Origin of the sequence: Sulfitobacter maritimus (assembly GCF_013346665.1) — a bacterium.
In the GTDB taxonomy this organism is placed as follows: domain Bacteria; phylum Pseudomonadota; class Alphaproteobacteria; order Rhodobacterales; family Rhodobacteraceae; genus Sulfitobacter; species Sulfitobacter maritimus.
In genome coordinates this window covers 1-56,397 of record NZ_JABVBB010000026.1, presented here as the reverse complement: position 1 = coordinate 56,397, position 56,397 = coordinate 1, and the positions used below count along the sequence as shown (strand labels likewise).

Genomic DNA, 56,397 nt, shown 5'->3' with positions numbered 1-56,397 from the left:
GGGCACCTCTAAAAATTGCCCCAACCCCGGTGCTGCGTTATCTTTGATGGGACGAACCGGCACAGGGGAGACGGCAATGACGCAGATGGGTTTCTTTGATCTTTCCGACCGCTATGCGAGCCTTGACGCGAAGAAGGACCCATTGGTTGAGATCGATGCGGTCGTGCCGTGGGAGGAGTTTCGTTCTATTTTGGATGAGGTTTGGCGCAAGCCTGATGCGGAGCGCAAGTCGCGCGCAGGCCGCAAGCCGATGGACACTGTGCTGATGTTCAAGACGCTGGTGCTGAGCGCACTCTACAACCTGTCGGACGATCAGATCGAATATCAGGTCCGTGACCGGCTGTCCTTTATGAGGTTTCTGGGACTTAGCCTTGCGGACCGGGTGCCGGATGCAAAGACGGTGTGGCTGTATCGCGATGCGCTGGCGCAGGCGGGCAAGGTGGAAGAGCTGTTTCGTCAATTTGACGGGTATTTGGCGCGGCAGGGGTATATCGCTCGGGGTGGGCAAATTCTTGATGCCTCTATTGTGGCGGTGCCGCGCAATCACAACACGCGCGACGAGAACGCGTCAATCAAGAAGGGCGAGAACCCCGAGCATTGGGAAAACAAGCCCGCCAAGCGCAGCCAGAAGGACGTGGACGCGCGCTGGACGAAAAAGCACGGCAAGAGCCATTACGGCTACAAGAACCATGTGAACGTCGACCGAAAGCACAAGCTGGTCCGGCGCTATCACGTCAGCGATGCCGCGCTGCATGACAGTCAAGCGGTGGATCACCTGCTGATGCGAGGCAATACCGGCTCCGGTGTGTGGGCGGATGCGGCCTATCGGTCCGAGGAGACGGAGGCGAAATTGCGCGCGCGGAAGCTGAAAAGTCACATCCACCGTAAGGGGAAACGCGGCAAACCTCTCACAGATCAGGCCAAGGGCAGCAATCGGACCAAATCCACCGTTCGGGTCCGGGTGGAACATGTATTCGGCGCACAGACCAACGACATGGGTGGCACCCTTGTGCGTAGCATTGGTCTGGTGCGAGCCAAGGCCAGGATCGGGATGAAGAACCTCGCATATAACATGCGACGCCTCGTTCAACTGCGCCGCATCAACCCGTGTCCGGCGTGAATACCGGGCGATCCAAGAACCGATCACGCGTCAAAGCATGACAAACAAGGCTTGAAGGCCGCAATACAGCGGCTGCGAGGCTCTGCCAATTGCCAGACGAAAGCCACGATCCTGCTTCAGGCCGCCCGCACCGCCAAACTACCAAAAATTGTTCAAAAATCGAGGTGCCCTTAGCTTTGTTCGCATAGCTGCCGTTCGTGCGTTTTGCGGCGAACGGCGGCTTTCCGCCCGCCGTACAGAAAAGCCATGCCCCGCCACCCTATCGAGCAACCAGCTTTTCGCCATCCCCCTCCTGCAGCATCGCTTCCATTTCAGCCAATCCATCGACTGCAGAGCGCATCTGCGCCTCATCAGCTACGCTCGCAGCTTCAGAATCCACAACGCTGCTGCCAAAATCCATCTCCATCTGGCGCTGTTCCTCGGCGATAACGGCTTGAACGACCGGCGAAGTTTTCTTTGGAGCGACATCAGTTTTCCCTGACGATTGGCCATCAGCAGCCTGGCGTTCGGCCTCAACGTCGGCCTCGGATCCGCCAGACCCGTCCAGTGGCGGTGTCATCGGCATGGCGCGCATGCTCAGCGGCAGCGTGCCTTGCGGCCCCCCTCCCCCCGGCTCTGGAAATGGCAACTCGCCTGTCTGCGCCGCATGGATGGCCTTAAACAGCCGGTCGTCAAAATACTGGATCCGCTTCGCCCGGACAGGCATTTGTGCATCGATCACTATGACGATCTCGTCGAGTGGCAGGCGGCGAGCCTCGTCTTCGGGGAGCAAAGAGCTTTCCTCGGTCCGTGTTGATTGGCTACGCCCCTCGAAGGGGTTCTTGCCGATGGATTGCGACCGCGTGACGACGGTTTTCGTGGTCTTACCGACCGCCTTGCTCAGCTCCTCGACGGTCTTCTCGTCAGAAGGCGTCAGATAGAGCTTAACGCCCGCGTTGCCCTGCAGGGCCCGGCGGGTGTTCTCGCCGTAGATTTCATCGAGGGCGGGGATGGTTTGGGTGACGACGGCCAGGTGACCTCGATAGGTGCGTAGGGTCTCGATGCTCTCGACCACTATGGGCATCTTGCCGAGGCGGTTGAACTCATCGAGCATGATCATCACCGGCCACGGCTCATCTGGCCCGGGGTCCTTTTCCTGCATGGCCGAGAGAAGATCGGAGAAGAAAAGGCGGATCAGCGGCGCTAGAGGTTTGACCATCAGCGGCTGGACCACGAGATAAACCGAAAAGGGTTTCTTCCGGATCGTCCGGAAATCAAAATCCGACACCGCCGTCGCCTCATCGATCGCCGGGTTCTGCCATTGATCGAGCCCCGAGGTCATCAGGAGCGAGACATAGGAAGTCAGGGTGTCGTTGTTGGTCGAAGCGAGCCGCGTGAAGATCAGCTTGGCACCCCGGTTTTCCACCTCGTGGCCGCGCGCAAAATACTCCTTCTGCTTGTTCCCGCCCGAGGCAGCGATGCGGTAAATCTCGCCCAAGGTCGGGCGCTTGCGCTGGAAGGCCAAAAGCCCTGCCGCCACGAAGAGATCGATCCCGCCCTTGAGGAGGCCCTGCACCCGGTCGTTGTCACTCTGCAGGAACAGCGTCGCCAAGAGCTGCAGTTCCATCTGCTGGCGCGCAGGATCTTTCAGCTCGAAGATACGCAGGAGCGGGTTATAGCGATGGGTGCGCTTGCTCTCCCAATCCGTGGGAGCAAAGCGATAGACCTTGTCGCCCTGGGCTGCGCGGTGCCGCGCCGTGGCCTCGAAACACTCGCCCTTCACATCGAGCGTCACGGCAGAGCCTTGCCAGGTGAGCAGGTTCGGAATGACAAAACCCGTGGTCTTGCCGCGACCCGTGGGGGCCACGATCAGCGCATGGGGAAAGACCGTCGAGCAGATGTATTTCGCGCGGGAGCCCGGCGCCCCAAGTTTACCGAGGATGAATCCCGTCCCGGGCGCGCCGAAGAACCCATTGGCCTTCATCTCGCGGGAGGTCTGCCAATGGGTCTGGCCAAAGCGTGTGAGCGCGGACCCCGACAGGGCGAGGCTCAGCATCATACCGGCGGCGGCGAAGCTACCGATGATCAGGTGGATGAGTTGGGCGTCCTCCGGGCGGCGATCGAGGATCGCCAGATAGTTCTGCGCGATATAGGCAAAGTCGATCTCGGCCCCGAAGCCGAGATCCTGATACGTCAGCACGGCCGAGGCGATGGTGTAGCCCATGGCCCCGGTCACAAGCGTCACCAGCAAAACGCCGGTCGCGATCCGCGACTTTCCCATGGCGGCGCTCAATGGACCTGGCCCCGCTCGGTCTCGCCATCCACGTCTGTCGCGCGGTGTTTTTCATACTCGGCGTCGGCAAGTTCATCGACCACCTGGCGCAAGGCCTCGGTGTTGGCCGTCGCCGCATCGGATTGCAGGTAGACTTTGGCGACATAGAGCCGGTCGAGACGGTCCTCGAGAACCTTGTCCAGCGCATCGGCATCGCCGGATGTGAGGCGGCCCAATTGGCGGTCATCCAGCACCCGCGCGATCTCCTCGCGGAAGGCGTCCCGCTCCGCCTCGGTCTCGAAAGGTGCGGACAGCTCTCCGGCCCGTTCATGATCAAGGACACGTGCAACCTCCTCTGGGACACGGCCGGCACGGTCAGACTGCGGCGCCGTTTCATCGCGGGTGGCTAGACGTTCGTCACGCGTGCCAACCCCAAGCCCCTCGCGCAACTCGTTGTCGCGGCGGACCTGATTAATGGCCTCCGTGTCCCGTATCTCGATGACGGCGGCATAGGTCGCACCGAGCCCGCGGGCGAGGTGGGACGGCATGTCCGGATAGCGCGCGCGCAAGTCATCCGTGACGGCATCTGCAACGGGCGTACGGAGGTCGCGTCCCTCCATGATGCGGTCGACTTCGCGGGTGATCGCACTGGCGCGGGCGGCATCGGTAATGGTCTCCTTGTAAGGCTCAGACCGGTCAATCACATCGCCAGGGCGTGCGAGCAGCTCCGGATGTGCCTCGAGATATGCACGCTGCTCCGTCTCGATCCGGCGCTCCGCCCACGAGACGACCTGCCAATCCCGATCCTCGATCTGCTGCGCAGTCAGGCCGTCTGCGCGCATCTCCTGACGGATTGTCCCTTCCATCGCCCGGACCGCGTCCTCGTGATAGTGGAACCGCTCGCTGACCGCTTTCTCCTCCACGACCCCATCCCGGCGCAGCACGTTCTCCCGTTCCAGAAGCGTGCCAAGCTCGACATGCACGTCATTCAGGATGTCACGCGCCTTTTCCAGGTCTGCGCGGCGTTCGAGGTTCAGGTCCCGCGCCTCGGCCACTTTGGAGAGATCATTGGCGATCCATTGATGCTCGAGCGCTGCATTTGAGGCGCCCGTCTCGATCCGGGCCACCACTTCCAATGTGCTGATCCCCGTGCCCCGCAGGGCCGCGTCGATCCGCGACCGCAGTCGCGGCTCTGTGAGGCGCTCCAACTGGCTCTCTTGGATGTTTACCTCGGAATAGACCCCGCCCTCCGATGGTGCCTCTGACAACGTGCTCGAACGCAATCCGAGAGGCTGCATGTGCTGGACCTGCGTCTGGATCTCGATGAGGCGTTTTTCCAGCTCGGGACGTTCCGCGTCGGACTTTTCGGCGATCATGCCCTGCACCCGCGCGAGCTTCTCCGCATAGAGGCTTCTCAGATCCTCGAAACTCTGATCCTCTGCCATATACACATCTCCTGTTCGGTCCACCTGCCCGCCGCGCGCCAGCACCTCGCCCGCACGGAAGAGTGCTGCGGCAATATCCTCGCGGGCTTCACGCGAAGCCTCCGCAGCAAGCGAGTGGTAGATGGTTCTGGTGTTGGCGATCTCCGCCAGCGTCCGCGCCAGGTCCTGCCCCACACGTTCGCGCTCGCGGGGCGCGCGACCCTCGTCCTTGGCCGCGTAGACCTCGCCGGTCCGGGCTGGGTAATGCAAAACCCCGCGATCCACCCGGCGCGTGGCCTCCAGGCGCACGCCATACTTTTCGGCCTCCTCGACCATCGCGAGGCGGAAGTCGTCATAGTTGAAGCGATGGTTGCGCCCGAGGAAGAAGAACTCGCCTTCCTGCGAGCGGCGGTTCAGCACCAGATGCGCATGGGGATGATCGCGGTCCTCATGCACCGCGATGATGTAGTCGAAATGCCCCTCATCGGTCTGGAAGAAGCGCTCGGCCACATCCGTCGCGATGTCGCGCACATCCTCTCCCCGCGTGCCGATGGGGAAGGACATGAGCATGTGGGTGGTCTGTCCGAGCTTGGGTTTGAAGCCCGCATCCCACCGCTTGGCAAAGCGCTCGGTGAGGTCCTTGATGTCCTTTGCCTCGAGCTTCGCCTTGCCATCCAGGAACCCGCTACTGTCCACGATATGAGTGGACTTGGTGGTGAGGTAATCGAGCTGGTTTGCGAGCTGCGATTTGGTATGCGTCCCCCCGCCCCGGATTGCCTTGAAGACCGCAGGCCGGTGTCCCGCTGCCGCGCGCACAAGCTGGCTCTGCTTGGCGACATGCAGCCCCTGCATCGAGCCTCGGACACGGCTCCAGCCATCCCGGAAGACCTCGCCCGTGACAGCATGGACGGCATCATTCAGCCGCATGGGCAAACTCTCTCAGCGCGGCCGTGGCCTGGAGCTGCATCGCGTCTCGACGGCGGCGCAGAAGCAGATCGATCTCGTCAGCGGAATCCAGAATGAACCGCGCCAACCCGCGCATCTGCGCAAGGCGCAATTCGGTGAACTCGGCACTCGTGCCCCCCACGGCCGCCTGCCCCCGCCGGTTGGCCTGCGTCATCTGTTTGGCGATCTGCGCGACCCCATTACCGACCTCGTGCAGAGAGGCGCGGTAGCGCGCCATCTCTGCTGCCATATGCGCGTCCGGAACGAACACCCCGCCTGCCGCCTGAATGAGTCGCCGCAGCCCCTCGGCACGGCTCTCGATCCCGGCCTCGGCCAGCACCGCATCGAGCGCCGCGAGCTCCGCAGCCGTGACCTTTACACTGACCGCTGAGACCGGAATTGCGGCATCCGTCTGGCGCTCGGCATCGGCATTGAGCGTGTACTGAATCGCCCGCACCGACACGCCAAACCGTTCCGCCAGCACTGAAGTGGAAACGCCTTCCGCAGCTTCGCGAACGATCTCCATGCGCTCCGCATCGATGAGGCGTTTTGAGCGAGACATGCGAAGAAAGACCCCCTATTTCCTGCCACCTTCCACCAAGGCTGCCCCTACCTTACGATAATACACCAAGCTGTCAATTATATACTTACGTCGCATTCAGTCTCAGGCAGCCTTGGTGTCCGCTTCACGCCGCGGCCCGCAGGGACGCGGCTCTGCCGCCCTCACCACCAGCACAGCCTCCAGCTTCAAAGGCCCCTTCTCCAGCACCGCCCGAGGGTCTGGACGAACACGCATGTGTTCGGACGGAACCGCGGGCGGGCGCAAACCCCACCGACAGGGCGGACAGTCAGGGTCAAGGCGGGCCAGATTTGGCTTGCCAAATCTCTGCCGCAAAAACCGGGAGGCCCTGGCCGATAGGTTTTTGTGGATGGCCCCCTTGAGGCTGACTGGCCGGTCTGTCGCGGCCCGATCATTTCGGGGGGAGTGCGTCCGTTGAACGCGCAGCGGCCGACGGCTTCGTGAAGTCGCCTCGGGCGATCTGACCGCCGGACGCGGCATCCCTGGAACAGGGATCGGGCCGCCCCAAGATCGTCCTGGGGCAGCCCATCCTCGTCAGAGGATTCAGTCCTGGGGATCTTTCGCGCTCGGCGGGAACATCACCAGCTCCGAGACCGCGACCGGGAAGTCGAGCTTGAGGCTGAAGAACTCCGAGCCGTCCCCGTTGCGGGTGTTGCGGGACATCGCGCCCACGCGCTGAAAACGGGTGCGCTCCTGGCCATCGGTATCGGTGAACTTGACGGGGACGGTGGCGACGTAGTGGTTGGTCATTTGGGTTACTCCTTGTTGCGATGGGGATCACCCGGCACGGGGGCAAGAGGCCCGGTCGCAAGCGCAAATGCGGAGGGTCCGCGGCCGCGCCGTGGAAGCCGTATTTGTGCTTGCCGAAGCGTGAGCTGAGGGCACGAACGGGCCGACCCCGTGCGATCCACATCTATGAGCAAAAAGGAGAGACCCGGATGAGCCTTGCCATCACGCAGCCGCCATCATCCGCGTCCGCGTCCCACCGAGCCTGGCCGGGGTGCTGACGGAGCCCGCCCGCGTGGATGCGATGTTCCGAAACACGCCCCGAGGGACGCGCAAGTCTTCGGCCTCAAGTGCGACGTTTCGAGCCTTCGTGTCTTGCGATGCTGACGATGTGCGTGAGGTGCGCACCATCCCCAACCCGTACCGATGCGGATGGGCCGCACTCTGACGGACTGGGTAGAGGGATAACGGTGCTGGACGCCGGAGACTGCCGATCGCGCATGACCGATCGCACGCGCCATGAGACATGACGAAAGGGCCGCGCCAAGCGCGACCCCCTCTCTTCAATCCTGCGACGCCTTCTTCGCCGGGTCCGCAACCCGCATGACCGTCAGGCCTTTCGCTTCCGCTTTCTGCCCGAGGTTCAGCGCGACCCCGTTGCCGCCGAAGAGCACAACCCCCGTCGCCGCGAACTTGTCGTCCAGCATCTCGTCGTTGCACTTGAACGGTGCCGCCCGCCCATGCGCGGACCAGCGCGGATCGAAACGCGCTTGTGCGACACCCCGTGCGCGAGCCCACCGAGCCGCGATCATCTCCGCCCCGTGCTTGCCACCCTTGTGGCAGAGGAAGATTTCCTGATTGCGGTTCTGCTTGATCCGCTCGCGAACCTTGTCGAGCGTGTTGAAAATCACATCAACATCAGTCCAGTCGGTGGCGCCCGAGACGATCAGGGGAACCCCCTCGACTTTCGACTTCTCGGCGGTTTCGCGGTCGTGCTGCTCCAGGAGCTGCCGCGCCTCGAAGACCGCCCCGGTCTCTTGCGCCCGGACGCTTGCGCGCGACCCGGCTGCCGGAATGAAGGCGTGGCCCGTCTCGACCTCATAGCATTCCGCAGCCGCCTCGCTCATCACCTCGATGGCGCCGACGATCTCGCGCAGTTGCAAAAAGCGCGCCTGCGCCTCTTCGAGCGCGGTCTCGGCGATCTCTGATCCGTCGTGAGATTTTGCCAGCGCGCCGATCTTGTCGGCGGTGCGGTCGACCTCCTTGCCAAGCGCCACCTTGCGCCGCTGCAGGATCGTCGCGAGCCCATGGGCCAGCGGTTCGATTTCGGCTTCAAGCCCGGTCCCGCGCAACTGCCCGAGCAAAGCCTCGAAGCTCTCGCGGATGATGCGGTCGGTCAGGATGTGATCCTCGGGGATCGGCAGCTGCGCGTCCTTCTCGGTCAGCCCGAAAAGTTCGATCGTCTCGTAGGTGTTTGCGGTGTCGTAAGCCATGTCTGGTCTCCAGTGTTCGGTTCCTAGGCCACCACGTGAGTGTGGGGGCATGGCCGAATGCCTGGTTTCCGAATCTGCCCGGGTCAGGGACGGCGCAGCCGCCGGCTTGCCGGGCGCAAAAGTTTTCCGTGCGCAGCACCCGACACATGCGCGCGCTCACGCACGGGACCGCCCTACGCCATAGCCCCTGCCCTCGCCGAAAAGTTTTGCGATCCTTGACGCGGGCTGATTTGGGGGCCATCCGGAGGATATGCTTCCGCACTCATGTGTGTGTGTTTTGACGGTAGGTTTGCCCGACACGAGCAGGCAAACGGCCCGACCGGACGCGGGAGACGGATGAAGCGGCGGGATCGTTTTGCTCCGCAAAACAGACCAGAGCGCAATCCGGCGGAGCGGCCGGGGAGGGACGTGCTCGCGAGGCGGGCAAACCGGGGGCCTGGGTGCGACGCCGCGGTGAGGCCGCATGGCCGAATGCGCGACGGACCGAAGGGCCGTTCTCCCCTGCGACACGCGAAGCCGAGCTGGGGAGGCCGCAAGGCTTTGCCCAAGGTTGATGTGCAGGCGACTACGCTGCCGACTATAAGGATTACTTTTCCAAGCATTCGACGTGATGGGCGAATTGTGGTCATTCGCTGCGATCTGCGCGAAGGTCTGTTTTACGCAAGTACCTGGCAACCTCCTCTCACGCGGCGCCCGCTCGGGGATTTGGATCCGCTGAGTCAGACCTAGCCGCCGAGGCATTGGCGTGAGATATAGGGGCAATAGAGGGTAGGTGGTAAGCCACGCATTTTTAGTTGGTCGGCTACCACTCGCACTATGTCAGTTCTTTCTACGCGCGTTCGGTCAGTAGGATGAATAGGTCTCAAAAATCGACTCAAAATGCCGCATGTAAATAGAAAGTAAGGTAGTATCATGGAAGTTCTGTTCTTAAAAAATCTCAAGCCAATGGCCGACTTCGAAGTGGGAGAAATCGGTCTCTGTAACTTTGGCAGAGGGGCAGAACTCGCCATGCTTGTTGTAAAACTCGATGAAGACCTTGGCTTCGCGACACTGAATGGCCAAGACGACGACCTATTCAGTATTCACTATGTAGATCACAGACCTGACCTCTGCCTCTCGTATGGCCAAGACTGGAAACTGGTGCTCGACCCCGCTGGAGATATCCAAGTGGGAAGCTACGCCTCACCTGAAATTGGCGACATCGTCATGTGGAACGGTGCCTTTGGCTTATGCGCATTTCAGTCCCGAGGGCCTATGAGGAACAAGATCAACTGTCCACTGACAGGTACTAAACCCGACAGATCACCCATCGAAGCAGTATTTAGGTCCTGGAAAATTGTCCTCAACGAAAATGATCCCGAGACTGGTCTCGCGCCCGTGATCTTCCGCCATTCTGCCAAGAAGGTTTCGCAACCTTGATGGAAGCATCGTCAAACAAAACCAAACACTCCTAAAGGTGCTGATGCGGTTACTGAAGTGGCTTCACAAACATCTGCCAATATGTTTCTGCCGCACCCTCGAACGTCAGCTTCTGATCTCGGTTTTGACCGAAGTGTGCCATTCCCATGCTCCGCAGATAAAGGGTTTGCTCATCGGCCTCGACGGTCAGGTTCTCATTGAACCCGTTGGTTTCAGCATTTTCGGCCGCAGTGTAAGCAATGCCCCCCATATGCCGCCCCCCCATGAACACGGTGCAGCGGCTAGCAGACTGACCGTTATGGTAGGCAACAGCGCTGAAGCGATTTGCGTCAAGCCTGCGGAACGACCCGTCAATCTCGGGATTGCGAGCAGACAATTCAGAAAGCGAGTTCTCGAAATATTTTGCCATGAACTCAAACGCCTCGGTCTGGAAAGCATCACGATCACGGTCTGTGAACGTTTTGGCCACCCGCAGATTACTTGACCGGATCACTTGGGCCGGTGTCGATCTGTTGACTGACTGCGTGTTTTGCATGATGGCAGGTGCCGCTGACTGCTTGGTGACCGATTGTGGACTACCGATGCGCTTTGCTGCAGCCTGAACGGCTTCGGCGACGAGACGGAACGCATGGTCAATGTCCGGCCATTGCGTGACCGGACGACCGTCCGTTGGCGTGGCCATCAGCTTGCCGAAGGGGGCGCCATGCCAGAGGCAATCGCGCAGAATGACCGGGATCACGATGGCCTCTCCCGCCTTATGCCGTTCCAGCGCACGGGTCATCTCGATCTCATAACAATAGTCAGAGTTTAGAAAATCCGGGCTTACCAGCAGCAAGATGATCTCATCAGCTTCAATGTGCGCGTCGATCTCACCGGCGAAGTCCTGCCCCGCCTCAATTCGGCGGTCGTGCCAGGTCTCTATCAGGCCTTGACGCTGAAGGATTCTGAGCTGGCGTTCCAGCTGGTCTCGTAGTGCCTCGTCAGCGTGGCAGTAGGAAAAGAAAACAGTCGTCATGTTAACCCATCATTGAAAATCAGCGAGCCTGGTTGCGCGCCAGGATTTGCTGCTCGGTGCCTTCACGCCCGATGAGAGAGGCCATCTTCTTGGCCTTCTCGTATCCCTCGGGAAGTTTCGCGATCTCTGCCCTGAGTTTATGACGTTCTAGGTGCTGAACGTTTGGCATGAGAAGCGTTTGATCTCGCACCACGACGCCCGTTACTACTACCGGCGCATTAATCTGACCGATTTCCTTTGACGCTTTGAAGCTGTGACCATGGTGAGCAAGCCGCTCCTTGATCGCATGAATCAGCACCCCGGGAACGTTTTGCCCAGAAACTGTTATGTCATCGACATACACGCTAACTTGGCATCCGGCATCACGGGTCAGCTGATCAATCTCGTCCCACATGTCGGCGTAGGCCCAGAAGGCCAGCGATGGGCTGGCAGGGCTTCCGGCTGGCAGAACCCCGTTCAGCGTTGTGAGATCAAGGAGAACCTTCACTACGTCGGGAGGGCACCCGAGATATTTGCCAAAGAACCATGCTACCTTGCTGGCCGTGCAGCTCGGATAGAAATCTTCGATGTCGAGAAGATGGAACGCCGCTGCACCGCGATGCCGTGCGGCATTGTCGATGTTCGAGCGACCGCGTACTGGCGACATCAGGTAGTCAGGAGTTTTCACCCGCAGCAGCAACTCTCCGATCCGCCGTTGAATACGCTTCAGATCGCCCCGTGGTGCAAGGATAGGACGGAATGTTCCGTCTTTTTTCTTCTTGCGCAGAGGCTTGTAGAGATCGGGTGCGGCCTTCAACTCAGCAAACTTCTCGGAACTGGTCTGTAATAGTTTGAACAACTTTTTGCGTGTGCTGCACCGATAGAGGGCACATTGATCGAGGGCATAGGACTTGTCGCGGCGCTTCGTCATGATGACGCCCGCTTCCGCTCGATCATCCGAAGAAAATCAAGTATCTTGTCAGCGACAACCCCACGCGCTTTCTCGATAGCGCCCGGTGTCGTGCCTTCTGTCAGCTTCTCGTCAAAAAACCAGATCGAGCTGACTGGCAGATCAAACTCTTCGGCGTATCGTGCAACGATTTCCTGACTTGGCACTTTCCGGCATCGTTCGATATCAGAAAGGTGTGATTGGGAAATATCGAGACGTTCCGCCAACTCGTTCTGTTTCAGGTCATGGAAGACCCGGATCAATCTCAGTGCTTCACCTAGCATTCTCGGTCCTCCTTTCGCCAAATGCGAACATTAAGGGTCGCGCGGTTAGTCGCCAGACAACCGGGACAGCCATTCGGTGAGGTCAAAGAGTTTCCCCATCCCCCAGGCTACCCAGAATACGCCCTTTAACAGGCGAGACTTCCACGTCGGCTTGCGCTTCCGTTTTGTCTCGCGTGTCCCACGCTGGCTGATCTCGTCGGTGTCGTAAGCCATGTTATGGCCTCCTCTGCTGGCCCTGCCGCAGGATTGCGGAAGGGTGTCGCCACCAGCGCGAGGAACGGAGAGACCGTCCTTATCCCTTATGCTGGCCCCCCGGGGTCGCCCGGGGGGCCGCCGCCCCGCCGCCGCCACAGGGGCCGCTTGGGGGGTAGGCGTCAGAGGGAACTAGCCCCTCCACGGATCGGCGAACCGATCCTAATTACAGCGATTTTATTCCGAACCAGACCGAAGCCCGGCATACCGATAAAACATAGATGGGATATTCCTTGCGCGATACAAGATCGCTGTAGGCGATTTTTTTGCAACTTCCCTAAGGGACACCTTTACGAACGAAGACGCCGTCATCGAGGCCCCGAAAGTCCAAGAAGGTCGCTTCCGGACCTTCGCTGTATCCGTCACCGATGTCCGGTTTTGGCCGAGTGCATTGCTTCAGTCCAGATCGACGCCGCCGAGGCGCGGCGCATGTACATGCGTCCGGACAAGGACTGCAGCGGCCGCGCCCGCGATGGCGCCGAAGAGATGCGCCTCCCACGAGACGCCGGGTTGGCCCGGAAGAACGCCCCAGAGAATGGAGCTATAGAGGACACCGACCACCAGTGCCGCGCCCAGCGTGATCAATGAGAGATCCACGAAGCCGCGTGCGACGAGGAAGCCAAACCAGCCGAAGACCAACCCTGACGCACCGATATGGATGGCGGAGCTTCCGAACAGCCAGACGAGTCCGCCGCCGAGGCCGATCACCACTGCGTTCACCGGCAGCAAGGCCCTCGTGGTCGTGGCCACCAGCAGCCCACCCATCACCAAGAGCGGCGGCGTATTGGCCATAAGGTGCGCGAAGCTTCCATGCAGGAGGGGCATGGTGATGACACCATCCAATCCGCTGACGTGCCGGGGGATCAGGCCGAAGGCCGGGTTCAAGCCGTAGCCGGTGATCCAATTGACGACTTGGACCGCCCAGAGCAGTGCGACAAAAGCGGCAAGCGCCGCGGCGCGCCGCAAGAAGGCGCGCATGTGATCCCGGTTCATCATGTTGGCGACAGTAGACGTCACCACAGCACCTTCAACGGCTTTCGCACGCTGCACAGGATGCCACCTCCAGGAAAGGGGGTTCGAGGCGGCCAACCTCGGTACGGCTCAAGCCAAGAGAATGGCTCCGATCTTACACGGTGTTCCCCGGGCGAAAGGGCTGCGGTTCACGCTCGGGGCGCTTCAGGGCTTCGGCATACTTGCGGGAATTGTCATCGATCGTGCTGTGCCACAGCTTCGAGACAAACGCCCGAGCGTCTTGGACCGTCATATCGTTCAGCGATGAGGACAAAGCCATGAAAAGCTCATCTTCGCTGATCGCAGCGGCACGGTGCATGGCGTCCGCGTAAAATGAAGGGTCGTTGAGGACCTGCTGGCTCAGCGGCATCCGCGCGAGGTTCTCTTTCGGGATCGCCATGAAGATCGTGTCCTGCAGGTCGGTCAGATAAGCGCGACACGATGTGGACACCGGCTTTCCTGCTGCCTTGGCCTCCAAATATCCCTGCCTGGTCTTGTCGAACTTCGACTTGGCAAATGACATGATGACATCGCGCTTTCGGGCGGGTAGCGCGAATCCGGTGCAGCGCTCGATATGAGTGAGGAGATCTTCAACCTCTACCTCAACATCAAAGCTCTCGAACCATGGAACCGTCCCTGATCTAGCCGCCACGCGCCCGCCCTCGATGTTGCGATAATATATTATTGTATCGCATTTGCACCTGATCGCAAGCAGGTGGCGTCCTCCACGTAAACGGCCATGGAAAAAGGGGAACCGTGGTCCCACGGCTCCCCTTTCGGTTCAGATCGTCTCCCCCTCGCGCGCCGATTAGGCGACCAAGGACAGCCCCGTGCCTGCATCCTGCGGCTGCTCACCGCTGTCGATGAACGGGATGATCGAGAAAGTCTGCCCGCCGCGCTGTTCTTCGTTCTGCACGGCGTTCACGCGCAGGTCACCGTCGGGCGTGTTGATCAGCAGCGACAGGTAGTCATTGCCAGTGCGGCTGCTTCTCGCCATCCAGGCTGAGCCGACGCGGATTGGCGTGCCCCGGGGCGAGCTGACCTCAATCCGGTAGTCGGGGTGGGTCTCCTCGGTCTTGTAGCTGTTCTCGATCAGCATGAACTCCAGATCGAACATCATGTTGGCGATGTAGCCGGTGAAGGCGTTGTCGGCGTCCATGGCGGTAAGCTCGCCTGAGATCGAGCCGGATTTTATCAGGCCGTTCGAGACGAGCGGGATGATCTCGAATTCGCCGCTCTGGGCCGCGCGCGCCTCTTTCGTCTGCACCGCGTTGACCCGGAACGGGCCGAGGCCAACATCGAGCTGCATCGAGATGTAGGGGTTGCCGCTGGTGTTGCCAGTTTCGTTCCAAGCCGTGCCGATGCGCACCTTGCGGCCTGATTTGTTGACTGCCGTCACGTCAAAATCCGGGCTGCGTTCGGACATCTTGGCCCGCGCCTCCAACTGGATGGCGATGTCAAAGCGCGTCGAGTGGATCATGCCGGTGTACTCGGCGGCTGCGGTTTCGGCATTGCGGGTGAGGTTTCCTGCGAACATGGGATGGTTCCTTTTGGATTGGCCGGTGCCTGACGTCATTGCCAGCGCATCCGGGATTGCTTTCTCGACCCCTTGAGGGATCACAAATCAGAAAGCTTGCTTTCCTTTCAGCCCCGCCCACAGGTCAGAGCTGCCGTCCGAGTGGGAATGCCCCCGCGCCTCCGGGTGCTACGCCCCTCCCCTGCCCGTCTGGTCTTGATTGGCTGCCCGGATTTTCCGCGCAGTCCTCCGATCGCGCGATGAAGAACTCCGCCTCTTTTCCGTTCAACCCGTGCCCGCCCCGGTCGGTCAGACCGATGCAGCTACCGTTCGGCACATAGGTGATGAGGTACTGACCGAGCCGGTCCTTGTGGACAACGTAGCCGGTATTGGCCCAATGCACGGTCTGGCCGGCATCGACGGCGGCCTTGATTTCATCGAGTGTCATGCGATCCTCCTCAAGAAGAATGGTGGGTAAACGACGCAAGAAGCCCGATCTTCCAACCGGGCTTCCATGCAGTATTCGTTTGGCAAACGGCCGAGACCTGTCAGGCGCTTTGCGTGGCTTGCGTCGCGCGCGCCGCCATCCAATCTTTCAGGCCAAGAACCGTTCGGCCAGCGGCGACCTCGGAGGCCCAGGCAACCCTTGGGTCGCCGCAGGGCTCATCGCCGGCATGCTGGTCGATGTGGCCATTGGCCATCCATGGCTCAGGTTGTATCCGTCGCAGCCAGTCCGCCATGCTCGGGATACGACCCTGACAGTCTTCGCGTACATGCTGCTCGCCGATCCAGCGCACGGGGATGTCTCGACCAGCTTTATTGGTCAGGGTCAGGCCGAAAACCCGTTCCGCCTCGAACAGGCCTTGAGCGTGATGGCGCATGGCTCGGTGCGTGAAGAGCGCGAGGTGCTCTTTCGAGGCATCGAACCAGTCATGTATGGACTGATAGTCAGACGGCACTCCGCCGAATTTCCGGGCAGAGCTTTCAGCATGATGAAGCGGATGGGCCATCTCACAGCCCCTCGTCATAGCTGTGCGAGCATTCGACATAGCGGTCGGCATGATCGAGGGTGATGCTGTCTAGTGCTATGTCCCAGGTCAGCGTGCCGTAGCCGCCCTCGTTGTTTTCAAACCCCGGGTGATGATGATAGGCGAGCGACCAGGCGAAATCGCCAACCTCTGTGGCAAGCACCTCCGGCAGTTGGACCTCTGCAGGCTGCACCGTCACATCCTCGACATTGCCGGAGTCGCCATAGCCTTCGTATTCGGCAGTGACCCCGCTGATGCCAAGCGCACGTAGTTGCGCGAGCAGCTCCGCTCGGGTCGCCTTCAAGGTGGTTTCGCGCTCCGCGCGCCACTGAGCCGCCATTGCGGCATAGTCGATCTGGGGATTGGTCATGGGTCTGTCCTCTTGTCTGAATTTGGGGGGCCGGGCGTGGCATTGGTCAGCGCGCGCCCGGAAAGCGCGGACCGGCCAAACCCCGATCCGCGACGCCCGGCCCAAAGCCCGCTTTGGCTTTTCAGGCGGCTTGTTCTGCCGCTCTAGCGGCTCGCTGCCCCACGATCCGTGCCAGAAAGCTTCCCGTGTCAATCCCGTCCCCATGCGGCAGGAACACCCGCAACTGGAAGGCGATGATCTCCGTGAAACACCCCATGGCCTTGAGGCCATCAATCATGCCCCGATCCGCACCGCCAAGCTCGAGACGCATCTCGCCTGCGACCCGGCGACGGGTCAGGGTGAGACCCCGGCCCAGATCGACAGGCGCGGTGGTGCCGAGGGCGGCGGTCAACATCTCCTGCGGTGTTTGCGGGTTGGACACGAGGAAGCGGGCGCGCAGCGCTGCCGCCCCTTCCTCGCTCAGCGTGCGCCCGATCATGGCGGTCGCCCCGTCGGGCGTGACGCGGTAGATGCGCTCATTGGTGGTCGGAATGTCCTTCCAGATCGGCAACAAGAGCCCGGTCAGCAGGTAAAGCTTGGTCGTGGTGGTTTTTGGCAGGGACGCAGCCTCGGCATCCCAAAGCCTTGCGAACTCAGGCCTTCCGATGTCTTCCCAGGCCGAGGACTCGAACCGCGTCTCCTCCAGATAGCTCGACCCGTTTGGCCGCACCACCTTGCGCATCAGCGTGACAATGTCCTCGTCATACATCTGCATGGGGCGCGCCGAGATGAGCGCCGCGCGGCCGGAGGCGCGATTAACCATCGGCAGCTTATCCGGATTGCGCGATATGGCCTCTTCGGCCCCAAGAACGTGGACCGGGTCGGTGACCTCCAGCCCGATGATCCGCGTCACGGCGCCGGATTTCGGGCAGGTCCAGAGATCCTCTGTGGAGACCTGTTCGATCTTTTCGCCGCGCAGGGTTTCCACGCCGAGATCGAGCGTGCCCGCCGCCCGCGCGCGTTCGGTCTGATCAGCGATCCGGCGCATGAACTCGGCAAAGAGCGCGTTCTGCATGTGGATGGGAAGGGCAAGCACCCGATTCAGAAACCGCTGGATCGGGGGAAGCTCCTCAAGGAGCACCCCGTCCTTGTCGATCAGCCGCAGGGCCGTCCAGTCGGTGAAGCTCTCGTAGCTCATCGCCTCGGCGCGCCCGGCGGCAAGATCGGCGAAATACCCACGCAGCGCGGCCCGTGCGATCGGGCTTTCGAGATTGTCCTCCTCGCGGAACATGCCCTGCGAGCCGGTCTCGCGCTGACCCTTGGTCAAGGCCCCCAGCTGGTCGAGGCGCTTGGCTATAGTCGAGGTGAAACGCTTTTCGCCATGCACATCCGAGGTGCAGACCCGGAAGAAAGGCGCGCTGACCTGGGCAGAGCGATGCGTGCGGCCGAGCCCCTGGATGGCCGCATCGGCGCGCCAGCCGGGCTCCAGCAGGTAGTGCCGCCGCCGTTTCTGGTTCTTCGCCGTTTGCGCCGCATGATAGGACCGGCCCGTACCGCCCGCATCGGAGAAGATAAGGATGTCCTTCTCACCGTCCATGAAGGCTTGGGTTTCGGATGAATTGCTGCTGGCGACGCGCTTTTCGATGAAGAGGTGACCATCCTCGGCCTTGAGGGGCCGGATGGACCGCCCCGTGACTTCTGCCACGGCGTCGTCACCAAAGGCCCAGAGGATCTGATCGAGCGCCGAGGGGATCGGGGCGAGCGTCATCAACTCCATCATGGCCGCATCGCGCAGGGCGAGCGCCTCGCGCGAGACAACGAGCGCCCCGGTCTCATCCCGTAAAGGTTCCACCACCATATTGCCGTCGATCTCGACGAGCTTTTGAGCATGGATTGGGAAGGCCTGTTCGAGGTAGCCCAGCACGTAGTCACGCGGCGTCAAGGCACCCTCGACGAGCTCGTCGTCGGAATCCATCGTCTCAAGCCGGCGTTTCAGCAGGCTCTCGCCTGTCGAAACCACCTGGATGACGCAAGCCTTGCCCGCTGCCAGATCGTCCTTGATCGCGCGGATGATGGTCGGGGCTTTCATGCCCATCAGGAGATGGTTGAAGAAGCGCTGCTTCGTGCTCTCGAAGCGGGACTTGGCCGAGGCGCGAGCAGCCGAGGCATTGGTCTCTCCCGAAGCATCATTGACGCCGGTCGCAGTCAACGCTGTCTCGAGATTGTGGTGGATCGTGCGAAAGGCTCCCGCATAGGCGTCGTAGATCTCGATCTGGGCCGGGGTGAGCGCGTGTTCGAGCACGTCATATTCCACGCCATCGAAGCTGAGGGCGCGGGCCGTGTAGAGGCCGAGCGTCTTGAGATCACGCGCGACCACCTCCATGGCGGCGACACCGCCTGCTTCCATCGCCGAGACGAAACCCTCGCGGCTCGGAAAGGGGTATTCCGGCCCCTGCCCCCAGAGCCCCAGCCGCGCGGCATAGGCGAGGTTGTGCACGCTCGTGGCGCCGGTAGCCGAGATGTAGAAGACGCGAGCGCGGGGTGCTGCCAGTTGCAGCCGCAGGCCTGCAAGGCCCTGCTGGGAGGGTTTGACCCCCCTGCCCTGCTCGGACCCGGCCGCGTTCTGCATGGCATGGGCCTCATCAAAAGCCAGCACGCCTTCGAACTCCGCGCCCATCCAGTCGAGGATCTGGCTGAGCCGCGTGGTGCCGCATTTGCCCGCGGACCGCAGCGTGGCGTAGGTGACGAAGAGGATCCCGTCGCCCATCGGGACGGGCTGGTCCGGTTTCCATTTGGAAAGCGGCTGAATGTCGGCTGGCGAGCCGCCGAGATCGGTCCAGTCGCGGATCGCGTCCTCGATGAGCGTGGCGGATTTGGAGACCCAGATCGCTTTCCTGCGCCCGGCCAGCCAGTTCACAAGGATGAGCCCCGCGCATTCACGCCCCTTGCCGCAACCGGTGCCGTCGCCGAGGAAATAGCCAAGGCGATAGGCACGTGCATCCGGGTCATCATCGGCGCGCGTCAGCTTGGTCTGGTCGTCATCGATGGTAAACCGACCGGGCAGATCACGCCCATGGGCATCATGCGCCATGATGATGGTCTCGAGCTGCGCCTCGGAGAGATCTCCCTCCTCGATCAACCGTGTGGGCAGGCGCAAGTCATCACTGCCCGTGTTTGAGGGCATGGGCGGGGCAACCGAGGCCATGGCGATGCTTTCAACGAGCGGCGTGGGATGTTCCTGCGCACCCGCGATCGCGATCCGCTGCGGCCAGTAACGCGCATAGATATCCGAGACCGGCGTGTTATCACGGGGGGCCTCAAAGCTTGTGAAGCTGAGCGGGCGGACGGCATTGGTCCGTGGTTTGGAGGCGGCAACAGGCACAGCGGCGGTCTTGCGCGGGGCAGATGATGGAACGGTCGGCCGCCCGTGAGGGATCACCGCCGCCTGTTGTACGGGGCGCATCTCGGTCCGGGTTGCGGCCACGGCGTCGACATATGCCAAGGCTTCATCCAGATCCCGCACAGGGACGCGGATCATCTCGCCGACCTCCTGCACCTTGTCGAAGACCATCAGCTGGGTTTCGACAGAGGTGCCGAGCTTGCGGTAGACCTGCCCTGGCATCGTCAGCGCCAAGCGCGGCGTCAGGAGACCGCAGGCGCGGGACCAATGCGCGGCATCGCGTTCGGGCGTGAATCCCGGCGGCATGATCGCCACAAGCCGCCCGCCGGGTGCCAGGCGCTTTGCAGCCGCGATGAGATGCTTGGCGGCGATGTGCTTGTCTCGGGAGCGATCGACCGAGGAGGCGAAGGGCGGGTTCATCACCACGACGTCGGGTAGAACCGGCGTCTGCAGCAGATCATCGATATGCTCGCCGTCATGGCCCGTCACCTCGCCGCCGAAAACCGCGCGCAGGAGGCGCTGGCGAAAGGGGTCGATCTCGTTGAGCAAAAGCGTGGCACCGGCCCGGGCGGCGAAAGCGGCCAGGGCACCGGTGCCAGCCGAGGGCTCCAGCACAGTCTCGCCCTTGCGAATGGCTGCCGCCCGCACGACCATTGCCGCGAAAGGCAACGGCGTGGAAAACTGCTGCAGCCGGATCTGCTGCTCTGACCGGCGCGTTTCCGTCAGGAGCCGTGAGGCAAGCAGCTTTGCAGCGGCGATGTCACCTGCTGCACCGTCCCCACGCAGCAAAACCTTGATGGCCGCGGCCTGCATCAGGTCATAGGCCATGCGCCAGTCCCAGGCACCGCCGGCATCGCTGCCATGAAACGTCTCGCGCATGATGCGCGCGAGCGCTGAACTGCGCAGGGGCTGGTTGTCGACCTCCGCGCCGATCTGCGCGAGGGCAGATACGAGGTCAGGGTGGGAGATCGAGAGAGCCGGGTTTGCCGGTTTGGGCTTGGTCATGGGGATTTTCCTTTGGATCAGGGTCTGAGTTCCAAAGGACAAAAAGCCCGCTCTACACTTTGAAGGCGTAGAGCGGGCAATTTCTTAGCGGGGGGCCTGCACCCCGATCATGGCCACTGCTGCGCAGCATGAAGAACGCGCAAAATGGTCACCATCTCAGGGCTTTCAGCATAAACCACGATGTAGTTCGGCCGAACAACCATCTCCCTAGTCCCGTCCACACGGCCCGCGCGGTACATCTGAGGGCGTTCAGGAAGGAGGGACGTCTTGTGTTCTATCTCGTCTTTGAGAACTTGGGCGGCATCCGGGTTGTCGTCAGAGATGTAGTCAATGATTGCCAGCAAGTCGGCTATGGCCGTGGCTTTCCATTCAAGATTTGGCAAGGCGCTTCCCGTCAATCAATGCCTGGGCGTCTTGCATCGCCTTGGCATGGGGCGTTGTGGGCCTTGGATCGTCCAGCGCTTCCTGTACCTTCGCCCGGAACCAGGCGTCATAGGCATCCGGATCAGCGGTCAATCCGGCAGGCAAGCCGCCCTCTGCGGCCACGCGGGTCAGAAGAATACGCACCGCGTCGGAGAGCGTCAGACCGACGCCCGCAAGTGCGTCCGAAGCCTGTGCTTTCAGCTGATCGTCAACACGGACATGAAGCATGGATGTTTGGGCAGGCATGGATGGTCCTCCAGTTGATGGGAGTGATGTATCTCATTTGAGATACGGTTTCAAGTCGGCAGTATGTGTGCACGTGGTCCCGTGATGTTGTCTCAGCGGGAAACTCAGCCACCCTGCCCCGCCAGGAACTCCGCCAGCACAGGACTGGCCTCGCCTTTTGCGGAGCTGAGCAGCTCCGAGCCCGCAAGCGAGGCCTTCGACAGGCGTACGAGCCCACCGGTTTCCTCGATGCGGTAGCAGCGGCGTTTTTGCCGCCCACGCCTGTAGTGCGTCGCGGTGACGATCTGGCAGGTGCTGCCATCGGTGAGCGTCACGGGTGCTGCGAGCCTGATCTTGTCGCCTTCCTCGTAGTCAGGGATCGAAGCCCAGTCCCGGCAGCGCTGGCGCCAGTCCTGGGCGTAGCTGTCCGGGTCTTTCAGGTCGGAGAGGAGCTCGATCAGCCCAAGGGGAGCACGAGACTCGTTCGGGCCAGCGCTTTCCTCCATGTCCTTGTAGCCCCAGCAGCCGTCATCGTATCGGGTGAGGAAGACAGCCCCGAAAGTGATGGAGCCATCCGCATCGGTCACATAGGTCGTGTCCTCGACCGGCGAGCCATCGATACTTGTGACCCTTGCCGCCGCATACCAGGTGGAGCCCACCTTGCAGGCCTTGATCAGTTCGGTTCTGCGCCTTTCGCCATGAGAGGTGCAGAGCCGGGCGATTTCCGCTTTCTCATCCGCGTAGGATTTGACGCGGCCGTCGGTGTAGAAGAGCCAACCCATCTCAGAGTCCTTTCTGTCACTGGGGAAATTGTTGTCGCCAATGTCCCGAGAGGGCCGCAGGCCCGGCAGGGTATTGGCGATGCGTGTTTGAGAATGGGCGCGTTACGCCACCCTCCGGTCATCGATTTCCATCAGGGCATCGAGCGGCACGCGGTAGGGCTGCATGGCGTCGAAATCCTCGCAATTGCCGCAGTTCTGCACGATCGCGAAGGTGTCGCAGGCATCCTTGAGGATGACCCGGAAGGTGCCGCCGAGGCCCGAGGGCACTTCGTAGGTCCCGCCGATGAGATAATCCGAGGCCCGGCGCACGAAGACGCGGATGCTGTGGCCATCGGTGGCGAGCCGGATGGCCCCTCGCCCCCGGTCGATGAGCACCTGCACGTCATCCAGGATGTCGGTGTAGAACTGGCCGGTCAGATCGCGAAACGCCATGCGGCGCTGCGCCATCCAGTCGGCATCCCGAAATGGGTTCATGCCGTCGGCGAAGGCGAAGGAGGGATCGGCCTGTTCGGTGGTGACGATACGGGTGGTCGTGCCATCGATGCCGTTCGAGCGCAGATGCACACCATTGCCGACGATGAGGATCAGGGCCGGCCTGTCCACGGGCCCGTTCCAGTTGGGCAGGAAGGTCTTGCAGGCGCGCGCATGGGCGATCTGCGCCGCAACTGCGGAGGCAGAGAACTTGAGAATAGCCATGGGGATGTCTTTCTGTTCGGTTTGGAAGAGGGTCGACCCGCGCAGGGAATGCCTCGCGCGGGTCGCGTGATGGCTCAGGCCGCTTGCGCGACCTCGCCGTCAGGTTCCGGGGTTTCCGTGATCGGCGCCGTCTCATCACAGGCGCCACCGGCGGTCTGCATCATCGGCGGGCACCAGGCGGCCACGGCAGCGCGCTGCGCGTCCGTGAGTGTGGCGAAGGGTTCGGCGAAGAGCTTGTCGCAGAAGGCGACGATTTCCTTCTTGCTCGACGAGGCCAGCGTCACCGCCTCCTGGGCCAGACCCAGATCCTCACCGAGGATCTTCAGGAGCCACGCCTTTTTAAAGCGATTGAAGAGCGCCGCGTTCGGCGTCCAGTGGGCGCGGATATCGGGCATGATCTCAATTTCGAACGCATGCATCAGGCTGTCGCGCGATCGGTCCCGCGCGAAGCAGGACTGCGTGGTGCTGGCGGTGGCATAGGCGACGAGCTTGGCCTTCTCGCCGGCCTTCAGCGCGCGAAACGCCGCAAACTGATCGGCGGGCGCGCGGGTGTCATCGAGCCAGGACAGATCAAGCGCATCATGCGCCGCCGCCACCTGCTCGAGCGAGGTCTCGTCGATCTCGTCCATCTTGGCATGGCTGCGGTATTCCTTGCGGGCTTCGATCTTGATCGCCTGCGTGACACTCATGCCGCTGGCCAGAACGTCGCTCACCAGCTTGAAGAGCGTCAGATCGAGCGTGGCCTCCGGATGCAGCGCCATTGCGGCGCCAAGGGCCATGGCCCGCTCGGTCTTGAGGTCCTCGGCCAGCGAGGCCGGGTAGGTGATTTCGCCCGGGTCCGGGGCTTCTTCCCCGGTCGGGCTAGGAGAGGAGCCGCGTGCGCCCTCCTCTTTGACGGTGTCCTCCGGGCGGACGAGGCCAACATGGAGGGTCACCTGCCCGCCCGACCAGGACGCGATCACCCCAGACCGCGCGAGGTCCTCGGCGCTGTAGGCCTCCTGCAGATCGCGCGCTTCCTCTTCCAAGGCGTCCACGCGGTCGTAAAGGGCATTATAGGCACCGTCCTCGAGCCCCTCATTCTCCATCTCGAGCTGCAATTTCTCAAGCTCGGCGGTGATTTCATCCACGCGCTTCTGGGCAGCCTCATCCGGCTCGATCGGGCCGGGATAAACGCGGCCGTAGTCGGCCATGGTCGCGTAATCATAGCGCACCATCGCATCGGCCCAGGCAAAGCCCAGCTTTATGCGAGCCTCTTCGGCGGCGGCACCGAGCTTCTCGAGCAGGATGGTCTCGACCAGCGCCGCATCCTCGAGCACGGAATGCTCTTCCAGCAGATCGGCTGCGACGGCGCCGCCGCGTGCCTCGTAGTCCGCGCGCACGAAAGCCCCGATATCATCGCTGACCTGCACCCCGCGGGATTTGAGTGCCTGACGGACGGTATAGGCCTGCAGATAGCCGCCGTCCTTCGTGAGCGCCTCGAAGACCTCGCGCTGCGCCTCCTGGCTCGGGTGCTCGGCGAAGGCCTTCATCGTGTCGAGCGTGATCACCTTGCCCCGGGCCGCGGCGCGGATGTCAGGGTGGATCAGGCCATAGCGCAACCGGCCTTTCACGGCGGCGACGGTCGTGCCGAATGTTTTGGCGATGGTCTCGGGCGTCTGGCCGTCGACCTCCATCATCCGCGCGAAAGCCTCGAACTCGTCGATCGCGTTCATCGGCGCCTGGGTGATGTTCTCGGCGAGCGACAGCACCGTGGTGACGTCACAGTCCTCCGGCACAAGGCGGCAGTCCACCTTGGCTTTCGCAGTGAACCCCTTGGTGGCCTTGTCGGCGATCAGCTTCTTCAGCGCGGCATGGCGCCGCCCACCGGCGAGGACAGCGTATTTGCCGTCAATCTTCTGGACCAGGAGCGGCTGGAGCAGGCCCAGCACAGCGATGCTGGCCTTCAGATGCGCGATGTTCTCGGGGTCATAAGTTTCCGGGGAGTTGCTGCGCACATTGGCGGGGTGGGCGACAAGATCGCCGATGGCAACGGTGAGAGGGGCAAAGCTTGTGGTCATGGGATATCCTTCCAGGTGGGTGAGGTGTGGCCCGCGCGCGCGCGACCAATCCCCGGCTTCAGGGATCACCACGACAAAAGGCCCGCTTTGCCTTTTTGAGGGGCAGCGGGCCTTCATCGTCTCAGATGTCAGGGGGAGGAGTCCCCTGCCCTTCTACCAGTCGCGCGCCAGCATGATGGTCAGCACGCGCATGGTGGTGGCAGGATTGTCCGGGGTCTCAGCCCCGTAGCGGAAATCCGAGTCTGCTTCATAGAGATCGATTTTCCAGAACACGGTCTCGCCGCGGATCTCGACCGCCCCGAAATCGTGCCATCCCTCGGGATCATTCTCGGGCTCGAATGTATCGAACGCACCGGTGGCCTTCACCGCCTCGGCCATGAAACCGTCACCGGCCTCCATAAGCGCGCGGGTGACATGCATCCGGCCCTGGATGGGCTGCGCGGGCGGCAGCCCAAGGCATGTGAGCTTGCGAAACGCGTCGTTTAGCGCCGCGATCACGGTCGGATCCGGACAGTCTGGCTGGGATTGAACATTCATGGACATGGGGATCTCCTTTGAGAAGTTGAAACACCCTTCCCAAAGCCCGCTTTTTCTTTTCCGCTTGGCGGATGAATCGAGGCCGAAGGCGCCCTACCCGAACAGCCCTTTGGGTCTGTAATTCGGGTTGGGGATGGTTTCGATCCAGCCGCCTTGTTCTTTGATGCTCTCGAGCGCTGCCGAGAGCGGATAAGCGCCCTCGGCAGCGCTCCACCAATAGGCACCGCGCTTGAAGGTGATGATCTTGCGGCGGCCGTCGTTGAAGCAGGCCACCCGCAGCGTCTTGAGTTCCTTGCGTGACATGCGAGTCTCCGTTCTCCGTGTGGTCAGGCAGCTTCAGCGCGGCCCCCTGCCCTACCTGCCTCAGATCTGGCGATCAGGTAGTCGCAAGCGCGCTGTGCGTCCGCCGCGTGCCGGAAGATCGCGCCCTTGTCCGACCGAAGAACGCGCAACCAGTTGTGGAGGTAGGCGGCATTCATCTCGAGCGTATGCGCCGTGAAGCCGAGCGTCTGACCCAGGAACACCGAGGTCAGTTCCGCGACGATCTCCTCTCGCGCGTAGGAGGTATTGCCGAATTTCGAGAAACCGAAATCACGGTTCAGCCGATGGGGTGCTTTTGTGGCATGGGCCAGCTCATGCGCCCAGACCCCGTAGAAGTTCCGCGGATCGTGGAACCGCGTGATGGACGGCATGTAGACCTTGTCCACGGGCGGCAAATAGTACGCTTCCGTCCCCGTGAAGACGGTCGTAATGTCGATGGCGTCGAAAAACGCCTGCATGTGAGGGATGGGCTCAGACGGCGGATGCTCGGGCGCGGACTCCGGGTTGGGGAAGAAGCTGTCGGGCAAGCCCTCGATCTGGCAGGCATTGAACACGCGGTAGGATTTCTGGAAGCGGAAGATGCGGGCTTCCTCGGAGCGATCATCGCCATCGCTGCGGTCGTCCTCGCCGCCCGCGTCTTTCCTGCTTTGACCGTAATAAACGACGACAGAGGACTTTTCGCCCTTGCGGATTTTCGCGTCCAACGCATTGGCCTGCGGCAGCGTCATCCAGAAGGGAGAGCTGTGGCCCGCCATCACGGTCCGCATCGTCAGCAGGAAGTTGTTCACTCCCTGGTAGGGTTCACCGCCCACGCGCAGGGGGCGAGAGCTGCCACCTGCGGTCCAGGGCTTGCGCCACGGCAGGACGCCGCGCTCGATGATACGGATGATTTCGTTTGTGATGACCTCGGAGGCATCAAATTTGGTCGTGCGGGATCGGGCCATGGCTGGCCTCCTTTCGAATGTTGGTGTGAGGGGATGGTGATCAGGCTGACTGACGGGGGCGTGGATCGTTGGCGATCCTAGCACCAAGCTTTTCGACCATGTCGATGTAGGTGGTTAGAGATACGGCCCGGTCAGGACCCCAAGGTTCAGGGTCGACCGATCCGTCCCGCGCCACCCGCGGCAACTTCGCGAAGGCGATGATATCGGTGACGGGTCGGATATCGATGAACGGGGTCCCTCGTGCGACCGCAAGAGTGGCCAATGGAAAGCGCTCGATCGGCGCGAAGGTCGAAACGGTGGTCCAACCGAGATGGAGGAACGTCCCGCCCTCTCCGCAGATCACATGCGCGTTTGGCAATAACGCCGCCTGCTTCAGATAGCCGAGATCACGCAGGACGGTCTCGCGCTCGAGCTGCTGTGCCTGGCCCGTCTGGACGGTTTGGCGTAGTTCCTTGTGTCGCCACCACGAGACAGCGGTCGCGCGCAACACGCGCAAGACACCTGTTTTGCATCGGAATGCCCTTCATCAGGTAAGACAGACCGGAATCCGGCCCGGACCCATCCGAGGGATCCCAAAGACCCTCATCCGTCAGTCACAAGACCCGAAGGACACTTTCACTTTCTCCGGCCCCTTTGGGCACACAACAAAACCGAAAAGCCCGGTACATCTGCCGAAGCCATTGATTTCATGCAGCAATTCTAGATCGGCAACGCATATCGGCAAAACCTTGCTTCAAAGTACGAAATGTGTTTATTTTTCAATTACTTTGCAAATATGGAAGATCGGCAAAATGCTGGAAACACCCGCTAGGATCGAACCCTGCTTCTTCGAGGGGCATATTCCTACAGAACTGGCAGACCTTTCGGTCGACATCCAGAGGGAAGCCACCGGGCTGGGACAAGGGTTGCATCCTGACAGCGCAGCCGAACTTGCCGATCTCGTCCGTGTGATGAACTGCTACTACTCCAACCTGATCGAAGGACACAACACGCGCCCCCGCGACATCGAAAGGGCGCTGGCTGGTGCCGAGCTTGAGGAAGAAACCCGTCCTCTCGCCCTTGAGGCCCGAGCGCACGTCATCGTTCAACGAGCCATCGATGAGATGCATCGCATAGGCACCCTGCCCCGCCCCACATCCGTCGAATTCCTGACTTGGGTCCATAAGAGCTTCTACGACGAGATGCCGGATGAGTTTCGGGTCATCGAACATCCCGACGGCACACAAGAGCCCATCGTTCCGGGACGCATGCGCCAGGATGACGATCGGGAAGTTGCGGTCGGGCGCCACCTACCTCCTTCATCGTCGCGCGTCGCGGCATTCATGGACCATTTCGACAAACGATTTCAGATTGCGGCGCGGTCTTCGAGCGGACGGATCATCGCGATCGCCTCTGCACATCACCGGCTCAACTACATCCACCCTTTCCCGGATGGTAACGGACGTGTCAGCAGACTGATGTCTCATGCCATGGCCCTCACAGCGGAAATTGGTGGCCAAGGGCTCTGGTCCGTATCACGTGGGCTGGCCCGCGGGATAACCGATCGGGGCGAGTACAAACGGATGATGGATCTGGCCGACAGTCCACGCCGCGGAGACCGCGACGGACGGGGGAACCTGTCAGAAGCGGCACTGAAGACGTTTAGTGAATGGTTCCTAAAGGTGACGCTCGACCAGATCAGCTTCTCAGCAAGATTGTTCGATCTCGGCGGACTGGACCAAAGGTATCGTCGTCTTGTTGCAGATACCATCGATGACAAGCGAGCGCCGGAACTAATCTCGGCGGTTCTTCGGCATGGGGCACTGGAACGAGGCAATGCGCAGATTGTGCTCAAGACGTCCGAGCGTACTGCTCGCAACACGCTGAGTAAACTGACCGCCGCCGGATACCTGACCTCCGTCTCGCCGAAGACGCCAGTTCGGTTGGCGTTTCCGTTGGATTATCGAGAGCGGCTCTTTCCAAACCTCTTTGGAGATGTTCACCTCCCACAATAACTTTAGGGATTTAGGGTGTAATGCCTGGCTGCCGCTTTCTTCCATGGGCGGCGAGATTTTCATCAAGGCTTTCTCGTGTGTCATTTGTCCACCGCGGTGGACACCTGCTGGTCTGAGATTAACTGAAGAACCACCACGCGCCGCTAGCAGGCCGCTGAAAAACTTCTGCCTCGACGCCTGTCGCGGAACATGACTCACAGTTGCCACTAAGATGGCGACGGAGTGTGGGATGCGTGGATCAGATCAAGTGACGAGCTCGCTGTGCAGCTACGTCGATCTCGAGGAGCGCGTTCCGGCGCGACAACCGCTTCGCAAGATCAGGGCCGTCATCAACGACGCGCTGCGCTCCCTGATGCCGACTTCGACTGGCTCTACGCGGGTGAGGGCCGTCCCTCGATCGCGTCCGAACGGTTGATCCGTGCCAGCTTGCTGCAGATACTCGACTCGATCCAGTCGGAGCGGCAACTCATGGAGCAGATGGATTACAACCGGCTGTTCCGCTGGTTTGTGGGCCTAGGGATCGACAATGCCGTCTGGGTCCCCACGGTGTTTAGCAAGAACCGTGACCGGTTGCTGACCACCGACATGGCCCGCCGGATCATGGCCGCCATTCTGGCGCATCGCGAAGTGGCACCGCTGGTGTCGGAAGACCATTTCTCGGTCGACGGCACCATGGTGAAGGCCTGGGCGTGGATAAAGAGTTTCCCAATGAAGGAAAGGGCTGCGTCCGACGGGGACGAGGGTCCCGGCGATCCACCAGATTCCCGTGTGCCGCCCACGTCCGCCTCTGGCCAGACCACCGCTAAGCTCGATCCAATGACCCGCCCCACACGCCGCAACCGCAATGCCGAAGTCGACTTCCGTGGCGAACGGCAGTCGAACGCACCCATGATTCGATGACTGATCCGGAGGCCCGGCTGTTCAAGAAGTCCCTCGAGCCGGCGCCATGCTGTGCTTAATGGGGCATAGCCTGATGGAAACCCGCTCCGGCCTGATCGTGCAGGCCGACCTGACGGGGGCAGACGGTCACGCCGAGCGGCGTGCTGCCATCGACATGCTTCACCGCCACTCGCCCGGATCGACCCGGCGCCTGACCCTGGAGTCAGACCGCGGCTATGACAGCGCCGACTTCGTCGCCGAGCTACGCCAGATAGTGGCCACGCAGCATGTCCCCCAGAAATCCCGACATTCCGCCATTGACGGCAGAACCACCCGGCACCCCGGTTACGACCAATCGCAGCGGCGCCGAAAGACGATCGAGGAACCTTTCGGCTGGGCCAAAACTGTCGGCGGCATGACGCAGACCCTGTATCGCGGCATTGAGCGCGTGCGGGCCCGCTTCACGCTGGCGATGGCGGCGTTCAACCTCGGGAGACTGCCGAAACTGCTCGCCGCCTGAGCCGGAAAGCAGGGTACCCGGACTGCCTCCCCGCACACCTGGGAGCATCGAGCTTCTGCTCAAAAAAAAATCGTTCCTCACGGCAGACTTTTTCAGCGGCCTGCTAGGTGCGTTTGGACAGTTCTGGTTGCCACAGGCGCGGCTTTTCGTTCGAAGTCCACCGCGGTGGACATTAGACAGTTCGCTCATTGGTTTCCGACAGTCGCTTGATCAAAGCTAATGGATCAAATTGGTTTTGCCTTTGACCCAGGGTGATACTGTGAAAATACGCCCCAAAATCCCTGATGCGTTTTCCAAGTTGTAGCATGATAAAGATCGCGCATGACGCTTTCTGAGCTCCTACAGCATTCTTGGCTTTCTCGAAAGTTTCTGGATGAATGCCCATCATGGGTGCAAGTGTTCGAGCATGGTTTTCAATGTCCAACCAGTTTCTAAGTCTCTCTGGGGAGAACGACGTCGCCTGATCGCAGACTGAGGTCAGCAAGTTTGGTTTCAGGGCCTCATCGCCTATGTTGCTATCTAAATCTTTTTTTTCTTCTTCAGACTTAGATTGATGCCGGACAGTTTGTCCGTCATTGGCGGGCAATTCCGTAGTTTCAGCCGGGGTATCCGGGGTAGACAAACTCTGGCATTCTGCATCTGTATTGGCGAGCAGAGCGTGGTATTCAGGGAGGCTCAGCTTTCTGCGTAGAGCTTTCCGTGCGTGGTTGATGAATGCGTTGCTAGGATCGTGCTCTTCCAAATGGGCGAGCTTTGTAAGGATCTGTTTGCGGACAAATATCCCATCTCGCCGGTTATTCTCCATCTCTTGCGCGATGGCTATAAGCTCGCTCGCACGTTGGAGCAGGGGGGTAAGAGACAATCCATAACTGATGCACTCCCCGCCGGATGAGCGAACGCGGTAGCGCTTTCGGTTCGAGCTGTCATTGCGCTTGATGAATCCGAGTTCAACGAAGCGGTTGATGTGCCTCCGGAGTGTCCGTTCGTCGATTCCGCCAACGCGCTGGCAAAGTGAATTGTTAGACGCAAAAACCGTTTCGCCATGGCCAGGTTTCAGAAAACTGAGCATTGCTTGAAGTGTCTGTATGTGGCCAGAACGTAGACCAAACACGCTGCGTGCATCTCTCAGGGCTCTGAAGATGGTCCAGACGTCGGTTTCAGATGGGGGAAATGAGCCGCGAGTTGCATCAGCACCTGCGGCTTCAATCGAGAGTTTTGTAAATGCCATGGCTTGTTCACGATGACCGTTCGGCCCACAACTTCCCCGTCTCTTTCCTCGAATTTTCGCGGAAAAAGGCAAAAAATATCAATCCACCGAATCGGTGACTCTTGACCGGTATGCTGGAGGTTGCTACATCAAAGATGCTAATCAGATGATGAGGGCTCTCCAGGGGAAACTTTGGGGGGCTCTTTTCTTTCGGGTCTTCGCTTCTCTCCTCTGCTCGTGTTGCTCTGTGTGGCCTGGGTTAGGACCCAGAGCCTCTCTCATTCCGCCACTGTACGAAGAGTTGCAAAAGCGTAGCTTCCGCGTGTTCTTCGAGCCATTGGCCGAATTCTGGATTATCCTTCTTGGTGACCTTGAGAGTGGTCGCCTTCTCATCGATCGTCAGCGTGCCCAATGGACTGCCGTTCTCATCATTGATGACCGAATGCAGCCCACGATTGGGCGGCTTCCTGTCGCTACGTGCTTTGCTCGAGCAAGCCGAATAGACCGCTTGGAACTTTTCGGAACTAGGAGTGTCCTCGGGCAGGGCGGCGAGCGCCCCTTTGGCGATGTCCACCAAATCTACCTTCACCGATAAGGCAGCTAGCTCACCCCACTGCCGTCGTCCGATCCCATGTGCTGGCCCGATGAGTTGAACAAGACCGTCTGGCAGTTGTTCTATGACGACCCTGTGGTTGGATACGCCTTGCCGGGTCAGACCTAGAGCATCTTGAATGACATCGGGTTTGTACCCGGATTCTTGCATCTCTTTGATAAAAATAGACTTTTCTATAAAAGACGGATCAAGCCTGAGGTTGTTCTCCTGGCCTTGAGCGATCAGAGATGCGTCATCGTCCAAGGTTCGAACAATTGCCTTGACCGTTCCACCGACCTTACGGATCGCCGCAAGCCTGCGGCGGCCGTAGATGATGCGGTATCTGTCCGGTTGGGCTGATGGACGGACCATGATGGGCACTTGTTGGCCATGCTTGCGAATGCTCTCGGCCAACTCATCGATACTGGAATCTTCCAGCACCAACCGATCGCGCAGCCCATCCATGTCAATCTGATCGGGTTCGATATCGCGAATCGAGTTTGCTGTGATCTCGCGCAAAGAGTCGCGCAGACCTCCAACAGAACCCGGCAGCTTTGCCGCTTTTGGCGGGGTAGGGGAGGGGGCTCCGCTCTCCGTCTCATTCCTTGGAGGCTGGTTGAAGATGTTTCGGGCCATTAGCGACGCCCCCATGCCGTTTGGATCGTCTGCTCTAGCTCATCGCCAACGCCATTCACGCTGGTCAGGGCGCGATCAATTGTCTTTCTGATGAACTGGCTTGGATCGACTTCGTAGACGGTTTGCTGGGTCATCCCCGCGTCCGAGATCGCTGTAGACTTCAGCATTGGCTCTGTCATGACCTGACCTGCCAGAATCGATCTCAGATAGCCTGCCATTTGTGTCTGCGGCCCATCCGACGGTTCATATCTGGTAATCAGGAACTTGGCAAAATCCCAAGTCACACGCCGACCGATGGCTTCTTCGACGGCCTTGACCGTTTCTGAAGCAAGCTTCAGGAATTGGCTCATGGATGCGATGTCAAGCATGCCAGGTACCACGGTTACCAAAAGCCCCGTCGAGGCGGCCAGCGCAGTCAGGGTTAGAAACCCAAGCTGAGGCGGGCAGTCGATCAGGACGATGTCGTAGTTTGCTTCAACCTCTTCAAGCGCCAAGGCGAGGCGCTCGGCAAAGATGGGTTGTACGCGACGGGCGAGAGCGTTTGCGGTCTCGGTTTCGTACTCCGAGAGCATCAAACCGGCGGGCACCATGTCGAGCTTATGGAAGTAGGTCTTTTGGATGACGTTCGAGAGAAGAACTTGGTCCTCATATCTCAAAGCATCATAGATTGTTCCGCCATCGGCGAACTCAAGCTCGGGCCGAAAGCCGAAAAACGTGGTCAAACTTGCTTGCGGATCGAGGTCTAGGACCAGCACGCGGTAACCGCGCAAGGCATACCTTTGCGCAAGATGAATCGTTGCAGTAGTCTTTGAACTGCCGCCTTTGAAGTTGACGACGGATATCACCTGGAGACGATCGCCATCACGTCGACCTGGGCGGTAGCTTTCTGCGTTCTTTCCAGTGCGTCCAAGAACATCGCGCAACTCATCAATCTCTTGGGCTGTGTAGAACCGGTGTCCGCGGTTGTCTGTATGCACTTCCGGGAAGCTGCCGTCCTTGTGCCGGTTGCGCAGGTTAGATGTGCTTACGCGCAGGAGGCCTGCGACTTCGGTGGAACTGAAGCGGCGTAGGGACTTTCGTTCTTCGGGTTCGAAAGCGATCTTCATCTGGCGATCCAAAGACTCAGCCAGATTGTCGGCAAATGCTCCGATATCGGAAGAGCCTATGCCTTGCGCGTATCCAATATTACGATCATCCATGTCCTGCCGCCCACTCTCGGCCTCTGTTGAGGCTCTTAGTCATTCTGACGGTGTACAGCGTGCCTGACGCGTTTTGCCGTCAGAATGGGAATGCCACGATCCAGTGAGTCCGGCAAGAAGAATCTAAATGTAGTGTGAAAGTTACCCACAACACCCATAGGTGTTGTCGTACAAAAAACTCAGCAAGTCATTGATATAGATATATTAAATGCAGTTCTAACCGAATCGAGCCGCTACTCTGTTGAGTTGTCAAATTAGCAGCTAACCCCAAGCAACTAGTGGCACTTTCTGCCTCCTGCGGAGTTTTCTCCCGGTGAAATTTTTTGGATTCGGGTCAGAAGATACATCTGATCTTGGCTCGATTCGTACGGCATGAGGCCAAGTCGTTCCGCCCGCTCCAACAGCATTTTCACCGAAGACGGCTGCCATCTTGTTCGGCCACGAGGCGTGCGTTCCCGCATTGATTCCAGGCGTTCACAGATCGTCTGAAGCGTGATGTCGGGGTCCGCGCCCTTGATGGCGGGCAGGCGGTCGTCCGTTTCGCGGGGCCCGGCGCGGACCAAAACTGCCTCGGGCAGAAGGCCGTCGCGGACATAGGCCTTCACGGCGCGCAAGAGACGACTTTGGGTCCAGTGACGCGCCTCGGGCAGGGGACGGTTGATGATGCGCAACACGTCTTCCCAGGCCAAGTCGGGGCGCAACCGGCGCACATGAGGAACCCAATCTTGTGCCATTTCGTTCAGACGCTCCATGTAGCCGTCCTGTCGTGCCAGCCGCACCTTGCGAAGAGCGGCAGGGTCTTTGGCTCGCAGCCTAGGGTTGCCGCCCACGCGGCCCTTTGTGCGTGCGCTGGCAAGGCCGGCCTTGGTGCGTTCCCTAATTAAGGCGCGCTCGAACTCGGCCGCAGCACCCAAGATCTGCAGCGTGAACTTGCACTGCGGGGATCCAGTGTCGATCGGGTCCTGGATCGAGCGAAAGAACGCGCCCTTGCCGATGCGCTCCAACACCCGCGCACGATTGCCGCCAGAGGCCTGTTCTTCATGGATCTCGGCGCAGCCTGTGGATTTCAGGGCCTGCGACTGGGGCAGGGTGGGGGTGATCCTCGGTTGAGACTCGTGCGTAGCCTATCAATGGCATCAAAACAGTCATTTTGCAGTCTCATATACCGGCAATAAACGACCGATTGATGGCAGAAGAATAAGGTTTCGGAGGTTGGTGCCACCTTTTTTGTCTGTAAGTTCCACATAGGCGGCGCAATGGAAAACCGCTATCTGGAAGAATATGCGGCAGACCTGTGGGCCGGGTCTGCGGGGCGGGAATTGGAGTGTTGCATGGACTTACGGTTGAGGGAATATTTTGATGCCGGCACGCTGCAACGCGGTCAAGATTATGCGCATCGCGGTCTGGTCGCGACGGTCGAGCTTCTGCCGGATGGGAGTATCCGCGGGCGTGTGTTGAATGGGCGCGGGGAAAGCTACCAGCAGCGGATTACCCTGAGCAACAGCTTTGTGGACGGGATTTGCTCTTGCCCGGTGGGGCATAATTGCAAGCACGTGGTCGCTGTTTTGATGACATCGGCGGAACGCGATATCAGCTCCCCGCAACTGGCAGCACCGGTGCGGGGTTGGCTGACCCGCGTCAAGCAGCAGCCGACAGCCCTAGTGCCGCCTGAGGCACGTCCCGAGGACTATCCGGACAAGGTGAAGGAACGCCTGCTTTATGTCCTGATCCCGAATGAACCAAAAGTCAGGATCGACATTTACAAGGGCCGTATCAATGCCGCTGGCACGGGCCTGAACAAGGCGATCCGGCGCTATGATGCGCTGCATGCCCTGCGCAGCAACGCTGTGGCAAAATTCATCCGACCGACCGATCTGGAGCTTTTGTCTGCGCTGGCGCAAACGCGATTATGGCAGACGCATTACAGCTACAGCCTGCCTGATGCGTTCAGGCCTATGGGTCAGGATGTTTTGGCCCTGATGCGGCGGTTGTGCGACACGGGTCGCTTCCTGCATGACAATGCTCCGGATGCTCAGCTGACCTGGGCAGAAGCGCATCCGAAGGCCAGGCTGGCCTGGCGCATGGCGGCCAATGGCAGCCAGAAGCTGGGTTTTGAGAGCGAGACCGGCACGCAGCTGGATTTGCGGGCGCTGGATGGGGCGACACTATGGGCGAACATTGCGCGGGGGCAGATCGGGGCGCTGGCACAGCCAGTGCCGATCGAAGCGTTACACCTTGTCCAAAGCGCACCCGAGGTCGCGCCCGATGAAGCGACGGCCCTGGCTGCGGAGATGCCCGCCACGCTCGCAGGACTGGCCTTGCCGCCGCCGCATGTGGCGCGACAGATACGGCGCGCGGCCCATAAACGCATCGCTCGTTTGACGCTTGGAGCCGAGAGCGCGCGTGACGGCTATAGGAGTTGGGACAGCGTTTCTGTCACTCTGCCAACACTGACATTGCGCTTTGTCTATGACGGGCAGGAGGTTTGGGAAGGCGAGGCCGACCCCCGGGTCGTTGAAAACAACGAGGTTGTAACGCTGACGCGCGATCATCAATGGGAAGCTGCTTGCGTCATCCGGCTGATGGATGCAGGGGCGATACCCGTTGACGATGTGGACTACCTTTTGCCGAGCGCTCGAATGCTGCAATGCGATTTCGTCTTCGCTGAGGAGGAGATGGGCGCAAACAGTATGCGCCTCCCGTCGTCGCGCGATGGTCTCGAGTTTGCGTTCCGGACGCTGCCCGGGTTGCGGACCGAAGGCTGGGAAATCATTGAAACATCAAAGTGGCCCTTCCGTTTGAGCGATGAAGCTGCCGCGCTGACGGTTGCAACACAGGCCGAGGCGGGCGACACATTCCACGGCAACGACTGGTTCTCGCTGGGGTTTCAAGCCGAGATCGGCGGCAAGCCAGTGGATGTCGCGCCCCTGATCGCGGCCTTTCTTGAACAGGTGCGTGACGAATGGGACGCCGTGCCGGATGTCGACGTCCTGTCGCAGCATCTGTCCGATAAGCCGGTTTACCTGAACCGGGGCAAGGCGGGCTATGCCCCCCTGGATCTCAGTCCGCTGGCGCCCCTACTCCATCTGGTGCTGACGCATTATGCTGAACTGGGCGCGCTGCACCCGTCGGATGCTGATGTCGCCCGGTTGGCAGAAGAGGCGCTGGCAGGCAGCTCGGTGAGGTTCGCCGACAATGCCGGGATCATCCCACTGGCCCGCAGCCTGAAGGCATTGGCCGAGGCTGAGAGCTTTGCCCCACCAAAGGGATTGCGCGCGCATTTGCGCCCGTATCAGGCCTATGGTTCCGCCTGGATGGGCAGCTTGCTCGAAGCCGGTTTTGGCGGGGTCCTGGCCGATGATATGGGGCTGGGCAAGACAATTCAGGTGTTGGCCCTTTTGCAGGCACGTCGCGAAGCAGGCGCAGCTGGCCGGGCGCTTCTGATCGTTCCGACCAGCCTGCTGCATAGCTGGCAGATGCAGGCCGCGCAATTCACTCCGGATCTTCGCCTCGTGGTCCTGCATGGCACAGGCCGGGCGGCGTTGCGCGAGGAGGCTCTGCACGCCGATCTGGTCGTCACCACCTATCCGTTGCTGGCGCGCGACCATGACTGGCTGGCAGCGACAGAGTGGCCTCTGGTGATCCTGGACGAAGCGCAAACCCTTAAGAACCCTGCCTCGCTAATGGCCAAGAGCCTGCGCAACATTCCTGCCAAGGGGCGGCTGGCGCTGACCGGCACGCCGCTGGAAAACTCGCTGCAAGACCTTTGGACGCTGGTCGACTGGGGGAATCCGGGCCTTCTGGGGGATCGGAAGGGGTTTCAGAAACTGTTTCGCACCCCGATCGAAAAGCATGGTGACGCGGTCGCACAATCGCGTCTGAACCGTCGGCTGCGCCCCTTCATGCTGCGCCGCACCAAGGAGCAGGTCGCAACCGAGCTTCCCCCAAAGACCGAAATCCTGGAACGGGTGGATCTGTCAAAGCCGCAGCAGGCGCTTTATGAAGCCGTACGCAGCACCATGGATGCCCGGGTGCGCGAGGCGATCAGCGCCCGTGGTCTGGCCGCAGCGCAGATTACCGTGCTCGATGCGCTGCTCAAGCTGCGGCAGGTGTGCTGCGACCCGGCGCTAGTCAAGACTGACGCGGCGCGCGCGGTGGCGGACAGCGCCAAACGCTCGCGATTGCGTGAATTGCTGGCCGAGCTGGTGGCCGAGGGTCGCCGCGTTCTGGTGTTTTCGCAATTCGTTGAAATGCTGCGTCTGATCGAAGCGGATCTGGCCGCCGCCGGCATCCCCCATCTGACGTTGACGGGCCAGACGCAAAAGCGTGCCGATGTACTGGAAAGCTTCGCGAAAGGCACTGCGCCGGTTTTCCTGCTTAGCCTGAAAGCCGGTGGTCTTGGGCTGACCTTGACCGAGGCGGATACGGTGATCCTTTATGACCCATGGTGGAACCCAGCTGTGGAGCGTCAGGCCATGGACCGCACCCATCGCATAGGTCAGGACAAACCGGTATTCGTGCATCGTCTGGTCGCCGCAGGCACAGTAGAGGAAAAGATACTTGACATGCAGTCGCGCAAACAGGCGCTGGCCGACGCCTTGTTCGACAAGGATGGGGGACAGGCTGGCCCGTTGCTGGACGAGGCGATACTGCAAGATCTGTTTGCGCCGCTCGGGGTGTGACAGGGGCTCGCCGCCTAGACGTTGCGCCAAAGCATGCGAACGCGGCTCTTCCGGCTTGAGATGTTACCGACCATTTCTGGCAAACGCGCCGAAGGTCCGAAGATTACAGCCCCGCAGCCTTGGTCAGGTTAACGCGGAACCGGTCGCGGCGACGCTGATAGCGGCGGGTCATTTCGGCTGAGGCGTGACCAAGATGCTTTTGGACGTAGCGCTCATCGACTTCGGCAGAGCTCGCGAGACCGGCGCGCAAGGAATGGCCGGAAAACAGCGCCAGGCGCTCTTTTTCGGACAGTTCGGATCGGATGCCGGCGTCGAGGACCGTGCGCTTGATCAGTCGTGCGACATGTTTGTCGTTCAGGCGTGTTTCAGATGCGCACTTGCCATCCCGCGAGGTGCCGACGAAGACAGGGCCGAAGTCGATCTTTGCAAAGTGCAGCCATTGTTCCAGCGCCTGGACCGGGCAGGTTTGATCGCTGGAACCGCGGCCAATCTCGACCTCGCGCCAGCCGGTCTTCGCGTTGAGCGTGAGCAGGGCGCCTTTGTCGAAGATCTCAATCCAGCCACCAGAATCCGGCGTGTCGTCCTTGTGCACGTCGAGGCTGACGATTTCGGATCGGCGCAGACCCCCCGCGTATCCCAACAGCAGGATCGTGCGGTCCCGCAACCCACGCAGATCGAAGGGAAGGCTGCCCACCATAGCGAGTATATCGTCGGCCATGATTGCTTCTTTCCGAACCGGCGGTCGCGCGTGCCTGCGCTTGATCCCGGCAAGCACGGAGGCGATGTGGCGGTTCTTACGATCAAGGGTGAAGCCGCGCTGAGTGTAGTTCCAGCCAAGGCCAGAAAGACGGCGATCGATTGTCGAGACTGAGAGGGCAGGGGCCTTTCCCGTGGGTGCCGCCATGTTGGCGAGGTAGAGCCCGATCATCTCGGGTGAAGGCGGCAAAGGGTCCGTTCCCTTCAGTCTGCACCAGCGGGTAAAGTGCGCCCAGTCTTTCGCATAGGCCTTCAGGGTATTCTCAGAGGCCGCCTGCTTTGCATAGCTGCGTGCGGTTTCTACCAGCTGATCGACGGTGCCTGAACCAGCCACATGCGAGGGCAAGGTGATGCTATCACTTTTCTCTTGATCGCCCTCGCCGACGCAAGCATCAAGTTTGTCAGAGGGCGTTGACGTCGATTTCTCGATCTCTGTGTCCACTCTTTCCCCTTAAAATTCGCTGATTTTGAGACTGTGTAGCAGCATATTCCAACAAGTCCGATAATGTAAACTTATTGGACATTTTGCCAAGCGGCAAGGCGGGGCGGTTCGGTTGCTATTTTCTGGCAGAAAGCGCCGCGCTCTTGTAGGCTTCAGGCATGACCTTTGCCCGACTGAACCCCATCAACGATCTCGACACGTTACCCAGGATGCCTAAATGGGTCATCTCTGCGCACGCTGAAACCCTTGAAGATGTTGCTTTTTTGTCGGGCGCCGCCCTGAACCATCTGCATCTTGTGTTGGGCCGCGCGGCGGTCCCCCAAGCCTTGTTGCGGGATCGTCTGGCACTGCGCGCGGCCGCGGCCTGCGTCGCGTCCTCTGGCCGCCCGGAGCGGGAAGCAGAGTTGCGCGATGCGGTGCACCTGTTGCGTCCGGGCGATCTTCCCGGGCCGGCCGGCGAAACCTACCTCGCCTGGCGGGGCGCGGCGGAGCGGCCGGTGTCGATCAAGGCTCTGGGCCGAGCCTTACCGACCATCGATCCGGGCCAGATTGCCGCGTGGCTTGATGCCGGAAAAGGGACGCCGGTGACACGGTCCGCGATGGTGTTGGAGGCGGTACTAAGCGAGGCGCCGCGTGCCGACATCCCGGCGCTGATCCTCGCGGATGCGGCCCTCGCACAAGCCCTCGGTTGGAATTATGTCGTGCCGTTACTGACGGCTGGCCTGAACCGCGCCGACCTGCGCAAGCAAAACGACGACTTGCGTCTGGCCTGTCATCGCGCACTCATCTCTTCGGCAATCGAGGCCGTTCGGCTGACCGCAGACCTCACGCGGCGGGCGACGCATCTTAAGACAGTCGCGCCAAAACTGCGGGCAAAGGCAGCGGGCGCTGCGGTCGAGATGTTTCTTGCCCGCGATGCTGTGGCGCCGCCGGCCTTGCCTTTGCCGGATCGCGCCGCGCGGCGGCTCTGCGACCGGCTGGTCGACCTCGGCGCGGTGCGCGAGCTGACCGGGCGCGACACCTTCCGGCTCTACGGGGTGTAGCGATGGCGAAGGATCGCTCTGACTCCGAACTGGACCGCGAGTTGCTCGACCTGCCGGGAGAACTGCGCTGGCGAGAATGGATGCGCCGGATCGAGGCGGTCCTCTTCGCCTCTGCCTCGCCGGTGCCGCGCGACGACCTGGCCCGCGTGGTGGGGCAGGGCGCTTCGGTCGACCTGCTGGTAGAGGACCTTGCCGCCGATCTGGAGGGGCGGGCCTTCGAGATCGCTCAAGTCGCCGGCGGCTGGATGTTCCGGACGCGGGCTATCTACGCCCCTGCTATCCGCGCGGCGGCAGATATCGTGGACCAATTGCTGGACCTGAGCGAATTCGACGTCGCGGTTTTGGCGGCCATCGCTTACCACCAGCCGATCACGCGCGACGGGCTCAAGGATATCTTCGGCAAGGAAATCAGCCGTGACCGGATCGGGCGGCTGCATGCGCGCGACTTGATCGGGACCGGGCCACGATCGCCGCGCCGCGGTGCGCCCTACACCTTTGTGACGACCGAGCAGTTCCTTGTTGCATTTGATCTGGATACGCTCGCGGATCTGCCAGAGCGGGAGCATTTGGAGGACGCAGGTTTGGTTGGCGGGTCATAGGAATGGTGGCGGGGCTGGAGATCCCCGTATTGGCCAAACGGGTAGGCATGTCGTGGACATTTCGTGACGCTCTCAGTCGTGACTTGTTGAGAGAACTCAGGCTTCGATCCTGAGGTCTCTGAACAGAGCTTCCCAAGGGTCCCCATCCTCGGTCATCGCGCCCGGTTCCAAGTTTGCCATTTTTTCGTCGATGACTGCGTTGTGGTAGTTCTTGAGCCAGCTGTATTTGCGCCGCACCGTCGCGTTGGGACTGTCGGCGAGACCGCTCTCCACCAACGTTTTGTGCCTACCCAGAAACTCGATCCAGCCGGCGTATTCGCCGTCAAGCTCGCTGAGACTGGCGCGAAGATAGTCGATGTAGTGGAGGCCTGACTCGTCCTGGCGCAGGAGGTTGTTCAGGTGACGCTCTTCATCCTCATAGGAATGTCCTTCCCGCCACAGCGTTTGGTCCTGCCGGTGGCGTTCGATGACATCTTCATGGATCGCAATGCGGGGGAAGATGACCTCGCCTTCTTCCATGAAATAAGCCTGAACGAGGGCAGGCCCAAACACCGGACCACTGAAGTCGATGCCGAGATGCATAGGGCCGATGGTCATTGCGCCGCGCACCAATATGCCATTTGCCACGCATTCGATCTGGATGTGCAGCAGATCAATGAGCTCCCAGACCAAGGGGCCGGCCTGGTACTGAGTTTCAATGGTTCCGGTTCTGACGATCGCGTCAGACACGATCTCCGCATGGACTTCGCTGATCATCCGCATCGCGTCGGAGCGGATGGGCGGCGTGGCATCCCCTTCGGACACCCTGCGAAACATCGAAAGCAAGTGCCTGATCTCTGCACCGCTTCGTGTGTGCAGGAGGTTCCTGAAACAGAGGACATCAAAAAAGGTCACAAGGCATTCTTCGTAGTCGGGGTCGTTCTCGAAATCAGTCATCTCTGATCCATCTTCAGCCGAGGAGCTTACCCAGCTCTTCCCCTTGGGGTGAAAGGGGGTGGAGCTTGCCCTTTTCACGGGATGAAACCGCGATGAACCTGCGGAGGTTGCGATAGATCGGGTAGATAATGTTCGGGGCCTGCGGAGTTCGATGATAAACAACAATTTCGGTTTCGTCAGTCAAGAGACCTTCGCTGCGATTGGCCTTCTTTGCTTGAGCCATGGCCTCTACCCAAGCACACGCGCGATTCCAGCCTGCACCCTCAACAGTGCAGGCAGGTAATTTTCGACCAATTCTTCCGGATCGGGCTGCGTTGCTGCCATCCCGGTGTTCAAGGCCGCAACCACGGCACCCTTGCTGTTGAGCACCGGCACCGCGAGAGAGCGCAGGCTTATTTCAACTTCTTGGTCGACCAGCGCATAACCGCACGTCCGCGCCGCCTGTACCTGCGCCATGATTTCCTCCGGGTCGGTGAGGCTAAACCGGGTGCGCGGGGATAGGTCTGACGCCTCAATGACGCGGCGCGCTTCCACGTCCGGCATCGCAGCGAGCAGCACCCGCCCCATGGAGGTGCTATGCGCCGGGAGGCGTGAGCCGGGCATCAGGCCGATCGACATGACCCGCCGCTGCGATGCTCGGGCGAGATAGACAATCTCGGTCTCGTCAAGGATGGCCACGGAACAGCTTTGGCCGATCTGTTCGGTCAGTTGATCCAGCCAGGGCTGCACGACCTGAGGCAGTTGCAAGCCACCGATGGCCCCGGTGCCAAGGCGCAAGCAGCGGTGTGTCAGCGTAAAGAACTTCCCGTCATATGCAGCGTAGCCTTCGGCATGTAGCGTCAACAGGCATCGGCGCGAAGTAGCACGGTCAAGCCCGGTCAGCGCGGCGACCTCGCTAATAGACAGCTTTGAGCGCTGCGCGTCGAAACACTCGATCACCTTAAGTCCCTTAGCGAGCGAAGAGACTGTACTGCTGGATTTGTTCGTCATACGCACACCAAAGTACGCAATGCGAACAAATGTCAACATACGCGCAAATTTCTAGCCTCCTATGAATCTGGCCGCTAGACCCTCTGCAACCTGAGGAGACCAGCAATGGATAAAGCACTTCCTACCGTGGCCGATGCTGTGGCCGACATCCCGGATGGGGCGACAGTGATGATCGGGGGGTTTGGCGGCTCTGGCGCGCCCATCGAACTGATCCACGCCCTTATCGACCGCTTTCGGGCCACTGGCAGCCCGGCGGCGATCACTATCATCAACAACAATGCAGGCAACGGCTATTGTGGGATCGCCGCGATGATAAAAGCGGGCATGGTCCGCAAGATGATCTGCTCTTTCCCGCGCAGTTCCAACGCCGAAGCCTTCAATGAAAAGTACCTCGCGGGCGAGATCGAGCTGGACCTCATCCCCCAAGGCACATTGGCCGAGCGCATCCGCGCCGCCGGTGCCGGCATCCCCGCCTTCTACACGCCGACCTCCTTCGGCACGGAACTTGCCGAAGGCAAACCGACCGAGGAATTCGACGGCAAGATGTATGTCCGCGAAAGATGGCTCAAGGCGGATTTTGCGCTGATCAAGGGTCAGGACGGGGATCGCACCGGCAACCTGACCTACCGCATGGCAGGCCGCAACTTTAACCCGCTGATGGCCATGGCGGCAGCGAAAACCATCGCGCAGGTCAGCGTGCTGGGGGTGCCTGGCAGCATTGACCCGCAAGCGGTCATCACCCCGGGTATCTTCGTCGATGCCATCGTGGAAGTGGCAGAACCCCAACAAGAAGAAGTGCTTGTGCGCACGGGAGTGGTTTACTGATGGCTGAGTTCAACATCATGCAGGACAAGCTTTCGAACGCGCAGATCGCATGGCGCGCGGCGCAGGACATCGAAGACGGATCTTACGTCAACCTCGGCATCGGTTTTCCCGAGATGATCGCCAAGTTCCAGCCCGAAGGCCGCGATATGACCTATCACACCGAAAACGGGGTTTTGGGTTTCGGTCAGGCCCCGAAAGAGGGCGAAGAGGACTGGGACCTGATCAACGCTGGCAAGAAGCCGATCACGCTCAAGCCCGGTGCCGCGTTTTTCCACCATGCCGACAGTTTCGCGATGGTCCGCGGCGGGCATCTCGATCTCGCCGTGTTGGGAGCCTATCAGGTGGCTCAGAATGGCGATCTGGCGAATTGGCGCGTCGGCACCAAGGGCGTGCCTGCCGTGGGCGGCGCGATGGACCTTGTACATGGCGCCAAACGCGTGGCCGTGGTCACCGATCATGTCACCAAGGAGGGCAGCCCGAAACTGGTCGAACGCTGTACCTTCCCGCTCACTGGCGTGGGGTGTGTCACCCAAATCTATACCTCCCTTGCGGTGATCGACATCAAGGGCGGCAGGTTCATCCTGCGGGAGAAAGTGCCGGGGCTGAGCATGGATGTTCTACAGGCCGTCACCGGAGCCACGTTGCACATTGAAGGCGATGTTGCCGATCTTATCGTACCGGAGGAATTGGCATGATCGACGTCTATATCTGTGACCACATCCGTACCCCCATTGGCCGATATGGCGGGGCACTGTCTTCGGTACGGGCCGATGATCTGGGCGCGGTGCCCCTCAGGGCGCTGATCGAGCGTAACCCGTCTTTGGATCCCGCGGCGATCGACGAAGTCATCTTCGGCTGCGCCAATCAGGCTGGTGAGGACAATCGCAACGTCGCACGGATGTCGATGCTGCTTGCCGGCTACCCCGAGACCGTGCCCGGCACCACGATGAACCGACTCTGCGGCTCAGGCATGGACGCGGTGATCACCGCCGCACGGGCGATCAAGGCCGGAGAGGCCGAGGTGATCGTCGCCGGTGGGGTTGAGAGCATGTCGCGCGCCCCCTTCGTGATGCCCAAGGCCGAGACCGCCTTTTCACGGACCAACGAGGTCTTTGACACCACCATCGGCTGGCGTTTCGTCAACAAATTGATGAAGACACAATATGGCGTCGACTCAATGCCTGAAACCGCCGAGAACGTGGCGGAGGATTTTGAGATCAACCGTGCAGATCAGGATGCTTTCGCCCTGCGGTCCCAGCAAAAAGCGGGTGCCGCAATGGCAAGCGGTCGGCTGGCGCAAGAGATCGTGCCTGTCTCCATTCCGCAACGCCGGGGCGCCCCCCTCATCGTGTCAGAAGATGAGCACCCCCGCCCTTTGACCACCTTAGAAGCGCTGCAAAAGCTCAAATCCTTCGTCAAAGCGGATGGCACGGTGACGGCGGGCAATGCCTCCGGCGTGAATGATGGTGCGGCGGCATTGATCCTCGCCACGAAAGAAGCCGCAGAGAAACATGGGCTGACCCCCATCGCCAAGGTGCTCGGTGGCGCGACGGCCGGAGTCGCACCGCGCATCATGGGCTTTGGTCCGGCACCTGCGTCAAAGAAGCTGATGGCGCGTCTTGGGCTGAGGCAGGAGGATTTCAGTGTCATCGAACTGAACGAGGCTTTCGCGTCACAAGGCCTCGCTACCTTACGCGATTTGGGCATTGCAGACGACGACCCACGGGTGAACCCCAATGGCGGTGCGATCAGCCTTGGCCATCCGTTGGGCATGTCAGGGGCTAGAATCACCGGCACGGCCATGCTGGAGTTGAAACCCGGCGAGAAGTCCCTCTCCACGATGTGTATTGGTGTCGGTCAAGGTATCGCGATTGCGTTAGAGGCCGTCTGAGCGGTTGTTGGTAGCTCTGGATGGGAGGTTAGGTTAACTTGGTAATAGGCATATAGAGAATTGTGAGCCTAACAGTGAAGATTTGAGCCCACTTACTAAAATCTCTCATTCTTGAGGGCCGGTGCGGCACCTCGATTGGTTGATTTAAGTCTGAATGGCGCAGTGGTTTGCGTCCGGATGATATAACTGAAAAGTTCGCACCTCGGTGCTGGCTTTGGCCTTGTCAAGCCAGGCTGCCCACCTTTGGAACAACCGTTTTGCAATTTATGCATCGTGGCGCTTTGGCGCGAGAATGCCAAGAACGCGATTGCTTGCGTCGTTCCCCCCTTCGCTAGTGTTTCCACACATTCTGATCACTGCATAGTTTGGCGTTTCCACTCACGTTCAATCAACGAATTCAGATCAAAAGTCAGAAAAATCGCTTGCAAAACGTTTGTTTTGGTTTACCCATGCAAAAACGCATTTGTTTTGGAGCGGTAATGAAAATTGCAGTCGCACGGTTCTGGTATGAAGCTAATTCCTTCTCGCCTTTCACGGTCGGCATGGCCGAGTTTCGTGCCCGTGAGTGGCTAAGAGGGGACGCGGTCGGAAGTGCTTTCAGAGGGACGGCGACTGAGATCGGTGGCGCTCTAGAGTGGGCCGATGCGAGACCGGAGGTGGAGTTAGTTTTCTCCCGCTGTGCTTCTGCCCCGCCTGGAGGGCCAGTAAAGCAAGAACTGCTCGACGAGATCGTTGCAGAGATAGCTGGTGACCCTTTGTTTCATGACGTAGATGGAATTTACTTGTCTCTTCATGGGGCATCTCTAGGGACCGAAAGCTTGGCTTCCGAAGAGGAGATCGTTTGCCGCTTGCGGGCGTGCTATCCAGAGACTCCAATCGTAGCTTCTTTCGATATGCATGCTTGCCCGACGCAACGGATGGTTGCCGCCCTGAATGGGGCGGCAGTCTATCGCACGTATCCACACATAGATATGGCTGAGACTGCTGTCATTGCGTTGGAATTGTTGGCGCAAAACATCACAGGAGAAATACGGTCCTCAGTCCTAATGCAGCGCATTAATAAAATTCTACCCAGCTTTGGAATGCGGACGGCCCCAGGCGCGCCAATGACCGAGGTTGTGCATATCGCCAATGAGCAGGTTAGTGCATTCGATGGAGTGTTTGCCGTGTGCCCATTCGCCAGTTTTGCTTACGCTGACACACCAGCGGCGAATGCTGGGGTCTTAGTCACTTATGCAGAACGTTCAGCGGCTGAGCGTGCAGCCGCTGCGGTTTGCCGCAAGATGGTGTCGTTGCGGAAGAAATTCACTCCGAAGCTACGGGCTGCTTCTGAGGTGCTGCAGAGCCGCCCTTGGGACGGTGGGAAGCGCATTGCGATACTTGAGCCGTCAGATAATCCGCTGTCTGGAGGCGGAGGGGATACTCCTGGCTTATTTAAAGCGGCTCTGGATATGGGCGTTCCAGAAGGCAGTGTTTTTGCGTTTTTCAATGACTCAGCGCTTGTGGCTCGTGCGGCAGAGTCTGGGCTAAATTCCCAACTTGATGTCGCCCTTGGCGGGCAGCTAGATCGTCGCTTTGGCGCACCTGTGGCTATTTCTGTCTATGTGGAGAAGTTGACTATGGGGCGGTTCGTCAATGCTGGTCCAATGGAAGCGGGTCGACCTACAGAGCTCGGCCCAACGGTTCTGCTCCGCTCTGGTCCATTGCGGATAATAGTTACTTCTGCCGCGCAATCGCCGAACGACATCAACTACTTTACTTTGCACGGTATCAACTTGGAACACGTGCCGGTTCTATTAGCCAAAGCGAAAAACCACTTCATGGCGGCTTTGGGGCCTATCTTCGACAGGGTTATCCAAGTCGATACCCTCGGCCCCGCAATGGCCAATACATACGCTCTGCCTTTCCAACACGTACCGGTAGAGCGCTTTGACTTAAGCTAAGTGTCTATACGAAAAACAACAGGAGTTCTCATGAATAAAATTTGCAAATCAATTATGGCGTGCTGCGTTGTGTCCTATTTCTGGGGAGCAGCGAATGCTAATGAACTAACCGTCGCGAGCTGGGTAGGGCCATCGCATCCGACAATTCGCGTCGGCTACCACACGTACTTCCCTGCGGTTGAGCAAGCCACCGATGGAGCGGTGAAGTTCAAATTGATCTCAGGCGGTGCTCTAATGTCAGGAAAAGAGACACTCACCGGCTTGGGTGATGGTATTTCTGATGCATCCATTCTTGCGCTAACCTATAATCCCGCACAGCTTCCAACGAGCCAGCTAGTATCAGAGCTGGCTATGCTGTCAGGAGAACCTCTTGCAGTCGCTGCGGCAGTGACGGAATTCACATTGCTGAATTGTGAACAGTGTCTCGCAGAGTTTTCGCAGCAAAATGTAGTGTATACTGGTAGCTACGCAACAGCACCTTATGCGCTGATTTCGAAAAATAGAATTTTGGAAAAATCAGACCTGCAGGGCAAACGGGTACGCACGCCGGGGGGGGCGTGGGATCGTTGGGTCGCCGAAAGCGGTGGTACTGTGGTGCATACCTCTAGTTCGGAAATGTATGAGGCGATTGATAAAGGGATAATTGACGTTGCAATGCAGCCGGGGGCTGCTCTTAAGAGCTTCTCGCTTTGGGATGTGGCGAATCACATCACTCTGGCGGACCTGGGCGTTTACAATTCAGGTCCCTTTCTCGCCTTCAATAAAAGTACGTGGGCCGACCTCCCGGCCAACGATCGACGCGCGATGCTAGATCAGCTGCCTGAAGCGTTAGTTGCAACAACCGAAGCCTATGTGGATCTTAATATTGAAGCTCTGTCCGAAGCGGAGAAGCAAGGGGTTATCGTGAGCGAGCGTCCGGTAGGGCTTCAATCATGGGTGCAAGAGTTCAATGGACAGGATCTCAGCGCGGTGATTGAAAAGGCGGAAGCTGTATATGGTATCGAAAACGCAACATCTCTTGTTAAAGCATATACGGATGGGTTGAAAAAATGGTCTGACCTTCTGGCATCTGGATTGACGCGTGATGAGTTTATCGCAGCTTTGCAAATCGAAATTTTCGACAAACTAGACGCGAATACCTACGGTCTGTGACCTGCCCGGGCCACCTCGTATGGGGTGGCCTCAAATTTACCAATCAAGGCATCAAGCATGATATTACTCGAACGCACTACAGAGCGGGTCGGCCAGCTTTTGGCATTCATAGCCGCGCTGTGCCTTATTACCATGATGTTCCACATTTTCATGGATGTTGTGGGGCGCATGGCTTTCTCATATCCCCTCCCCTCTACCATTGAGATCGTCGCCGAGTGGTGGATGCCAGCACTGATCTTTTTGCCGATGGTTTTGGTACAGCAGCGCCGGGAGAACATTGCTGTCGATCTGTTTTATGACTGGTCTGGACCACGGATGCAGGCCTTCATAAATTTGCTTTCTAATGTTTGCCTATCTGTCTTCTTAATCTTTGTCGCCTGGGGGGCAGGCGAACAAGCATTAAGGGCTTGGCACGAAGGGGAGTTTATCGTTGGCATGATCCCGGTTCTAACTTGGCCCTCACGTTTCTTTTTGCCTATCGCCGCAACGCTTACCGGTGTGCTGACCGTATTATGCTCTTTGCGCGCGTTGATCGGATTGAGGGATGCTTTTCTTCGCGGTGGAGGGCGCTGAGATGGATGCTATTACACTTTCAATAATGGGCATTGGCGTTCTAAGTGTTCTACTCGCCCTTCGGGTCCCTGTTGCTGCTGCGCTTGGGTTGGTGGCCATCGGTGGTATCTATTTGCTTGTCGGTGAGCGTGCCATGTGGGGTGTACTCCGTAGTGTACCTCACGGATTTGCTGCAAGCTGGAGTCTGAGCGCCATACCTATGTTTTTGTTAATGGGCTATGTCGCTTTTTCTGCAGGTCTAACCGATGGTCTCTTTAGAGTGGCTAGAGCTTGGTTAAGTTTTCTACCTGGAGGCTTGGCCGTTGCTTCGGTCGGCGGAGCGGCACTCTTCTCTTCGGTCTCGGGTTCGTCTGTCGCCTGTGCTGCGGCAATGGGCAAGATCGCCATCCCGCCAATGATTGATCGCGGCTATGATAAGTCGCTTGCCGTGGGAACAATTGCTGCGGCCGGAACTCTTGGTTCTTTGATACCTCCTTCGACTGTACTTCTGCTATACGCGGTCTTCGCAGAAGTTCCCGTGAGTCAGCTATTCATAGGGGCGGTGATCCCAGGACTTTTGACAGCCCTTTTCTATGTCGTGATGATCATCGCGAGGGTGCTTAAGAACCCCGAATTGGCTCCCCGTGATGAGAATATTTCGTGGGGAGAGCGCTTTGCTTCATTAGCGGACATCTGGCCATTGATGTTTCTGGTGATTGTTGTCTTTGGCGGAATCTTTGGGGGTTATTTTTCTGCAACCGAGGCGGGCGGAATCGGGGCGTTGTCCGCCATCTGCATCGGCGTGGCCCGGCGTAGCCTTAGTCTGCACAAGTTGATTGAATCTGTTATGGAGACTGTTCGCGCAACCTCCTCCATTTTTCTCATCGCTGTAGCGGCAGCAATGCTTACTCGGTTCTTCGCATTCGCGGGATTGCCCGAATATGTACAAGGCATCATCGGCGAAACTGGTCTTGGCCAAGTAGAGATCATTATCGCTGTAGCGTTGCTTTATGTTGTTTTAGGAATGTTCTTAGACCCAATTGGGGTAATGCTCTTAACGCTGCCCGTTCTGCTGCCGGTGTTTGAAACATCTGGAATCAGCTTAATTTACGCAGGCGTCGTAACAACAAAGCTCCTCGAGATTGGCTTAATCACACCACCTGTTGGGCTGAATGTTTTTGTCATTAAGAACGTAATCGGCAACCTAATGTCCGCTGACCAGGTCTTTAAAGGAGTGTTGTGGTTCCTCGTAGCAGATCTCGTAACAATGTTCCTGCTCATTGCATTCCCTGAAACAGTACTTTGGTTACCGGAGCTGTTGAGCAACGGAGCGATAAGGTGACGGGAACGGTTCAGATGTCTCTTAAAGAATTCCACGCGAAGTTGATGGCAACTATGCCTTCCCTTCCAGCGAAGGCGCAAAGGGGGGGGCGATACGTCCTCGATCACCCTGACGACGTAGTCATCTATTCTATGCGAGAAATTGCAGAGCGGGCAGCGGTGTCTCCGGCGACGTTAGTGCGGTTGGCGAACCTTCTCGGCTTTGAAAGGTGGTCTGACATTCGCCTGATCCATTCGGAACACTTGAGATCAGTTCCGGAACCCTATGTTGATCGGGCGTCAAACGTGGTTGGCAGCAGTGGGCGGAATTTGGTCCAAGAGGCATTCAGCGCGCATCGGGCAAACCTCTCGCACACAGAGGCAATAAACGGTTCAACTGCTATTTGCGCTGCAGCAGAGAAACTGGCTCGGGCTGATCGGGTTTTCGTCGCAGCATTCATGAGTTGCCGGGCGCCAGGTCACACATTTGTGTATTTGTCTCGTATGTTGCGTGACGATGTAGTTTTGCTGGATGCCAGTACTTTGCCCTCAGAACTGCTTTCTTTACGGCCAGACGATGCTGTGCTGTCGATCAACTTTCAGCCCTACGGGCGGGAAATCGAACAGGTTGCGTATGCTGTGGAACGCTCTGGCGCTAGCTTAGTCTGCCTATCAGATAGTCGAGCATCCCCGCTGACTCCACTGACTGATAACGTTTTGCTGTTTGGTCCTTCTGGCCCGTCATTCTTTCCATCGATCACAGCGGCTTCGGCCTTGGTTGAAAGTCTAATGACCGCGATGCTGGTCTGTTTGGGTGAAGAAGGGAAAAACAGAATCGGCGCTGTTGAAGAAGAGCTCTATCGAAGCGGAGCCTATTATAACTATCATAATACGAAGGAAAAAACTCGATGAGCTATGTCTTCCATCGGGGTGGGAAAAGCTCGCCACCGCTTGCCATACGTGCAACAGGCTCATGGATCGAAGATGCATCGGGACAAAGGTTTCTTGACGCGAGCGGAGGCGCGGCAGTGTCGTGTATAGGCCACGGTGAGCCACGTGTGATTGAAGCGATCCGATCCCAAGCCGCTCAATTGGAGTATGTTCATAGCGGTGCCTTTACGAGCGCACCGGCCGAACAACTTGCCGAAAAAATCTGCGCTTCAACGCCTTTGGAGATGGATAAAGTTTATCTGGTTAGCAGCGGCTCGGAAGCAGTTGAAACCGCGATAAAAATGGCGCGCGGATATCACCTCGCTTGTGGGGATGTGGAGCGCCATCATGTAATCGCGCGGCAGCAGAGTTATCACGGTAACACCCTCGGTGTGTTGGCTCGCGGCGGTAGTGTGAAGCGGCAGGTTCCTTACCGCCCCATGTTAAGTGAAGCGTTACTTGTTCAGCCTTGTTTCGCATTCCACGAGCGGGCGGAACGCGAAAGCGATGAAGCTTATGCTGTCCGAGCTGCCGATAGTTTGGAGGCTGCGATCCTGAATTTGGGCCCCGAAACCGTGTCGGCTTTTGTGGCAGAAACTGTAGTGGGTGCAACGGCGGGTGCTGTGCCGCCAAGCCCGGGTTATTTCGCCCGAGTTCGAGAGATATGTGACCGTTATGGAGTGCTGTTGATCCTAGATGAGGTGATGTGCGGCACCTGGCGCACGGGGCCGTTTTTAGCGTGCGAGGCGGAAGGAATTCGCCCTGACATAGTCACCCTCGCCAAGGGGCTTGGGGGCGGCTATCAACCGATCGGTGCTGCTGTATGCACGAAAGAAATACATGACGCTTTCTCCAGCGACGCCCACGGATTTGTTCATGGTCACACCTACATGGCCCATCCTGTGGCTTGTGCGGCAGCGCTAGCGGTACAAAATGTCATCGCTGAAGATCGATTAGCCGATAATGTGGTCGCAGCAGGGCTTAGATTGCGTCAGGCATTAGATTCTCGGCTCCGTAGTGCTCCCGGAGTTGGCGACATCCGTGGTAGAGGGCTGCTTCAGGCTGTTGAATTTCTGCGAGATCGATCGACAAAAGAACCGTTTGATCCAGCCCTAAATTTGGCTGGCCGAATTGGCGCCGCCTGTAAGCGAAACGGATTGCTAGTCTATCCTGGGCAAGGTACGGTCGACGGTGCTCGTGGCGACCACGTACTTTTGGCGCCAGCATACAACTCAACCGAGGAAGAAATAATCCAAATTGTTGAATGCCTTGGACGGGCGATACATGAAACAATGAGGAAGTTCATGTAATCATGAATAGCAGTATCAAACCACGGCAATGGCATTTTTGTGTTAGCATGTTTTATAAATTTACCGCGCAGGAACTTGCTGGGATTCTAGTCTAAGAGGGTTTGAGATATGCCAATTTGTATCGTGAGTTACGATGTGAATAACACCAAGAACTATCAGAAACTGTGGAAGGAAATGGATCGGCTTGGCGGCACAAGCCGCTTGAATCTGTTTACTTCCTTAATGTAAACAGCAAAAGCGCGACCGCTCTGAGGGATCACTTAGTGTCGTTCATAGATGAGGATGATCAATTGGTTGTGGTTCCTTTCGATGAACGACCAGCAACCTACCGGGCGAAGCAAGGCACGAAGGAATGGCTGGGATTGCCAACTTGTTTTCGCCTATTTGAGAGGGGCGAGACCTCTGCCTGTCAGGCGGTCATTTCGGCAGCATAGCCTCTCCAGAGGTCGAAAGCATCGGTCCTGGCGTGGCGGTATGAGATGGCGGAGAGTTGATAGCGTCGTGGGCGAAAAACGATGTTGATCTGATCATGTGTTGCCAGAAATCTCTGTGCCTGTCGGGGCGATTTGAACCGCCCCATCAACTTCTCGCGTTTTCGTGTTGGCCTGTGTGATCCTTCGATCCGGTTGTTCAATCCCTTGTGCGCGCGATGATCTGCGCCCGGTGCCAGGTCTCGGACCGGCTTGAAATAGCTGCGCAACTTATCCGTGATGACGACACGGGGGGCACCGAACCGGTCGATCAGCCTTGCCAGAAAACGGCTTGCAGCCTTGGCGTTGCGCTGTGGCTGAACGAGAATATCAAGCACGTCGCCGTTCGCGTCGACCGCCCGCCAGAGCCAGTATTTTCTGCCGTTGATTGGGATGACGACCTCATCCAGGTGCCATTTGTCGACCGCGGCCGGTCTGTCGCGCCTGATGCAATCGGCAAAGTGGCGCCCAAAGCGTTTCACCCATTTCCGGATCGTTTCCCGGCTGACCATCACACCCCGTTCGGCAAGAAGATCCTCGACATCCGCCGTGCTGAGCGCGAAGCGATGGTAGACCCAGACGGCATATGCAACGATCTCACGAGGGAAACGGTAGCCTTTCAGGCGCTGCATCGAGGATGGTATATTCATACCTACCGCCTAACCAAGCGCCGCACCGCAAACAAGTTGGCAATCCCAGCTGGCGAGACGGCGCTAAGCTGTGCCGTCTGCCGTAGCCGGGCTTCCTCGAGCTTCGTGGCGTAGCTGATTTCTCTAATACTACGATCAGAAAGGAGACGGTTGCAGCTTTCGAACTTTTTCCCACTGTTATATTCTGGGCTCATGGTTGACCTATGTGGGCTCGGTGAAGGTTGTAAACACTGCTACCAGTTCAACGACGACGCAGGTCTATTCCTTCTCATTTTAGGGAAGAGAGCCCTTTTTGCGACAACCCTGCATTCCTGCGAAGCTACGACCGGATAGCGGCCCTTGAATGGCTAATGGCAAGGGGCAGGGTGTCCGCTTCGTGGTTATCTGATCAATAAAATGCTGCACGATGTGCGAGTGGCCGCTCTGACGGGCTGCGTTGCAGCATGAGGTTAGCGTTTGAATGGCAGGTCAGGGCCGTTCATGACGGCGCGTCATAAGAGGCGGGGAGCCGACCTTCGCCGCGATCACTACCAACGTCGGCTATGGCGGACAGAACAGACCTCCACTTAAGAAAAACGAATGTCGGCTTTGAGGAGACCGTTCAACTAAAGGTGGTTTCTGAGTTGCTTTTCGGGCACTAATAACAATCGACTCAACAGGGGTGACAACGTGTCCGAACAGCAGTCTTTTCGCAAAAGCGAGAAACCTAAAAATGACCTCTTAGGTGATGGAGTTTACGCACTCGGCGTTTTAACGGGCGTGTTGATCTGCTTAGCATTGTATCTGGGTGGCCAGGTATTTTCATCACTTATCTCTCGAAGCGAGATAATAGAGATTCTGCCATCGGTGACGGCTTTTCTTGTGGCTCTGGTGTCCTTACAGATTTCCTTTCGGGCGCTGAAAGAACAAACGCGCATGAGGCAAGCCGGTGTAGATCCCGTTTTGGTTGCGCATTTAGCCAAGGACGAGATGTATCCTTTAGTGTTGTCGCTGAATATTTCTAACGTTGGTGCTGGCGCTGCGATCAATGTTAAAGCGCAATTGGAGGGAGATATACCTTCTGGGCGCTCCGATTTTTTGGATCGGATACGTACGTCTGACTTCTTCAATAACCAGCGACCATTGGCAGTTATCCTCCAAAACCAAACAGTGCCTCATTGGATGGGAACTGGCCCTGATCTCTTTGGTGACAAAGCTCCTATTGCCCCGTTTTCGATACGTCTCACCTATGAAGACATTGAAGGGTCTAACTATTCATCTACTCACGAACTCAACATTTTAGAATTTGAAAATGCCAACGCAAACGAACCGGCAGATACTAAGATATTTCGTGAATTAGAGAAAATTCGAAAACTATTAGAAAGGATTCAAAAGTAGTTTAGCATTTGCGTTTGAAGCAAACAGGCCGTGTCAAAAATCTCGTTCAAAACACTGATGGTTTTGACTGCATGACGATAGCAGACATTCGTGGCGTTGCAGAATATCTGTAGTCTGGGCTCAAAGCCGACCTCGGATGCGGCGCAGCATCATATGGTATGATGTCTTGTCAACGTCGGGTTGTCGATGTGGGAGGGCGTGGTGGATCGGAGGATCCATCATGGAAACATCAAACTTACCGGCCATCCGCGCCTTACGCCCAGCCTGGAACAAAGGCCGGATCGTCGGCCAGAAAAGGCCGCTCAAGCCCAAACACGTCTGGGCGATCAGGGTGCGGCTGGAATTGGCCGAGAACCATCGTGATCTGGCCCTCTTCAATCTTGCCATCGACAGCAAGCTGCGCGGCTGCGATCTGGTGAAAATGAGGGTGGTCGATGTTATGGCATCCGGCCAAATCAAGGAACGCGCGTCGGTTCTTCAGAGCAAGACCCAGAAACCTGTGCGCTTCGAAATCTCCGAAGGCACCCGTGCATCGCTGGCAAGATGGATGCGGGAGCCGCTGAGGGTCGGATCCGAATACCTCTGGCCTGGGCGTTTTCACGAACGGCTTCACATCTCTACCCGCCAGTACGCGCGCATTGTGCGTGACTGGGTGACATCCATTGGTCTGGAGGCAAGCGCCTATGGCACGCACTCGATGCGGCGAACGAAAGTCACGCAGATTTACAAGAAAACAGGCAACCTAAGGGCGGTCCAACTGCTGTTGGGTCA

50 protein-coding genes and 2 pseudogenes are annotated in these 56,397 nt (G+C 59.2%); 18 read left to right on the top strand and 34 right to left on the bottom strand.

What is annotated here, in order from left to right; all coding sequences use genetic code 11:
* The first annotated feature begins 76 nt into the window (after positions 1–76).
* A complete protein-coding gene (locus HTT03_RS07875) occupies positions 77–1,120 on the top strand; it encodes an IS5 family transposase (RefSeq protein ID WP_174857890.1) in 1,044 nt (347 codons plus the stop codon).
* A gap of 259 nt (positions 1,121–1,379) precedes the next feature.
* Here HTT03_RS07875 and HTT03_RS07870 read toward each other — a convergent pair whose 3' ends face one another.
* The 5 genes from HTT03_RS07870 to HTT03_RS07850 all read right to left on the bottom strand — a co-directional run bounded on the left by HTT03_RS07870 (position 1,380) and on the right by HTT03_RS07850 (position 8,539).
* On the bottom strand, positions 1,380–3,380 hold the full coding sequence (locus HTT03_RS07870; protein WP_174859310.1) for a type IV secretory system conjugative DNA transfer family protein: 2,001 nt from the start codon (positions 3,378–3,380) through the stop codon (positions 1,380–1,382).
* An 8-nt stretch (positions 3,381–3,388) separates the two neighbouring features.
* Positions 3,389–5,722 (bottom strand): relaxase/mobilization nuclease domain-containing protein, encoded by a 2,334-nt coding sequence (locus HTT03_RS07865; RefSeq protein ID WP_174859309.1) that lies wholly within the window; start codon positions 5,720–5,722, stop codon positions 3,389–3,391.
* Positions 5,709–6,302 carry a helix-turn-helix domain-containing protein gene (locus tag HTT03_RS07860; protein ID WP_174859308.1) on the bottom strand — a complete coding sequence of 198 codons (594 nt, stop codon included), beginning with the start codon at positions 6,300–6,302 and terminating at the stop codon, positions 5,709–5,711. The genes HTT03_RS07865 and HTT03_RS07860 overlap by 14 nt, the downstream gene beginning before the upstream one ends.
* A 561-nt stretch (positions 6,303–6,863) precedes the next feature.
* A complete protein-coding gene (locus HTT03_RS07855; protein ID WP_174859307.1) occupies positions 6,864–7,070 on the bottom strand; it encodes a hypothetical protein in 207 nt (68 codons plus the stop codon).
* 539 nt (positions 7,071–7,609) lie between these two features.
* Positions 7,610–8,539 carry a DUF2493 domain-containing protein gene (locus tag HTT03_RS07850; protein WP_174859306.1) on the bottom strand — a complete coding sequence of 310 codons (930 nt, stop codon included), beginning with the start codon at positions 8,537–8,539 and terminating at the stop codon, positions 7,610–7,612.
* Between the two features lie 912 nt (positions 8,540–9,451).
* Between HTT03_RS07850 and HTT03_RS07845 the strand changes: the two genes are divergently transcribed.
* Positions 9,452–9,958, top strand: coding sequence for a hypothetical protein (locus tag HTT03_RS07845; RefSeq protein ID WP_055296375.1), 507 nt, complete (start codon positions 9,452–9,454; stop codon positions 9,956–9,958).
* A gap of 49 nt (positions 9,959–10,007) precedes the next feature.
* Here HTT03_RS07845 and HTT03_RS07840 read toward each other — a convergent pair whose 3' ends face one another.
* From HTT03_RS07840 to HTT03_RS07745, 20 genes are all read right to left on the bottom strand, one after another.
* Positions 10,008–10,973, bottom strand: coding sequence for a toll/interleukin-1 receptor domain-containing protein (locus HTT03_RS07840; RefSeq protein WP_174859305.1), 966 nt, complete (start codon positions 10,971–10,973; stop codon positions 10,008–10,010).
* 19 nt (positions 10,974–10,992) lie between these two features.
* Positions 10,993–11,883, bottom strand: a complete 891-nt coding sequence (locus tag HTT03_RS07835) for a reverse transcriptase family protein (protein ID WP_055296373.1) — start codon at positions 11,881–11,883, stop codon at positions 10,993–10,995.
* Positions 11,880–12,185, bottom strand: a complete 306-nt coding sequence (locus tag HTT03_RS07830) for a helix-turn-helix transcriptional regulator (RefSeq protein WP_037240913.1) — start codon at positions 12,183–12,185, stop codon at positions 11,880–11,882. The genes HTT03_RS07835 and HTT03_RS07830 overlap by 4 nt, the downstream gene beginning before the upstream one ends.
* Positions 12,186–12,230: 45 nt before the next feature.
* Positions 12,231–12,398 carry a hypothetical protein gene (locus tag HTT03_RS07825; RefSeq protein ID WP_174859304.1) on the bottom strand — a complete coding sequence of 56 codons (168 nt, stop codon included), beginning with the start codon at positions 12,396–12,398 and terminating at the stop codon, positions 12,231–12,233.
* 435 nt (positions 12,399–12,833) lie between these two features.
* Entirely contained in the window at positions 12,834–13,415 is a 582-nt protein-coding gene (locus HTT03_RS07820; RefSeq protein WP_055296372.1) for a rhomboid family intramembrane serine protease, read from the bottom strand.
* Between the two features lie 148 nt (positions 13,416–13,563).
* A complete protein-coding gene (locus HTT03_RS07815; protein WP_343035738.1) occupies positions 13,564–14,214 on the bottom strand; it encodes a hypothetical protein in 651 nt (216 codons plus the stop codon).
* Positions 14,215–14,256: 42 nt separating this feature from the next.
* Entirely contained in the window at positions 14,257–14,985 is a 729-nt protein-coding gene (locus tag HTT03_RS07810) for a DUF736 family protein (protein ID WP_174859303.1), read from the bottom strand.
* 124 nt (positions 14,986–15,109) lie between these two features.
* Complete coding sequence (locus HTT03_RS07805; RefSeq protein ID WP_174859302.1) at positions 15,110–15,412, bottom strand: hypothetical protein; 303 nt, start codon at positions 15,410–15,412, stop codon at positions 15,110–15,112.
* Between the two features lie 100 nt (positions 15,413–15,512).
* Entirely contained in the window at positions 15,513–15,974 is a 462-nt protein-coding gene (locus HTT03_RS07800; RefSeq protein ID WP_174859301.1) for a DUF6915 family protein, read from the bottom strand.
* 1 nt (position 15,975) lies between these two features.
* Positions 15,976–16,362 carry a DUF6878 family protein gene (locus HTT03_RS07795; RefSeq protein WP_071974125.1) on the bottom strand — a complete coding sequence of 129 codons (387 nt, stop codon included), beginning with the start codon at positions 16,360–16,362 and terminating at the stop codon, positions 15,976–15,978.
* A gap of 121 nt (positions 16,363–16,483) precedes the next feature.
* Positions 16,484–20,746, bottom strand: a complete 4,263-nt coding sequence (locus tag HTT03_RS07790) for a strawberry notch family protein (RefSeq protein WP_174859300.1) — start codon at positions 20,744–20,746, stop codon at positions 16,484–16,486.
* Positions 20,747–20,853: 107 nt separating this feature from the next.
* Positions 20,854–21,129 (bottom strand): type II toxin-antitoxin system RelE/ParE family toxin, encoded by a 276-nt coding sequence (locus tag HTT03_RS07785; protein WP_071974127.1) that lies wholly within the window; start codon positions 21,127–21,129, stop codon positions 20,854–20,856.
* Entirely contained in the window at positions 21,116–21,415 is a 300-nt protein-coding gene (locus tag HTT03_RS07780; protein WP_044353023.1) for a type II toxin-antitoxin system RelB/DinJ family antitoxin, read from the bottom strand. The genes HTT03_RS07785 and HTT03_RS07780 overlap by 14 nt, the downstream gene beginning before the upstream one ends.
* A 104-nt stretch (positions 21,416–21,519) precedes the next feature.
* Positions 21,520–22,176, bottom strand: coding sequence for a DUF6927 domain-containing protein (locus HTT03_RS07775; protein ID WP_174859299.1), 657 nt, complete (start codon positions 22,174–22,176; stop codon positions 21,520–21,522).
* 102 nt (positions 22,177–22,278) lie between these two features.
* Positions 22,279–22,872 (bottom strand): regulator, encoded by a 594-nt coding sequence (locus tag HTT03_RS07770; protein WP_174859298.1) that lies wholly within the window; start codon positions 22,870–22,872, stop codon positions 22,279–22,281.
* A gap of 74 nt (positions 22,873–22,946) precedes the next feature.
* Positions 22,947–24,929: a ParB/RepB/Spo0J family partition protein gene (locus tag HTT03_RS07765; RefSeq protein ID WP_174859297.1), complete on the bottom strand. Its 1,983-nt coding sequence runs from the start codon at positions 24,927–24,929 to the stop codon at positions 22,947–22,949.
* 153 nt (positions 24,930–25,082) lie between these two features.
* On the bottom strand, positions 25,083–25,472 hold the full coding sequence (locus HTT03_RS07760; RefSeq protein WP_174859296.1) for a DUF3768 domain-containing protein: 390 nt from the start codon (positions 25,470–25,472) through the stop codon (positions 25,083–25,085).
* Positions 25,473–25,559: 87 nt separating this feature from the next.
* A complete protein-coding gene (locus HTT03_RS07755; RefSeq protein WP_174859295.1) occupies positions 25,560–25,769 on the bottom strand; it encodes a DUF6330 family protein in 210 nt (69 codons plus the stop codon).
* A gap of 23 nt (positions 25,770–25,792) precedes the next feature.
* On the bottom strand, positions 25,793–26,731 hold the full coding sequence (locus tag HTT03_RS07750) for an ArdC family protein (protein WP_174859294.1): 939 nt from the start codon (positions 26,729–26,731) through the stop codon (positions 25,793–25,795).
* A 40-nt stretch (positions 26,732–26,771) separates the two neighbouring features.
* On the bottom strand, positions 26,772–27,221 hold the full coding sequence (locus HTT03_RS07745; RefSeq protein ID WP_343035737.1) for a hypothetical protein: 450 nt from the start codon (positions 27,219–27,221) through the stop codon (positions 26,772–26,774).
* A gap of 301 nt (positions 27,222–27,522) precedes the next feature.
* Here HTT03_RS07745 and HTT03_RS07740 point away from each other — a divergent pair, with 301 nt between their 5' ends.
* Both HTT03_RS07740 and HTT03_RS07735 read left to right on the top strand, forming a co-directional pair.
* A complete protein-coding gene (locus HTT03_RS07740) occupies positions 27,523–28,725 on the top strand; it encodes a Fic family protein (RefSeq protein WP_174859292.1) in 1,203 nt (400 codons plus the stop codon).
* 229 nt (positions 28,726–28,954) lie between these two features.
* Positions 28,955–30,124, top strand: a pseudogene (locus HTT03_RS07735) (IS5 family transposase).
* A 172-nt stretch (positions 30,125–30,296) separates the two neighbouring features.
* Here HTT03_RS07735 and repC read toward each other — a convergent pair.
* The 4 genes and pseudogenes from repC to HTT03_RS07715 all read right to left on the bottom strand — a co-directional run.
* Positions 30,297–31,352, bottom strand: coding sequence for a plasmid replication protein RepC (gene repC, locus HTT03_RS07730; protein ID WP_174859291.1), 1,056 nt, complete (start codon positions 31,350–31,352; stop codon positions 30,297–30,299).
* Between the two features lie 238 nt (positions 31,353–31,590).
* Positions 31,591–32,559: a plasmid partitioning protein RepB gene (repB, locus tag HTT03_RS07725; protein WP_246253390.1), complete on the bottom strand. Its 969-nt coding sequence runs from the start codon at positions 32,557–32,559 to the stop codon at positions 31,591–31,593.
* Positions 32,559–33,758, bottom strand: coding sequence for a plasmid partitioning protein RepA (gene repA, locus HTT03_RS07720; protein ID WP_174859289.1), 1,200 nt, complete (start codon positions 33,756–33,758; stop codon positions 32,559–32,561). Before repA ends, repB begins: the two co-directional genes overlap by 1 nt.
* 371 nt (positions 33,759–34,129) lie before the next feature.
* Positions 34,130–34,895, bottom strand: a pseudogene (locus HTT03_RS07715) (recombinase family protein); the annotation flags it as partial.
* Positions 34,896–35,014: 119 nt separating this feature from the next.
* On the opposite strand from HTT03_RS07715, the gene HTT03_RS07710 reads away from it, so the two are divergent.
* Positions 35,015–38,440 (top strand): DEAD/DEAH box helicase, encoded by a 3,426-nt coding sequence (locus HTT03_RS07710; protein ID WP_174859288.1) that lies wholly within the window; start codon positions 35,015–35,017, stop codon positions 38,438–38,440.
* Positions 38,441–38,543: 103 nt separating this feature from the next.
* Here the strand turns inward: HTT03_RS07710 and HTT03_RS07705 are convergent, their stop codons facing one another.
* Positions 38,544–39,638, bottom strand: coding sequence for a tyrosine-type recombinase/integrase (locus tag HTT03_RS07705; RefSeq protein WP_174859287.1), 1,095 nt, complete (start codon positions 39,636–39,638; stop codon positions 38,544–38,546).
* 158 nt (positions 39,639–39,796) lie between these two features.
* On the opposite strand from HTT03_RS07705, the gene HTT03_RS07700 reads away from it, so the two are divergent.
* Both HTT03_RS07700 and scpB read left to right on the top strand, forming a co-directional pair.
* The gene (locus HTT03_RS07700) at positions 39,797–40,681 is read left to right on the top strand and encodes a DUF1403 family protein (protein ID WP_174859286.1); all 885 of its coding nucleotides are present in this window, start codon (positions 39,797–39,799) and stop codon (positions 40,679–40,681) included.
* A 2-nt stretch (positions 40,682–40,683) separates the two neighbouring features.
* The gene (gene scpB / locus HTT03_RS07695; protein WP_174859285.1) at positions 40,684–41,280 is read left to right on the top strand and encodes an SMC-Scp complex subunit ScpB; all 597 of its coding nucleotides are present in this window, start codon (positions 40,684–40,686) and stop codon (positions 41,278–41,280) included.
* A 96-nt stretch (positions 41,281–41,376) separates the two neighbouring features.
* On the opposite strand, the gene HTT03_RS07690 is transcribed toward scpB, so the two are convergent.
* Genes HTT03_RS07690 through HTT03_RS07680 form a run of 3 tightly spaced genes read right to left on the bottom strand, consistent with a single transcriptional unit; the run spans position 41,377 to position 43,206 of the window.
* Positions 41,377–42,216: a hypothetical protein gene (locus tag HTT03_RS07690; protein ID WP_174859284.1), complete on the bottom strand. Its 840-nt coding sequence runs from the start codon at positions 42,214–42,216 to the stop codon at positions 41,377–41,379.
* Between the two features lie 13 nt (positions 42,217–42,229).
* Positions 42,230–42,439, bottom strand: coding sequence for a hypothetical protein (locus HTT03_RS07685; RefSeq protein WP_174859283.1), 210 nt, complete (start codon positions 42,437–42,439; stop codon positions 42,230–42,232).
* A gap of 5 nt (positions 42,440–42,444) precedes the next feature.
* Positions 42,445–43,206 carry an IclR family transcriptional regulator domain-containing protein gene (locus HTT03_RS07680; protein WP_174859282.1) on the bottom strand — a complete coding sequence of 254 codons (762 nt, stop codon included), beginning with the start codon at positions 43,204–43,206 and terminating at the stop codon, positions 42,445–42,447.
* Between the two features lie 105 nt (positions 43,207–43,311).
* Here HTT03_RS07680 and HTT03_RS07675 point away from each other — a divergent pair, with 105 nt between their 5' ends.
* The 9 genes from HTT03_RS07675 (at position 43,312) to HTT03_RS07635 (ending at position 53,129) form a co-directional block, all read left to right on the top strand.
* Entirely contained in the window at positions 43,312–44,031 is a 720-nt protein-coding gene (locus HTT03_RS07675; RefSeq protein ID WP_174859281.1) for a 3-oxoacid CoA-transferase subunit A, read from the top strand.
* Positions 44,032–44,048: 17 nt separating this feature from the next.
* Positions 44,049–44,726, top strand: a complete 678-nt coding sequence (locus tag HTT03_RS07670; protein ID WP_174859311.1) for a 3-oxoacid CoA-transferase subunit B — start codon at positions 44,049–44,051, stop codon at positions 44,724–44,726.
* Positions 44,723–45,922: a 3-oxoadipyl-CoA thiolase gene (gene pcaF / locus HTT03_RS07665; RefSeq protein ID WP_174859280.1), complete on the top strand. Its 1,200-nt coding sequence runs from the start codon at positions 44,723–44,725 to the stop codon at positions 45,920–45,922. The genes HTT03_RS07670 and pcaF overlap by 4 nt, the downstream gene beginning before the upstream one ends.
* 365 nt (positions 45,923–46,287) lie before the next feature.
* Positions 46,288–47,865 (top strand): M81 family metallopeptidase, encoded by a 1,578-nt coding sequence (locus HTT03_RS07660; protein ID WP_174859279.1) that lies wholly within the window; start codon positions 46,288–46,290, stop codon positions 47,863–47,865.
* 30 nt (positions 47,866–47,895) lie between these two features.
* Entirely contained in the window at positions 47,896–49,017 is a 1,122-nt protein-coding gene (locus tag HTT03_RS07655; protein ID WP_174859278.1) for a C4-dicarboxylate TRAP transporter substrate-binding protein, read from the top strand.
* A 57-nt stretch (positions 49,018–49,074) separates the two neighbouring features.
* Positions 49,075–49,590 carry a TRAP transporter small permease gene (locus tag HTT03_RS07650; protein ID WP_174859277.1) on the top strand — a complete coding sequence of 172 codons (516 nt, stop codon included), beginning with the start codon at positions 49,075–49,077 and terminating at the stop codon, positions 49,588–49,590.
* A 1-nt stretch (position 49,591) separates the two neighbouring features.
* Entirely contained in the window at positions 49,592–50,911 is a 1,320-nt protein-coding gene (locus HTT03_RS07645; protein WP_174859276.1) for a TRAP transporter large permease, read from the top strand.
* Positions 50,912–50,925: 14 nt separating this feature from the next.
* Positions 50,926–51,801: a MurR/RpiR family transcriptional regulator gene (locus HTT03_RS07640; protein ID WP_174859275.1), complete on the top strand. Its 876-nt coding sequence runs from the start codon at positions 50,926–50,928 to the stop codon at positions 51,799–51,801.
* Positions 51,798–53,129 carry an aspartate aminotransferase family protein gene (locus HTT03_RS07635; RefSeq protein WP_174859274.1) on the top strand — a complete coding sequence of 444 codons (1,332 nt, stop codon included), beginning with the start codon at positions 51,798–51,800 and terminating at the stop codon, positions 53,127–53,129. Before HTT03_RS07640 ends, HTT03_RS07635 begins: the two co-directional genes overlap by 4 nt.
* A 409-nt stretch (positions 53,130–53,538) precedes the next feature.
* Here HTT03_RS07635 and HTT03_RS07630 read toward each other — a convergent pair whose 3' ends face one another.
* Positions 53,539–54,249 carry an IS6 family transposase gene (locus tag HTT03_RS07630; RefSeq protein ID WP_067622643.1) on the bottom strand — a complete coding sequence of 237 codons (711 nt, stop codon included), beginning with the start codon at positions 54,247–54,249 and terminating at the stop codon, positions 53,539–53,541.
* 669 nt (positions 54,250–54,918) lie between these two features.
* Between HTT03_RS07630 and HTT03_RS07625 the strand changes: the two genes are divergently transcribed.
* A complete protein-coding gene (locus HTT03_RS07625) occupies positions 54,919–55,626 on the top strand; it encodes a hypothetical protein (protein WP_174859273.1) in 708 nt (235 codons plus the stop codon).
* Positions 55,627–55,846: 220 nt separating this feature from the next.
* On the top strand, positions 55,847–56,397 hold a 551-nt coding region (locus HTT03_RS07620; RefSeq protein ID WP_174859269.1), incomplete at its 3' end, for a tyrosine-type recombinase/integrase.

Bases quoted from the DNA above. Each gene is read 5' to 3' on its own strand.
- HTT03_RS07875 (WP_174857890.1), top strand. From the start codon at position 77: ATGACGCAGATGGGTTTCTTTGATCTTTCCGACCGCTATGCGAGCCTT.
- HTT03_RS07870 (WP_174859310.1), bottom strand. From the start codon at position 3,380: ATGGGAAAGTCGCGGATCGCGACCGGCGTTTTGCTGGTGACGCTTGTG.
- HTT03_RS07865 (WP_174859309.1), bottom strand. From the start codon at position 5,722: ATGCGGCTGAATGATGCCGTCCATGCTGTCACGGGCGAGGTCTTCCGG.
- HTT03_RS07860 (WP_174859308.1), bottom strand. From the start codon at position 6,302: ATGTCTCGCTCAAAACGCCTCATCGATGCGGAGCGCATGGAGATCGTT.
- HTT03_RS07855 (WP_174859307.1), bottom strand. From the start codon at position 7,070: ATGACCAACCACTACGTCGCCACCGTCCCCGTCAAGTTCACCGATACC.
- HTT03_RS07850 (WP_174859306.1), bottom strand. From the start codon at position 8,539: ATGGCTTACGACACCGCAAACACCTACGAGACGATCGAACTTTTCGGG.
- HTT03_RS07845 (WP_055296375.1), top strand. From the start codon at position 9,452: ATGGAAGTTCTGTTCTTAAAAAATCTCAAGCCAATGGCCGACTTCGAA.
- HTT03_RS07840 (WP_174859305.1), bottom strand. From the start codon at position 10,973: ATGACGACTGTTTTCTTTTCCTACTGCCACGCTGACGAGGCACTACGA.
- HTT03_RS07835 (WP_055296373.1), bottom strand. From the start codon at position 11,883: ATGACGAAGCGCCGCGACAAGTCCTATGCCCTCGATCAATGTGCCCTC.
- HTT03_RS07830 (WP_037240913.1), bottom strand. From the start codon at position 12,185: ATGCTAGGTGAAGCACTGAGATTGATCCGGGTCTTCCATGACCTGAAA.
- HTT03_RS07825 (WP_174859304.1), bottom strand. From the start codon at position 12,398: ATGGCTTACGACACCGACGAGATCAGCCAGCGTGGGACACGCGAGACA.
- HTT03_RS07820 (WP_055296372.1), bottom strand. From the start codon at position 13,415: ATGCGCGCCTTCTTGCGGCGCGCCGCGGCGCTTGCCGCTTTTGTCGCA.
- HTT03_RS07810 (WP_174859303.1), bottom strand. From the start codon at position 14,985: ATGTTCGCAGGAAACCTCACCCGCAATGCCGAAACCGCAGCCGCCGAG.
- HTT03_RS07805 (WP_174859302.1), bottom strand. From the start codon at position 15,412: ATGACACTCGATGAAATCAAGGCCGCCGTCGATGCCGGCCAGACCGTG.
- HTT03_RS07800 (WP_174859301.1), bottom strand. From the start codon at position 15,974: ATGGCCCATCCGCTTCATCATGCTGAAAGCTCTGCCCGGAAATTCGGC.
- HTT03_RS07795 (WP_071974125.1), bottom strand. From the start codon at position 16,362: ATGACCAATCCCCAGATCGACTATGCCGCAATGGCGGCTCAGTGGCGC.
- HTT03_RS07790 (WP_174859300.1), bottom strand. From the start codon at position 20,746: ATGACCAAGCCCAAACCGGCAAACCCGGCTCTCTCGATCTCCCACCCT.
- HTT03_RS07780 (WP_044353023.1), bottom strand. From the start codon at position 21,415: ATGCCTGCCCAAACATCCATGCTTCATGTCCGTGTTGACGATCAGCTG.
- HTT03_RS07775 (WP_174859299.1), bottom strand. From the start codon at position 22,176: ATGGGTTGGCTCTTCTACACCGACGGCCGCGTCAAATCCTACGCGGAT.
- HTT03_RS07770 (WP_174859298.1), bottom strand. From the start codon at position 22,872: ATGGCTATTCTCAAGTTCTCTGCCTCCGCAGTTGCGGCGCAGATCGCC.
- HTT03_RS07765 (WP_174859297.1), bottom strand. From the start codon at position 24,929: ATGACCACAAGCTTTGCCCCTCTCACCGTTGCCATCGGCGATCTTGTC.
- HTT03_RS07760 (WP_174859296.1), bottom strand. From the start codon at position 25,472: ATGTCCATGAATGTTCAATCCCAGCCAGACTGTCCGGATCCGACCGTG.
- HTT03_RS07755 (WP_174859295.1), bottom strand. From the start codon at position 25,769: ATGTCACGCAAGGAACTCAAGACGCTGCGGGTGGCCTGCTTCAACGAC.
- HTT03_RS07750 (WP_174859294.1), bottom strand. From the start codon at position 26,731: ATGGCCCGATCCCGCACGACCAAATTTGATGCCTCCGAGGTCATCACA.
- HTT03_RS07740 (WP_174859292.1), top strand. From the start codon at position 27,523: ATGCTGGAAACACCCGCTAGGATCGAACCCTGCTTCTTCGAGGGGCAT.
- repC (WP_174859291.1), bottom strand. From the start codon at position 31,352: ATGGCATTTACAAAACTCTCGATTGAAGCCGCAGGTGCTGATGCAACT.
- repB (WP_246253390.1), bottom strand. From the start codon at position 32,559: ATGGCCCGAAACATCTTCAACCAGCCTCCAAGGAATGAGACGGAGAGC.
- repA (WP_174859289.1), bottom strand. From the start codon at position 33,758: ATGGATGATCGTAATATTGGATACGCGCAAGGCATAGGCTCTTCCGAT.
- HTT03_RS07710 (WP_174859288.1), top strand. From the start codon at position 35,015: ATGGAAAACCGCTATCTGGAAGAATATGCGGCAGACCTGTGGGCCGGG.
- HTT03_RS07700 (WP_174859286.1), top strand. From the start codon at position 39,797: ATGACCTTTGCCCGACTGAACCCCATCAACGATCTCGACACGTTACCC.
- scpB (WP_174859285.1), top strand. From the start codon at position 40,684: ATGGCGAAGGATCGCTCTGACTCCGAACTGGACCGCGAGTTGCTCGAC.
- HTT03_RS07690 (WP_174859284.1), bottom strand. From the start codon at position 42,216: ATGACTGATTTCGAGAACGACCCCGACTACGAAGAATGCCTTGTGACC.
- HTT03_RS07685 (WP_174859283.1), bottom strand. From the start codon at position 42,439: ATGGCTCAAGCAAAGAAGGCCAATCGCAGCGAAGGTCTCTTGACTGAC.
- HTT03_RS07680 (WP_174859282.1), bottom strand. From the start codon at position 43,206: ATGACGAACAAATCCAGCAGTACAGTCTCTTCGCTCGCTAAGGGACTT.
- HTT03_RS07675 (WP_174859281.1), top strand. From the start codon at position 43,312: ATGGATAAAGCACTTCCTACCGTGGCCGATGCTGTGGCCGACATCCCG.
- HTT03_RS07670 (WP_174859311.1), top strand. From the start codon at position 44,049: ATGCAGGACAAGCTTTCGAACGCGCAGATCGCATGGCGCGCGGCGCAG.
- pcaF (WP_174859280.1), top strand. From the start codon at position 44,723: ATGATCGACGTCTATATCTGTGACCACATCCGTACCCCCATTGGCCGA.
- HTT03_RS07655 (WP_174859278.1), top strand. From the start codon at position 47,896: ATGAATAAAATTTGCAAATCAATTATGGCGTGCTGCGTTGTGTCCTAT.
- HTT03_RS07650 (WP_174859277.1), top strand. From the start codon at position 49,075: ATGATATTACTCGAACGCACTACAGAGCGGGTCGGCCAGCTTTTGGCA.
- HTT03_RS07645 (WP_174859276.1), top strand. From the start codon at position 49,592: ATGGATGCTATTACACTTTCAATAATGGGCATTGGCGTTCTAAGTGTT.
- HTT03_RS07640 (WP_174859275.1), top strand. From the start codon at position 50,926: ATGTCTCTTAAAGAATTCCACGCGAAGTTGATGGCAACTATGCCTTCC.
- HTT03_RS07635 (WP_174859274.1), top strand. From the start codon at position 51,798: ATGAGCTATGTCTTCCATCGGGGTGGGAAAAGCTCGCCACCGCTTGCC.
- HTT03_RS07630 (WP_067622643.1), bottom strand. From the start codon at position 54,249: ATGAATATACCATCCTCGATGCAGCGCCTGAAAGGCTACCGTTTCCCT.